Here is a 56,129-nt window from a genome sequence, read left to right on the forward strand (position 1 = left end):
GACCTTCTGCCCGTTGACGACGTAGCGGTCGTTGCCCTTCTTGACCGCCGTCGTCTTGATCTTCGTCGTGTCGGTGCCGGTCGTCGGCTCGGTCACGCCCATCGATTGGAGGCGGAGTTCGCCGGTCGCGATCTTGGGCAGGTAGCGCCGCTTCTGCTCTTCCGAGCCGTGCCGGATGAGCGTGCCCATATTGTACATCTGGCCGTGGCAGGCTCCGGAATTGCCGCCCGAGCGGTTGATCTCCTCCATGATCACGGAGGCTTCCGTGAGGCCGAGGCCCGATCCGCCATATTCCTCGGGGATGAGGGCGGCCATCCAGCCGGCCTTCGTCAGCGCCTCGACGAACTCTTCAGGGTAGCCGCGGGCCTCGTCGATCTTGCGATGGTACTCGGCCGGGAACTCGGCGCAGAGCGCGCGGATCGCATCCCGGATCTCGTCGAAGCCCTGGCCTGCCGTGGTCTGCATGGATGTGCCCTCGGTCCCTTTTTCGATTTGTCCGACCTTATCGCGGCAAGGCGGCGCCGCATCCCTACAGGCTTTGGGCTCGGCCAGCCAAGGGGGAGAGGCGAAACAATCGAATCCCGGCGCCACCGGGTGCCGCCCGCAGGTGGCGCCCGATGGCGGTGGAGCGCATCCGGCGCGCTCAGGCCAGGAGGGGAAGGCGGACCGGCGCGACGACGCGATCCGGCCGCGAGGGCGCTTCTATTGGCCCATCGTCACGCCGGCCTTCTTGATCACCGGCGTCCAGCGATCGATCTCGGCCTTGACGAAACCCTGGAGCCCGGCAGGCGTCGAGAGGCTTTTTTCGGGCACGTCCGCTCCGAGTTCGGCAAAGCGCGTCTTGGTGTTCGGGTGGTTGAGGGCATCCACGAGGGCGGCGTTGAGCTTGTCGACGATCGGCTGCGGCGTGTTCTTCGGCAGGAACATCGCGTTCCAGACCTGCACCTGATACTCCGGCAGCCCGGCTTCCGCGGTGGTCGGCGTATCCGGAAGCGAGGGCGCCCGCTCCTTCTGCGCCACGGCGTAGGCCTTGATCGTGCCGGCCTGAGCCTGCGGTGCGACGCCGACGATCTGGTCGCAGAGGTAATCGACCTGGCCGCCCATGATGTCGTTCATGGCCGGCCCCGTGCCGCGATAGGGCACTTCGGTCGGCTTCACCCCGATGATCGAATTGAAGAGCAGGCAGGTCGTGTGAGAGACCGAGCCGATCCCCGCATGGGCGTTCGTCACCTTGCTGCCCTGCTCCTTCAGATAGGCGACCAAGCTCTTGAGGTCGGTCGACGGCAGGTCCTTCCTGGAGACGACGAGGATCGGGTTCGTGTTGACGAGGCCGACCGGCGTGAAATCCTGGAGCGGATCGTAGCGGAGCTTCGGGTTCAGGGCGACGGCGGCCGCGTGGGTGCCGGTATGGCCGATGAGGAAGGAATAGCCGTCGGGATCGGCCCTCGAGACGCGCAGGCTCGCCGTCTGGCCGCTCGCCCCGACGACGTTCTCGACCACGACCGTCTGGCCGAGCGAGCGCGACATCTGGTCGGCGATGATGCGCCCGACGACGTCGGTCGGCCCGCCGGCCGCGAAGGGAATGACCATCGTCACGGGGCGGGTCGGATAGGTCTGGGCCTGCGCCGCGCCGATGGAGAGGCCGAACGCGGCCGCCAGAATGGCAGCTCTTCGCGTGAACATGCTCGGGTTCCTTCCCTGGATGGACCGGCCCTTCCGGCGGGCCGTGTCGCCATCACCCTGGCGCAAGGAGGAGAGCGCGATCAAGTCGACCTTCGACGCGTGCGCAAGGCCGCGCCCCACCGGACGATCGGAGCCGCGCCCGGTCGGCGCCCGACCTATTCCGCCGCTTCGGGAGCCTTCAGCACGCCGCGGCGGATCTGATCCTCCTCGATCGACTCGAAGAGCGCCTTGAAATTGCCCTCGCCGAAGCCGTCGTCGCCCTTCCGCTGGATGAACTCGAAGAAGATCGGCCCGATCGCGTTGGACGAGAAGAGCTGGAGCAGGACCTTCGTGCTGCCGCCTTCGACCACGCCCTCGCCGTCGATCAGGATGCCGCACCGTTCCATCCGGTCGAGCGGCTCGCCATGGCCGGGCACGCGCCGTTCGACGCGCTTGTAGTAGACGGGCGGCGGCGGCGGCATGAAGGCGAGGCCCCTCGCGCGCAGGGCCTCGATCGTCGCGTAGATGTCGCGCGAGCCGCAGGCGATGTGCTGGATGCCCTCGCCGTTATAGGCGTGCAGGTATTCCTCGATCTGGCCGCTCTCGCCGGCATCCTCGTTGATGGGGATGCGGATCTTGCCGTCGGGGCTGGTCAGGGCCTTGGAATAGAGCCCCGTCATCTTCCCTTCGATGTCGAAGTAGCGGATCTGGCGGAAGTTGAAGATGCGCTCGTAGAAACCCGCCCAGACCCCCATCCGGCCCCGGCGGACATTGTGCGTGAGGTGGTCGAGATAAAAGAGGCCGAGCCCCTCCGGCTTCGGGTCGCGTTCGCCGAGCCAGTCGAACTCGGCCTCGTAGGGCGAGCCCTTCGCACCGTAGGTCTCGACGAAATAGAGCAGCGAGCCGCCGATGCCCTTCACCGCCGGCACGTCCAGAACGCCCGCGCCGTCCTTCGGATCGGCCGGCTCCGCGCCGAGCGAGAGGGCTCGTTCGTAGGCGAGCCGGGCATCGACGACGCGGAAGGCCATCGACGGCGCGCAGGGCCCGTGCTCCGCGACGAAGCGGTGGCCATGCGTACCGGGCTCCTCGTTCACAAGGTAGTTCACGTCACCTTGGCGATAGAGCGTCACCGCCTTCGTCCTGTGCCGTGCCACGGGGGCAAACCCCATCGTCGCGAAGAGGGCGTGCAACTCGGCGGGGTTCGGATGAGCGTATTCGACGAACTCGAAGCCGTCGGTTCCCATCGGATTGGCCGCGTCGATGGCCGGCGGCGGAGCGTCGTGCGGATAGGGACCCATGGCGTCCTCCATGACCTGGACCCGGCCAGGACAGCACGTCCGACGCGCGACGGGCGTGCAAAACGGCGCGTGCTCACGCTATCCTGTGCGCGGATCGTGCATGAAGGCCGCGCCGGATGAGCAATTCTGTCGAACTCGACGCGTTTGATCTCAAGATCCTCGCGGCGCTTCAGACGGACGGCCGTCTCGGCAACCAGGACCTTGCCGACCGCGTGCACCTCTCGGCGAGCCAATGCTCGCGCCGGCGGATCAGGCTCGAGGCGGAGGGGATCATCCGCCGCTACCGGGCCGATCTCGATCCGGCCGCGCTCGGCCTCGCGGTGACGGTCTTCACCCGCGTCACGCTCGCCGCGCATAGCCGCGACAATGCCCGGCGCTTCGTCGATCTGGTCCAGGGGCTCGATTGCGTGTTGGAGGCCTTCTCGATGACCGGAGACAGCGACTATCTGCTCAAGATCATCGTGCCGGACCTCAAGGCACTGTCGGAGGTGGTGAACGGCGCGCTCCTGCCGCACGAGAGCGTCGCGAGCGTGCGCTCGTCGGTGGTGCTCGACACGCTGAAGGATGCGGCTCCGCTGCCGCTGGGGGCGAGGGACGTCTGAATCCGGCCCGGCCCCGCGCGTCGCGGCGCCGGTTCAACTCCGCTCGGCGCGGGCGTCCCGCCGGATGCGGGCATCGGCGAGGAGGCACAGCATCTCCCACAGGAGGCTGGCCCCGGTGAGCGCCGTCAGGTCGGCGACGTCGAGCGGCGGCGACACCTCGACGAGGTCGGCAGCGACGAGGTCCAGCGGGCCGAGCCCCCGCACCAGACGCTGGGCCTCGTAGGAGGTCAGGCCGCCGATCTCGGGCGTTCCGGTGCCGGGCGCATAGGCGGGGTCGAGCGCGTCGATGTCGAAGGAGAGATAGGTCGGGCCTCCGCCGGCGATCCGGAGCGCCTCGGCGATCGCGCGATCGATGCCCCCCTCGCGCAATTCGTCCATCGTGACGATGCGGATGCCCTGGGCCAGCGCCCAGTCGTTGTCCTCGGCGGCATGCATCGAGCCCCGGATGCCGATCTGGATCGTCCGGTGCGGATCGAGCACACCCTCCTCGACGGCGCGCCGAAAGGGTGTGCTGTGGGTGTAGCGGCTGCCGAAGAAGCTGTCCCAGGTGTCGCTATGCGCGTCGACATGGACGAGGCCGACCGGGCGGTCCCGCCCGACCGCCCGCAGGATCGGCAGGGAAACGAGATGATCGCCGCCGACCGACAGGGGCACAGCTCCCGCCGCGAGGATCTCGGCGATCCGCTCCGTGATCGCCGCGAGCGTCGCGGCCACGTCCACCGGATTGACGGCGACGTCGCCGAGATCGCCGATGCGGCACAGGTCGAACGGGCTCCGCTTCGTCACCGGATGCAGGCGCCGCATCAGGGTGGACTGGTCGCGGACGGCGCGCGGACCGTGCCGGGCGCCGGGACGGTTGGTCGTGCCGCCGTCGAAGGGAATGCCGAGGATCGCGATGTCGGTCTCGCCGGGATCAGCGAGCACCGGGCTGCGCATGAAGCTCGCGACGCCCGCGAAGCGCGGAACGAGAAGGTTCGGACGTTCGGAGGTCATCCCGATGCTCCTGGGAAATCCGGCCGCCATCGCGGCCGGAACGGGCAGGCTCGCCCGCCGGTGTGTCAGGCGTTTGGCGGGGCGTTCAGCGCTTCCGCCCGGCCTGTCCCTTCACCGCGTTCTCGATCTTGTCGAGCTTGTCCTCCAGCTTGTCGAGCTTGTTCAGGATCTGGGTCAGGATGTCCGGCACGACGCGGTTGTAATCGACGTTCTCGCGCGAGGCCTTGGCCGTCTCCCGCATGGCCGCGAGGAGCTCGCGCACTTCTGCCGGGGACAGGGCGCCCTGGGCCTGCTTGTCGGACCGAGCCACGTCGGGGGCCGGGCTGTGTTGGACTTGACCCTTCGCGGGAGCCGCCGGGGCGGGCTGGGCTCGTGCCGAATCGTAGCCGGCCCCCATCAGGGCGAAAAACGCCGCCGCGCATGGTGCAAGTGCCAAAATCCGCATGTCAGCTCCCCGAATCGATCATGCGGACCGTTGCCGAGGCGGCGCTCCGGAGCAACACGAGATTGGTGCTGCGATCACGATCGGCCTGAACGGGCTTCCGCGTGGGCAGCGCTCCTCGGGAGACGACGTCTCAGAAAAGGACAGCCGTCGGCGGTTCGTCTATCTTTTACCCTTGATTCGGGCAGAGCTGCCGCGAGTCGCGCGAAGTGTCACGGTCACGCCAATCATGAATTCATCATCTGCGAAGCTGGAGTCAGTCAGACGATCCGGGAATGAGTGGAGCGATCTCATCAGGACGACCCCTCGGGAGATCCTTGATGCTGTGCAGACCGTTATCCTGAGCAATCGAGATCAGCTCGAGAGCCACTACAGGCATTACCTCGAAAGCGATCCGCAGATCGCCTCTGTGCTGTCGACGCCCGCAAGCCGTGAGGAACTCACCGGCGCCTTCATGGCCTGGCTGGGCGAGCTGATGAACTTCAATGCGATGTCCGCCGACGCGTTCTGCGACCGGCAGATGCGGATCGGCAGCATGATGGCGCGGGTCGGCTATCCGCCGCATGCCATCTCCCGAGGCCTGCACAAGCTGACCCTGTGGTTCATCGATCGGCTGGCCGCGACGCCGCTGCCGGCAGACCAGCTCGTCCCGTCGATGCGGTTCGTGGTCATGCTTGTCGGCACCTGCATGGAGATCCGGGAGGTCAGCTATCACAGCAACGTCGCCTCCCTCTCCCGTCTCGGCGAGGCCTATCGGCTTCATGCTCTCAGCCTCAATCTCGGCCTCGAGCGCGAAAGGCAGCGCGCGGCGCTCCTGGAATGGAGCCATCGGCTGCTGCTCTCCGTCCATCAGGACGCCTGGGCGGAAAGCTTGAACCGGATCGACCGATCCGAGTTCGGGCTGTGGCTCACGCACAAGGCGCCGCTTCTGTTCGACAGGGACACGGAACTGGAACGGATCGTCGCGTCGGCCCGGCGGATCGACGGCGAACTCCTGCCGGCGCTCTCGGCGGCGGCAGCCTCTGGCCGGCCCGCGACGCTGGAGGGGATCCAGCGCATCGAGGCGGAACTCGCGACGATCCGGTTCGCCTTGAACAATCTGTTCGACACCCATCTCGAGCTGGAGAAGGGGCGCGATCAACTGACCCATCTCCTCAATCGCCGGTTCCTGCCGCCGGTGCTCATGCGCGAGATCGCTCTGCAGCGGTCCGGAGTCGGCAAGGGCCTCTGCGCGCTTCTGCTGGACATCGACCATTTCAAGGTCGTCAACGACACGCATGGGCATGATGGCGGCGACATCGCTCTCCAGCACGCGGCGTCGATCGTCGTGAGTGCCATCCGGCCGGCCGATTTCGCCTTCCGCTACGGCGGAGAGGAATTCGCGATCCTGCTGGTCGAGGCCGATCTCGAGTTGGGGCTCAAGATCGCGGAGCGGATCCGCAGCCGGATGGAGGCCTCGGCTGCCGCCCTTCCGAATGGGCGGAGCGCTCGGCTGACCGTGTCGGTCGGGCTCGCCGGCTTTGCCGGGGAACTCGATTTCGAGGCGTTCCTGAAGCGCGCCGACATGGCGCTCTACGAAGCGAAGCAGGCGGGGCGGAACCGCGTCGTCGTCGCTCCCGCCGGGGGCGCCGGGCGCGGGCAGTAGGTCCCGGCGGAGCCTGCCGCTCCAGCGCGCTCTATGCGGCGCGGCGGTTCACCCGGGCCAGCCGCTCGAGCGCGGCGTCCAGTGTCTCGTCACGCTTGGCGAAGCAGAAGCGCACGACGCTGCGCACGCTCCCCTCGGCATAGAAGGCGCTGACCGGGATCGCCGCGACGCCGTGGTCCATGACGAGGCGGCGGCAGAAGGCGACGTCGTCGGTCTCTCCGCTCGCGCCGATGTCGATATTCACGAAATAGGTGCCGCGGGAGGGGATGACGCGGAAGCCGAGCCCTTCGAGCCCGGCCGTGAAACGGTCCCGCGCCCGCGCGAAATCCCGCCGCATGTCCTCGAAATGGGAATCCTCCTTTCCGAGGCCGTAGGCCACGGCGGCCTGGAGGTTCGGCGGCGTCGTGAAGGTCAGGAACTGGTGCGCCTTGCCCAGCACCTTCACGATCTCGGGCGCCGCCATCACGAACCCGACCTTCCAGCCGGTCAGGTTGAAGATCTTGCCTGCCGAGCCGATCTTGATCGTCCGCTCGCGCATGCCCGGGAACGCGATGAGCGGCCGGTGGCGATGGCCGTCGAAGACGACGTGCTCCCAGACCTCGTCGCAGATCGCGACCGCGTCGTGCCTCACGCAGAACCGCGCCAGAAGCTCGAGGTCCTCGTCGGGGAAGATGGTCGCGGTCGGGTTGAGCGGATTGTTGAAGAGGACCGCCCGCGTCCTGTCGGTGAAGGCGGCAGCGAGCGCTTCCTCCGTCAGCCGGAAATGCGGCGGCTGGAGCGTGACGAAGCGCGGCACCGCGCCGGCCCGCCGGACGAGGGGCAGATAGGCGTCGTACATCGGCTCGAACAGCACGACCTCGTCGCCCGGCCGGACGGTGGCGAGGAGGGCTCCGGCGAGCGCCTCGGTCGCGCCCGACGTCACCATCACCTCGCTCGCCGGATCGAGATCGAGCCCCTGCCAGTGCCGGTAATGGGCGGCGATGGCGCCGCGCAGTTCGGGAAGCCCCATCATGGGCGGATATTGGTTCCAGCCTTCGATCACGGCCTCGGCGGCCTTGCGGCGCACGTCGAGCGGACCGGGATCATCCGGGAAGCCCTGACCGAGATTGACCGCGCCCGTCTCGCGGGCCAGCGCCGACATCGTCTCGAACACGGTGGTCGGCAGATCGGCGTAGATAGGATTCATGGGCGGCGTCCCGTCGTCGAGCTGGCTCGTCTAGCACGGTTGTTCGTTAAACAGAACGGGGCGTAATGAAACGACGGAGGAGAAGGGCCGTCAGGCCGAGGCCGATGCCGAGGGCCGGCCAGGAGGTCGCCGGCCAGAGCATGGTCGCGGCGGCGAGGCCAGCGAGGACGAGGTTCAGGACGACGATATGCGCGTCGATCTCGATCACCCGGAAGCCGGCATCGGTGGCGCGCTGGTAGAAGTGGCTCCGATGCGCCTCCCAGACGCGCTCGCGGCGAAGCGCACGGCGCAGCAGCGTCAGGGTCGCGTCCATCACGTGGTAGAGCGGCAGGAGGAGAGCCGCCGCGAGATGGCCGGAGCCGGCGAGCGAGAGCAGCAGCCAGCCCGTCAGGAGCCCGATCGGGAGGGAGCCGACATCCCCCAGGAAGAGCCGGGCCACGGGGCGGTTAGCCGGCGCGAAGCCGAGCAGCGCTCCGCAGAGGGCCGCGGCCATCGCACCCACTGCGACCGGGACGAGCCCCGCGAGGGCTGCGATCGCGATGGCCCCGCAGAGCGGGACGAATTCGGCGACGGTGATCCAGTCGATCCCGTCCATGAAGTTGACGAGATTGACCCACCAGGTCCCGGCGAGGACGAGGAGCGCCCGCTCGACCGGAAGCGGGACCGCCTCCGGCAGGATCCGGGCGGGATCGGCGAGCCAGACGATCGCGGCGACGGCCGCCATCTGCACGAGGAGGCGAGGCAGGGCGGGCAGGGGACGGATGTCGTCGGCGGCACCGAGTGCGGCGAGAATGATCGCCGCCGCGGCGAGCCCCACCAGCGCGGGGAGCGCCGCCGCCCCGGCGAGGGCCGCCGCACAGCCGAGGCCGAGCGCGAGGGCCGCCGCGACCACGGCGATCCCTCCGCCTTGCGGCGTCGGCACGCGATGGCTCGAGCGCGCATTCGGGCGGGCGAGCGCGTAGCGCACCAGGAGAGGATGGAGCAGGCGGATCAGGCCGGCCGAGAGCAAGGCCGCCCCGACGAGGGCGGCGGCATAAGCCGATGCGGGCTGCACTTCAGCGCGCCGGATAGGTCAGGACGAGCCCCTCGCGGGCGAGAAAGGCGCCGGGCATCTCGGCTTTGATCTCGCGCTCGACCTCTTCGAGATAGCGGTCGTCGTGCATCGGATGCAGGTGGAAGACGGCGAGGTTCTCGACCTCCGCGGCCTTGGCGAGATCGACGCCCTTCTGCCAGGTCGAATGTCCCCAGCCCTGGCAACGGATGTACTCGGTCTCCGAGAACATGCCGTCGTAGATGATGAGATCGGACCCGCGCACGAAATCGGTCAGGTCGCGCGGCGGCCACGGATCGCTGTGCTCGATGTCGCTGATGTAGCAGATCCCCCGGCCGCCGAAATCGAAGCGGTAGCCGGTCGCGCCACCGGGATGGTTGAGCGGAATGGTGCGGGCGACGAAACCGTCGCCGAAGTCGAGGTCGTCGCCGGCCTTGAAGCCATGATGGACGAACTTCCCCGGCAACTGCCCCAGCGAGATCGGGAAGAGCGGAGGCGAGAACAGCCGGTCGCAGGCCTCCTCCGCGCTTTCACCGCGCAGGTTGCCGCAATGGAGCCTGATCCGGTTCTCGGGATGAAGCGCCGGCTTGAAGAAGGGGAGCCCGCTGACGTGATCGAGGTGGAGATGGCTGAGGCAGACGTCGATCTCCTGGGGGCAGGAGCGCTTCAGAAGCTCGAGCCCGAGCGGCGTGATTCCGGAGCCCGCATCGATCACGAACAGGCGTGTGCCGCAGCGCACCTCGACGCACGGCGTATTGCCTCCGAATTCCTCGAAAGCTCCGCCCGGAGCCGGGATCGAACCCCGGACGCCCCAGAATTTTACGGTGAGCGCCCCTGCGCTTGGCGTCGCATCACTCATCACGCAACTCGCTAGAGGGGTTCCGCGCGTGACGGAAGCCCCGAAACGTCGATGGCGGGCCCCTGCGCCGCCTTTGGCTGGCCTACGATGCGCCCACCTTCGAAGCGGAGGACGGCGTCGTAGAGGTCGGTCGTGGCGGCGGCGACGGGATCACTCAGCGCGATCACGAGACCGCGGCCCGCCATGGTCTCGGCGAGGCGCCGCACGGTCGCGACGGCCTCTGCATGAGGAAGATGGTCCAAGGCGTGCTCGACCACAAGATTGTCCGGCATCCTGACGATGCACCGCACGAGCTCCACGGCCGAGAGTTCGGCCATCGACATGGCCGGATCGATGGGATCGAGACGGGCCGCGAGGCCGATCCGGATGACCTCCGGCTCGAGATCGAACCGGTCGAGGATGCGGCGGACATGGGTCATCACGGTCCGTTCGGCCGCCGCGCGATCGTCGGCGATGCGACCGAACAGGAGATTGTCGCGAAGGCTGGCCGCCGCGCAGATCCGGTCTGGATCGAAGATCTCGACCGCGGGCTCGAGGCTTTTCGGAAGCTTCGCGGCGAAGGCCGTCCGCACGCGCACGAGAGGAGCTTCGAGCTCCTGCGTCAGCAGACCCAGGCGATGCCGCCTTTCGCTGTAGCGTAGCGCGATGCCGATGAGCCGTTCGGTATCCCGTCCGGACGCCGCCCCCCGCTGCCCCGCCTCGCGCCGGTCGAGAATCCGTTCGACCTCGTCCCGGTCGGTGAACGAGACGAGCGAGAAATTGGCGACGATCGAGGGCCCTTCCGGGATGTCGGAAAACATCTCGAGCGTCGTGCGGGCGATCGCTTCGCCCATGTCGGCGAGCGGCCGCGTGAGGCCCTCCGCATCCAGGAGGCTGCGCATGAAGGGATGCGAGGGGAGGCGGTCCTCGCGGAAGGTGTCGCCGATCGCGGCGCCGAACAGGATGTTCTCGCCGATCGTGGCGTGCGGATTGTAGCGCGCGGGATCGAACGGCTCGACGAGGGCGGATTGGCCCGCTTCGTCCAGCGAGGCGCGCAGCGCCCGCCTCGCCTCGACCAGCCGTTCCGCGAGACGCGGCTCGCGCCTGGGGTCGAGCTTGGCCCCGAGCCCGCGCCGCTCAACCATGCTGTCGAGGCCCGCCACGCGCAATGCATCGGGCAGGCGCGCCTCGGCCTCGACGTCGCCGCTCGAGCCGTAGAGCAGGTTCGACAGGAGAGAGCCGGCGAAGAGATAGGTCTCGCCCCCCGCAAAGGCGAGGTGGCGTGCGTGCCAGGCGCCGTCGGCATCGCGCAGATCGCGGCCGGCGAGGGTCAGGCGGCCGCGCGTGGGCGCGACCTGGCCGCCGAGCACAGCCGCGAAGCTGCGCGCGCCGCCGTCGCGCGGACCTTCGAGGGCGATGTGCGCGGGCAGGAAAAAGCCGCCGCTCGTCCCGGCCAAACGCCCGTCCGGTGACGGCGGAGTGGCGAGATCGGCGATTTCGACCGGCCCCAACGCCGGTAGAGGCGTTTCATCCCGGCTGCGGCGACGCGACTGGAAGCCCCCGAGGAGGCGTGCGAGTTCGGCGAAGACGGGACGCAGTTCGTCGAGCTGCCGCCGACCCGTGCGGTGGATCACGAGGGCGCCGACCGCCATGGCCGCCGCGACCGTCGCCGAGGCCGATCCGCCCGCGGACAGGCCATGCGCCCGCGCGGCCCACAGCGTCGCGGCGAGGACGGCGGCGGGGCCTGCGAGCATCAGCACGATGGTTCCGGCCGCCAGCGCCGCATGCCGCCGTTCGAGGCGGTCGGTCAGGCGGGCGGATGGGCGGAGGTCCTCCGCGATCCGGTCCTTCTCGGAGGATTGGGTGCCGTGGCGGCTGACGGCGGACAGGTTGCGGGCGAGATCGATCAGATCCTGCTGCAGCGTTGTCGCGACGCTTCGGCCCGAGAGTGTGACCTGCCGGCGCAGCGCGTCGAGCCGGTTCGCTGCGAAGGCCGAGGCGCACAGGCTCACGAGCAGCAGGGCCGTGCTTTCGAGGTCCCGCAGGATGATCCAGGCGAGCGCGGCGACCACGACGGCGCCAGCGAAGACCGGAACGGCCGGCAGAGCGCCGAGAAGCCGCCGATCGCCGCCGATCGCGGCACCCGCGAGAAGGGCGGCGTGGCGCGCGTCCTCGCTGGCCGCGACCGGAGCCGAGGCGATGCCGTCGCTGATCCGTTCGACCAGAAGGTCGTGCGTGAGTCGCCCGATCCGCCCCGCCATGGCCGCCGCGACCCACCAGAGCACGGCCGCGACCAGGACGGCGAGGGCGAGGCCTCCACCCAAGGCAAGCGGCAGATCGCGTCGCGCCACCGGGATGCCGGGCAGAATGACCACCGGCTCCTGGCTGATCCGGTCGGGCAGCTTCACCGTCCAGCGCAGCACGCTCACCGTATCGCGGCCGGATTGCGCGGCGGCGCTCGCATCCATCGCGACGCTCACGAGATCGAGCACCGCCAGGACGAGCGGCAGGCCCGCCAGCAGAGCGAGGACGACAAGAAGGGAGGTCAGGCCTGGCGCGGCGCGCCAGACCAGCCTGAGAGGATCGCGCTCCATAAGGATCTCGGCTGGGCGGGAGCGGCGACGTTACCCGCCCTTGCGTCTCTTGCGCAACGCGGCGCCCGGGGGCTCGGCGCATTCGCGCCTCGGCAGAAGCGGCTTTCCGTCCGGGCATCGGTCGGCATTTCCTCGGGGACCCGGCTTCCCCGTCCCCGAAAATGATCTAAGGCCTGACGGAACGATCGGAAGGAGCGCGTCATGGAGGATTTCGGGACCTACGACTACGTCATCGTGGGGGCGGGCTCGGCCGGTTGCGTGCTCGCGAACCGCCTCTCCGCCGATCCCAAGACGAAGGTCCTGATCCTCGAGGCGGGCGGGCGCGACAACTGGATCTGGTTCCACATCCCCGTCGGCTACCTCTTCGCCATCGGCAATCCACGCGCCGACTGGATGTACACGACGACGAAGATCCCCGGCCTCGGCGACCGCGCCATCCCCTATCCGCGCGGCAAGGTGATCGGCGGCTGCTCCTCGATCAACGCCATGGTCTACATGCGCGGGCAGGCGGCCGATTACGACGGCTGGCGCCAGCTCGGGCTGAACGGCTGGGGCTGGGACGACGTCCTGCCCTTCTTCAAGCGGCACGAGGACCATATCGCGCCGCCGAACGGGTTCCACGCCTCGGGCGGCGAGTGGCGGGTCGAGCATCCGCGCGTCCGCTGGGCGCTGCTCGACGCGATCCGCGACGCGGCCGAGGCAGCCGGCATCCCGAAGATCCCCGACTTCAACACGGGCGACAACGAGGGCTCGTCCTACTTCCAGGTGAACCAGCGCCGCGGCCGTCGCGTGAGCGCGGCGGGCGCCTTCCTGAAACCTGCCTTGAAGCGCCCGAACCTGCGGCTCGAGACCGGGATCATGGTCGACAGGGTCGAGATCGTCGACGGGCGCGCGGTCGCGGTCGAGTTCGTCCAGGGTGGCCGGCGCTGCCGCGCCGCGGCGTCGGGGGAGATCGTCATCTCGGCCGGCGCGGTGAGCTCGCCCGTGATCCTCGAACGCTCGGGGATCGGCGATGCGGAGCGGCTCGCGCAGCACGGGGTCGCGAGCGTCCATCACTTGCCGGGCGTCGGCGAGAACCTCCAGGACCACCTGCAGATCCGGCCCGTCTTCAAGGTGAGCGGCGTGCGCTCCCTCAACACCGACTACTACAACCTCATGCGCCGGGCCTGGATGGGGATCGAGTACGGCCTCTTCCGCAAGGGCGCCCTGACCATGGCGCCGAGCCAGGTCGGCGCCTTCACGCGCTCGTCGCCCGACTACGCGACCGCGAACATCCAGTACCATTTCCAGCCGCTGTCGCTCGACAAGTGGGGCGACGGGCTGCACCGTTTCGGCGCCTTCACCGCGAGCGTCGCGAATCTGCGCCCGTCGAGCCGCGGCGGCGTCCATCTCGCCTCCGCCGATCCGGCCGTGCAGCCGGACATCAACCCGAACTATCTCGACACCGACGAGGACAAGCGCGTCGCGATCGACTCGCTCAACATCACGCGCCGGATCGTCGCCCAGAAGCCGCTCGCACCCTACCGGCCGGAGGAGTACCTGCCCGGACCCGCCATCGCGACCGACGAGGACATGCTGCGCATGGCGGGGCAGATCTCGAGCCCGATCTTCCATCCCGTCGGCACGGCCGCGATGGGCCGGACGAGCGATCCGCGCGCGGTGCTCGACGAGCGGCTGCGCGTCCACGGCATCCGGGGCCTTCGGGTCATCGACGCCTCCGCCATGCCGCGCATCATCTCCGGCAACACCAATTCCCCGACGATCATGATCGCCGAGAAGGGGGCCGCGATGATCCTGGAGGATGCGCGGGGCTGAGCGGCAGGCGAGGCCGCCTCAGCCCGCGACTTCCCGCCGGTGCGTCTCGGCCATCTCGGCCATGCTGGTGAAGCGGAAATCGGTGCGCGGCAGATCGCCGGGGTTCATCGTCGCGCCGAACCCCTCGTCGGCATGGCGGCGCCAGATCCAGCATGAGGTGAGGCCCACCGCATTGGCCGGCTTGTGGTCGTGGAACAGGCTCTCGGCCGTGTGCAGGATGTCCGTCTTCGCGACGGGCGTGCCGCCCAGGCCGTGGGCGAGCCTCCCGAGCATGGCCTCGAAATTCCTGAGGCTCGGCTTGTAGGCGCCCACATCCTCGGCCGTCACGATCGCATCGAAATCGACCCCGAGGCGCCTGTTGCTGAGAGAAAAGCTCTCGTTGTCGACGTTGGACAGGATGACGAGCTTGTAGTGCTGCTTGAGATAGCGGAGCGCCTCGACGCTGTCCGGAAAGGCCGGCCAGTCGCCGACCGAGCGTCCATAGGCGACGCATTCCTCGTGGGTGACGGGGACGCCCCATTGCTCGGCGAGGCGCTTGAAGACGATGGCGAGGAGGTCGCGATAGGGCCGCGCCGGCGTCTGGAGCTGTTGGTCGCTCTCGTGGAAGGCATGGGCTTCGAGGATCTGGTTGCGCGTCAGCGCCGGCTCGACCCGATCCGTCAGCGGCCTCAGCGCCGCCACCATGCCGCTCTCCCAATCGATGAGCGTGCCGTAGCAGTCGAAGGTGAGGACCTTGAAATCGCTGATGCGCATGGTGTCGTCTCGCTATCCGGCCGGGCTTCCGCCCGCCAAGCCTCGCTTCAGGTGCCAGAGTTCCGCGACCGGGACCACCCGCCGCGAGGGCGATCCCTCTCGGCCTTCGCGGCTCCAGAGAAACGGGTAGAACGACAGCGCCTCGTCGAAACCGGGATAGGAGGCCGACGGCTCCGGCAACAGGCGATCGTCGTCGTAGATGTCGTCGAGGTCGCCGGCGAGGCACCATTGAACGAAGGCGGTATGGCCGAGCCCGAGCGTATCCCAGTCGAGTCCGTCGGGCGGCAGGTAGTGGACCTCGCCCAATCTCGCCGGGCCGAACGCTCCGCCGTTGACGGCGAAGAAGCCGCCGACGACATCGTCGGCGATCAGCAGGAAGCCACCGGAATCTCCGCTGCGGAATGCCCCGGCTTCCTCGTTCCAATCGACGAGCGAGCGGGCTTCGTCCGGACGTCCCGATCCAAGGAGGCGGAGCAGGCCGCCGCCGACCACAAGGCCGCCCGTCTCGTGGACGAGGCTTCCGAGCATCGACCGGGTGCTCACCTGGAGCCGGACGAGATGGGCGTCGCGGGCCGCGGGATCGGGCGGCAGGATAAGGTTCGCGTTGGCTCCCTCGGCGCGGCACCAGTCGAGCAGGAGCGGCAGCGCCGGATCCTCGCGATCGACGAGATCGTCGAGGGATCTCAACGGCTCGTCACGACCAGATGGTGCCGACGAGGTGCCGCAGCGGCCGCCGAGGCACCAAGGCCCCACCTCATGCGCGCGCCATCGTGACGTCGAGCTGGGGCTTGGTGTTGATCGTCTGGAAGACCACGCAGTAGCGCTCGGTCAGCTTCAGGAGTTGGTCGATCTGCTCCTGCGGCGCATCCGTCTCGACCTCGAAGGCGAGGCGGATCGTCCGGAAGCCGACCGGCGCGCCCTTGTCGACCCCGAGCGTGCCGCGGAAATCGAGATCGCCTTCCGCCTTGACGATGCCCTTGCGGAGCTCGATGCCGAGCGCCGTCGCAACCGCCTTGAGCGTGACGCCGGCGCAGGCGACGAGCGCTTCGAGCAGCATGTCGCCCGAGCAGAGTTCGGCGCCCGATCCGCCCGTCGCGGGATGGAGGCCCGCGATCGCGAGCGCCTTGCCGGTCTCGACCTTGCAGGCGATCGAGGCGTCGTCGATCTCGCCCGATGCCTTGAGGGTGATCACGGCCGCGTCCGGCTCCTGCCGGTAACGGTCCTTGATCGGTGCCTGCATGGCTCTCAGCGCCGCCGCGTCCATTCCGTCCTCCTCGATGCCGAGCGCTTATCGGGCGCTTGCGCCGGAAGGTCCAGACGCGACCGCAGACCTATTGCGACGGTGCCGCCATGGCGACCACGTCCTTCGCCTCGCGCAGCTTCGCGATCAGCCGGTCGCGCTCTTCGCCGGAGACCCGCTTGGCGGCGATGCGCACCCGGTAGAGACCGCCCGCGCGGGGGCCGTCCGCGATGCTGGCGCCCATCTCGCCGAGGACCGCCTGGATGCGGCTCATCGTGGCCTGCGGGGTGAAGGAGACGAGGGCGTAGGTGCCGTCTTCGATCCGCGCCTCGCTCGGACCCGAGGCCGTGCCGTACGTCCCGGGTCCCGACGTGATCATCGTACCGATGATGCCCGCCTGGAGCGCGATGACGAGCGCCGCGGCGGTGCCGGCGAGGGCGAGGGAGCGCGGCGTGAAGCCGCCGAGCAGACCTGCCAGCCGGTCGAGGAACCCGCTGTCGCGGACCCGGCCCGATACCGCGCGGCCGAGACCGGCGAGCCCGGGCGGGCGAGCCTCCTCCATCGCCGCGATGCGGTCGAAGACGCGGTCGCGGGCGCGCGGGCTCGGGGCGGGCATCGCGTCGGCGAAGGCGACCGCCTCGCCCATCTCCTCGCGCGTCAGGGCGAGCTTCTCGGCGAGAGCCGGATCGCGCGACAGGGCCGCCTCGACGCGCGCGGCTTCGTCCGGCGTCGCCGTGCCGGCGGCGTACCAGGGCAGCAGAAGCTCGATGTCGTCGCCCGCAGGCGTCTCGGTGGTCATGTCGGTTCCCGTCTCGGAGGGGCTACCGGTCTGTCGTTCGGCGGTGCGCTTCGGTTCATGCCGTTTCGGTTCATGGCCAGCCCCGATCGAGGCCGGCCGCCTTCAGCAATTCGGAGAGGCGCTTGCGAGCATAGAACATCCGCGTCTTCACGGTCGCTTCGGGGATGCCGAGCACGGCCGCAGCCTCCTCGACGCTCTGCTCGTGATAATAGACGAGCTGGATCACTTCGGCATGGTCGCGCGAGAGCTTCGCGATGCAGCGCTGCATCGCGTCGGCCTTCGAGGATTTCTGGGCCGTCACCTCTGGGGTGTCGGCATCGTCCTCGATCCCGGCCGCCTTGTCGTCGTCGAGCGCGTCCTCGCGTCGGCGCCGGAGCGCGGACAGCGCCTTGAACCGCGCGATGGAGAGCAGCCAGGTCGTGACGGCGGCGCGCTCCTCGAAGCGGGAGGCCTGCTGCCACACGTCGACGAAGACGTCGCTCACGAGATCCTCGGCCGCCGCCTCGTTGCGCAGGATCCGCAGCAGGAAGCGATACACGCGGACGTGATGGCGACCGTACAGAACCTGCATCGCGGTCTGGTCCCGCGCCGCGATGCGCCGGATCAGCGCAGCATCGGAAGCTGGGTCCATCCCCGCCGGTCTCCACGCTCGAACGTCCCGAGGCATAGGCGGGAGCTTCGGCGAAAAGGCAAGCGCGGAGGGCTCGTCGCCGGCCTCCTCCGTGGGCGGCGCGGCGGGTGTCGGCCGGTCTCGGGACACGCCGAAAACGTGCCTGTCTTCAGGGACGGTTCAGCCGCCGCACGCCATGGAGGCCGGCATTCCTTGTTTGGGAGTTGGAGACCGATGCGGATCGCGCAGATTTCCCCGCTTGCAGAGGCTGTGCCGCCCAAGCTGTATGGCGGGACCGAGCGGGTCGTATCCTGGCTCACCGAGGAACTCGTCCGGCAGGGCCACGACGTCACCCTTTTCGCGAGCGGCGATTCCGAGACCGGGGCGACGCTGGTTCCCGGCTGCGAGAAGGGGCTGCGCCTTCTCGGCGTGCGCGACCATACCGCCCACAACCTCGTCATGCTCGACCGGGTGAGGAAGATCGCCGACCAGTTCGACATCATCCATTGCCACATCGACGTGCTGCAATATCCGATGTTCCAGGATCTGAGCCACAAGCTCGTGACCACGCTGCACGGTCGCCTCGACCTGCCGGACTATTATCCGGTCTTCGAGGAATACCCCCAGATGCCGCTGGTCTCGATCTCCGACAGCCAGCGCGAGCCGATGGTGCCGGGCGTGAATTGGGTGGATACCGTCTATCACGGCCTGCCGTCGGACGTGGCGCCCTACAATGCCAAGGGCGGCGACTATCTCGCCTTCCTCGGCCGCATCTCGCCCGAGAAGCGTCCCGACCGCGCGATCGAGATCGCGAAGCGCGCCGGCGTCCGGCTGAAGATCGCCGCCAAGGTCGATAAGGCGGACCAGGAATATTACGACGAGGTGATCGAGCCGCTGCTCGACCATCCGCTGATCGAGTTCATCGGCGAGATCGACGAGCGCCAGAAGGTCGGCTTCCTCGGCAACGCCATGGCTCTGCTGTTCCCCATCGATTGGCGCGAGCCCTTCGGCCTCGTCATGATCGAGGCGATGTCGGCTGGAACGCCCGTTGTCGCCTGGAAGAACGGCTCGGTGCCCGAGGTGATCGCCGACGGCGTCGGGGGCGTGATCGTCGAATCGATGGATGCGGCGGTCGCAGGCGTCGAGAGGGTGCGCGGCTTCGACCGGCGCAAGGTGCGGGACTATTTCGAATCGCGCTTCACGGCCGAGCGGATGGCCAGCAACTACCTCGCGGCTTATAAGAAGGTCATCGATTCGGGCGCGCGACCGCCTCAGCTCGTAGCTGCCGAGTAGCGTTGCGGCTCCGGGGCGCCGGCGGATCATCCGGCGCTGCCCGGCCCTCGCGGGCGGCATCTGGGACGGCGTTCGGCCGGGCAACCGGGGAGCCTGCGAACCGCCGATGAACGACAGCTCGATCCCGAAATCCGACCTCGATCAGGCGCCGGCAGCCGAGCTGCCGGAGCACTATATCGAAGCGCAGACCTCGCTCGTCGAGCGGGTGCTGCGCACCCTCAAACAGGGCGATACCTTCGCCGTCCTCGATACCTACGGGGATGTCGGCACCTTCGGCGAGACGCCCGAGGGGCTGTTCATGCGCGACACGCGCTATCTCTCGCTCTTCGAGATGAGGATCGAGGGGCGCAGGCCGCTCCTCCTCGGTTCCGTCATCCAGAACGACAACGCCGCGCTCACGGTCGATCTCGCCAATCCGGACGTCGTCGTCGGTGACACGACCGTCTTCCCGCGCGACATCATCTCGATCGACCGGACGAAGGTCCTGTGGGACGGCGTCTGCTACGAGCGGATCGGGCTGCGCAGCTTCGACGACCGGCCTCGCACTTTCCGGGTCTCGGTGCGGTTCGACGCTGATTTCCGCGATCTCTTCGAGGTGCGCGGCGCGCAGCGCGAGAAGCGCGGCACCCGCACGGCGAGCGTGCTCGACGATCAGACCACGGAATTCGTCTATACCGGCCTCGATTCCATCGTCCGGCGGACCCGCCTGCGCTTCGAGCCGGTGCCGAGCCGCCTCGAGACGAATCTCGGCGAGTTCACCATCCGGCTCGCGCCCGGGGAGCGCACCTCGCTCTTCGTCCGCGTGACCTGCGACGAAGGCGAGCGACGCGAGCGCCCGCCCTTCCTCGCCGCCTATCGCGGGGCCCGTCAGGCACTGCGTGCGACCCGACGCGGCGCGACCGCGATCGACAGCACGAACAGCCTCTTCGATGAGATGCTGTCGCGCTCGCTGTCCGACCTCTCGATGCTGGTCAGCCAGACGCCGGAGGGTCCCTATCCCTATGCCGGCGTGCCCTGGTTCAGCACGGTCTTCGGCCGCGACGGCATCATCACCGCGATGCTGATGCTCTGGCTCGACCCCTCCATCGCGAAGGGCGTCCTGCGCTACCTCGCCGCCAACCAGGCGACCAGCGTCGATCCGGACGCGGATGCCCAGCCCGGCAAGATCCTGCACGAGCGCCGCTGCGGGGAGATGGCCGTCCTCGGCGAGGTCCCGTTCCGGCGCTATTACGGCACCGTCGACGCGACGCCGCTCTTCGTCATGCTGGCGGGGATGTATGTCGACCGCACCGGCGACCGCGAGACCATCGAGGCGATCTGGCCGAATATCGAGGCCGCGCTGACCTGGTGCGACACCTACGGCGACCGGGACGGCGACGGCTTCGTCGAGTATTTCCGCGAGACGCCGAGCGGTCTCGCGAACCAGGGCTGGAAGGACAGCCAGGATTCCATCTTCCACGCCGACGGGCGCCTCGCCGAGGGGCCGATCGCGCTCTGCGAGGTGCAGGGCTACGTCTATGCCGCCAAGCACGCCGCCGCCCGCATGGCCTCGATGCTCGGCCATTCCGCGAAGGGAGAGCAACTCGAAGCCCAGGCGGAGGCGCTGAAGGCGCGGTTCGACGAGGCCTTCTGGTGCGAGGAGATCGGTACCTACGCGCTGGCGCTGGACGGTGCGAAACGGCCCTGCCGCGTCCGCTCCTCCAATGCCGGCCACGCCCTCTTCACCGGGATCGCCGACCCCGCCCGCGCCGCGAGCGTCGCGGGTGCGCTGATGAGCCCCGAGGGGTTCAGCGGCTGGGGCATCCGGACGATCGCCCAGGGCGAGCCCCGCTACAACCCGATGTCCTACCACAACGGCTCGGTCTGGCCGCACGACAACGCCCTGATCGGGCTCGGCTTCGCCCGCTACGGGCTGAAGCGCGAGGCGGCGCGGGTGCTCGACGCCCTGTTCGAAGCGGCGACCTACCAGGATCTGCGGCGCCTGCCCGAACTCTATTGCGGCTTCATCCGCCGCCCGCACCGGGGGCCGACGGCCTATCCGGTCGCCTGCTCGCCTCAGGCCTGGGCCGCCGCCGCCCCCTACGGCCTCATCGAGGCCTGCCTCGGGCTTGGCCTGCGCCATGCGGAGAACGAGATCCGCTTCTCGACGCCCTATCTGCCCGCCTCCCTCGACGGCATGGTCCTGCGCGGCCTCCGGCTCGGGGACGCCGAGACCGACCTGGCCTTTCGCCGGGGGGAGGGCGAGGACGTGACGCTCAGCATCCTGTCGCGCCAGGGCGAGGTCGGGATCGTGCAGGAGCGGTAGCGCGGCGTCCCACGTCGCGGCGAGCCTCGGACGAAGGGATGACGCTTCGCCGAGGCCGAAAGAGCTTTCTTTTTGTTTGCTCTTGTTCCAAACTTCTCTCCGGAAACGCTGAAATGCGCCCGGAGAGGCGGATAGATGGTAGTTCGAGAGAGCGGCGTCCCGGGTCTCGACCGGGCGGCCGTAAAGCAGGTCGTCGCCGGCATGCCGGCCACCGATACGCGCAACCCTGACTACTTCCACAAGGTCGTCGATTGCCAATGGGCCTGCCCGGCCCATACGCCCGTGCCGGAATATATCCGGCTGATCGCGGCGGGCCGCTATACCGAGGCCTATCTCGTCAACTGGACCTCGAACGTCTTTCCGGGGATCCTCGGCCGCACCTGCGACCGACCCTGCGAGCCGGCCTGCCGACGCGGGCGCGTCGAGGACGAGCCGGTCGCGATCTGCCGCCTGAAACGGGTGGCCGCCGACAACAAGGCCGACATCTCGGGAGACCTGCCGAAGGCGCCGGAGGCGCGCAACGGCAAGCGCGTCGCGCTGGTGGGGGCAGGGCCCGCCTCCCTGACGGTGGCGCGGGACCTCGCGCCCCTCGGCTACGACATCACGATCTTCGACGGCGAGGCGCGCGGCGGCGGCATGATCCGCAGCCAGATCCCGCGCTTCCGCCTGCCTGCGAGCGTGATCGACGAGGAGGTCGGCTACATCGTCGGGATGGGCGGGATCGAGACGCGCTACGGCCAGCGGATCGACAGCCTGACCTCGCTCCTTTCGGACGGCTACGACGCGATCTTCGTCGGCACGGGCGCGCCGCGCGGGCGCGACCTCGACCTGCCCGGCCGCAAGGAGGCGGCGGCGAACATCCATATCGGCATCCAGTGGCTGGCCAACGTCTCCTTCGAGCATGTCGAGACGATCGGCCGCCGCGTGATCGTCCTCGGCGGCGGCAACACGGCGATGGATTGCTGCCGGACCGCGCGGCGCCTCGGCGGCGATGAGGTGACGGTCGTCGTCCGCTCCGGCTTCGACGAGATGAAGGCCTCGCCCTGGGAGAAGGAGGATGCGATGCACGAGGGCATCCCGATCCTCGACTACCGGGTGCCGAAGGCCTTCCTGCACGAGCACGGCCGCCTGACCGGGATGGTGTTCGAGAAGGTCCGCGCCGAGCGCGACGCCGACGGGCGCCGCCGGCTCGTGCCCACCGGCGAGCCGGACGAGACCATCGCCTGCGACGACGTCCTCGTCGCGGTCGGCCAGGAGAACGCCTTCCCCTGGATCGAGCGCGATCTCGGCCTCGACTTCGACCGCTGGGGCATGCCCGTGGTCGACAAGTCGACGTTCCAGTCGAGCCTGCCGAACGTCTTCTTCGGCGGCGATTCCGCCTTCGGTCCGAAGAACATCATCTGGGCCGTGGCGCATGGCCACGAGGCGGCGATCTCGATCGACCTTTTCTGCCAGGGGGCGAGCCTCGCCGAGCGGCCGCCGCCGCAGGTCAACCTCGCCAGCCAGAAGATGGGCATCCACGAGTGGAGCTACGACAACGACATCTCGCTCGCGAGCCGTCGCGTCGTGCCGCTGGAGGAGGCCTCCATCGCCCTCCGGGACGTGAAGATCGAGGTCGAGCTCGGCTTCGACCAGAAGCTCGCCTATGCCGAGACGCAGCGCTGCCTGAATTGCGACGTGCAGACCGTCTTCACGACCAGCCTGTGCATCGAATGCGATGCCTGCACCGATATCTGCCCGACCGACTGCATCACCTTCACGACGAACGGGACGGAGGAGGACCTCCGCTCCCGCCTCAACGCTCCGTCTCAGAACCGCGACCAGGCGCTCTACGTCTCGAGCCCCCTCAAGACGACACGGGTGATGGTGAAGGACGAGGACGTCTGCCTCCATTGCGGGCTCTGTGCCGAGCGCTGCCCGACGGGAGCCTGGGACATGCAGAAATTCCTGCTCGAGATGTCGCATGCGGCGGGGAGGGTCGGATGCGCGAGGGCCTGAGCGAGCCGGCGGATTCCCCGCGTCCGAATTCCCGTCCGCCCGTGCCCGCATCCACGGATCCGAGGCGCCTCTCCGCCACGAACGACTTCGTGGTTCAGTTCGCAAACGTGAACGGCTCGGGCTCGGCCAGCGCCAATCGCCTCTTCGCCCGCTCGATCCTGCGCATGGGCGTGCCGATCGCCTCGCGGAACATCTTCCCCTCGAACATCCAGGGCCTGCCGACCTGGTACGAGGTCCGCGTCTCAGGCCACGGCCATCTCGGGCGGCGCGGCGGCGTCGACTTCATGGTTGCGATGAACCCGCAGACCTGGGACCGGGACGTCGCCTCGATAGAGCCCGGTGGCTACCTCTTCTACGACTCGACGCGGCCGATGCCGGCCTCGAAGTTCCGCCCGGACATCAACGTCGTCGGCATGCCGCTGACGGAGCTCACCAACAGCGCCTACAAGGATCCGCGCCAGCGCCAGCTCTTCAAGAACATCATCTATGTCGGGGCGCTCGGGCGATTGCTCGGCATCGAGACCGAGGTGCTCCAGCAACTGATCGCCGAGCAGTTCCGCGGCAAGGACAAGCTGATCCCGCCGAATTACGAGGCGCTGGAGATGGGCCGGGCCTATGCCGAGGCGCATCTGCCGGAGATCGGCCTCAAGGTCGAGCGCTCCGACATGGTCGGCGACCGCATCTTCATCGAGGGGAACGATGCGGCCGGGCTCGGCTGCGTCTATGGCGGGGCGACGGTCGCGGCCTGGTATCCGATCACGCCCTCGACCTCGCTGGCCGAGGCCTTCACCAAGCATTGCCACCGCTTCCGCGTCGACAAGGAGACGGGGGAGCACCGCTTCGCCATCGTCCAGGCCGAGGACGAGCTCGCCTCGATCGGCATGGTGATCGGCGCGGCCTGGAACGGCGCGCGCGCCTTCACCGCGACCTCGGGGCCCGGCATCTCGCTGATGCAGGAATTCATCGGCCTCGCCTATTTCGCGGAGGTGCCGGCGGTCCTGTTCGACGTCCAGCGCGGCGGCCCCTCGACGGGCATGCCGACCCGCACCCAGCAATCGGACATCCTCGTCTGCGCCTATGCCTCGCACGGCGACACGAAGCACATCCTCCTCTTCCCCGAGGATCCGCGTGAATGCTTCACCATGGCGGCGGACGCGCTCGACCTCGCCGACCGGCTGCAGACGCCCGTCTTCGTGCTGCTCGATCTCGATATCGGCATGAACGAATGGCTCTGCGAGCCGCTGGAATGGGATGATGCCCGCCGCATGGACCGGGGCAAGGTCCTGACCACGGCCGAACTCGAGAGCGGCCGCGATTTCGGGCGCTATCTCGATGTCGACCATGACGGCATCGCCTACCGGACCTATCCCGGCACGCACCCGACCCGCGGCTCCTTCTTCACCCGCGGCACCTCGCGCGACCGCTACGCCCGCTACACCGAGGAGGGCGGGGCCTATGTCGACAACATGCAGCGGCTGCTGCGGAAGTTCGAGACGGCGAAGGGAATCGTGCCGGCTCCGCTGCGCCTCGACGCACCGAGCCCGACGCGGATCGGCGCGATCTATTTCGGCTCGACATCGGCCGCCATGCGCGAGGCGCTCGGCGTGCTCGACGAGCGCGGCATCGATCTCGACACGCTGCGTATCCGGGCATTCCCGTTCAGCGACGCGGTGATCGACTTCATCCTTGCCCACGACCAGGTCTTCGTGATCGAGCAGAACCGCGACGCGCAACTGCGCACGCTCATCGTCAACGAATGCGTGATCGACCCGGCCCGGCTGATCCCGATCCTGCATTACGACGGCACGCCCATCACCGCCCGCTTCATCGTGGATGCCATCGCCCGGCATGTCGATGCGGTCGGAGGCGCGGCGCGGGAGGCGGCGGAGTGAACGCCTCAGAACGCTTTCGGCAGGCCGGCCTGGCGAAGGATGGCGTTCGCCGTGTGCCGACTCGGGATTCCGACTGGGACGGCAAAGCTCTGGCGCGTCAGCGGGCTGTGCCGGATTTCGTGGCTGCCCTTGCCCTGGCGAACGAGCGAACAGCCGGCCGCGCGCAGATGGTCACGGAGGGCGCGGTCGAATTGCGGCGCCATCTAAGCCGCGACGGGTTCGGCTTCCCGCAAAGCCGTGATCTGGACGTAGACCGAGGCCGGATCGACGCCGGGATGGTTGTCGGGCAGGAGGTCGAGGGCCATCGCCGAGATCGCGTCCCACAGCCCATCGAGGGACGGCGCCGAAGCGGCGGCCGGGATGTCGTCGCAATGACCCGCCCAGACCTTCGCCTCAGGGTCCCAGGCTGCCGTCACCGTGAAGATGAGTGGTTTGGTCATGCGGCGCTCGTCGTGTCGAAGCCTTCGATCAGGCCCGGCCGGTCGACCATAGCACATCCGCGCCACACGGGATGACAGGTGACGCATGACCTACATCGCCAAGCCCAGGCTGCACCATCCGCAACTGCCGAAGAACGAGCTCGGCCTCACCCATCGCGATTACGAAGGGGCGGTCTCGACGCTGTGCGCCGGATGCGGGCACGATTCGATCTCCAGCGCCATCATCCAGGCCTGTTTTGAGCTCTCGCTGCCGCCCCACCGGGTGGCGAAGCTGTCGGGGATCGGCTGCTCGTCGAAGACGCCGACCTATTTCCTCGGGGCCAGCCACGGGTTCAACAGCGTCCATGGCCGCATGCCCTCGGTCCTGACCGGGGCGAGCCTCGCCAATCGCGACCTCGTCTATCTCGGCGTCTCGGGCGACGGGGATACGGCGTCGATCGGCTTCGGCCAGTTCGCGCATTCGATCCGGCGTGGCGTGAACATGACCTACATCGTCGAGAATAACGGCGTGTACGGACTGACCAAGGGCCAGTTCTCGGCAACCGCCGACAAGGGTTCGCCTTCGAAAAAGGGCGTGAAGAACCAGGATTCCGCGATCGACCTCGCCGGCATGGCCATCATGCTCGGCGCGACCTTCGTCGGTCGTTCCTTCTCCGGCGACAAGACGCAACTCGTGCCGCTCATCAAGGCTGCGATCGAGCACAAGGGCGCCGCCTTCATCGACGTGATCAGCCCCTGCGTGACCTTCAACAACCACGCCGCCTCGACCAAGAGCTTCGACTATGTGCGCGAGCACAACGAGGCGGTGAACTACCTCGACGTGATCATCGGGAGGGCGCCGATCATGCTCGACCAGGCGGCGGGTTCGGTCGAACTCGTCGAGCAGCATGACGGCTCGATCCTGAAGCTGCGCAAGCTCGCCGCGGATTACGACCCGACCGACAAGCTTGCCGCGCAGACCTATCTCCAGGAGCGGCAGGCGGCCGGCGAGATCGTGACCGGCCTCCTCTACGTCCAGCCCGAGGCCGAGGACCTCCATCAGCGCCTGGACATGGCGGCGACACCGCTCAATGCGATGGGCGACGCCGAACTCTGTCCCGGCAGCGCGGCTCTCGAGAGGGTGAACGCGGCGCTTCGCTGACGAGCTATGCGGCCCGCGCGGGGAGCGATGCAGCCCGCGCTCTCGATCGGGAACGCAATGCCAAGGTTTTGGCGCTATGGGGCAGACCTCGTTCGTTATAATGCGGTGCGGTGATCCGCGGCCTAGGCGATTGCGTTTTGGCGGCTGCGGATCGAGGATGGTGTCATGGTCTTCCGGCTTTCGCTGATCCCTCCCGCGTGTCTCGGCCTCTCCCTGCTGTCGACGGCCGTGGCCGCCCAGGCTCCGGCGGCGCCCGCGCCGGTGGCGCCGCCGGCCCAGGAGCAGACTGCGCCCGCCGCCCCGGCTCAGCCGCAACCGACCGCCACGCCCGCGCCGTCGGCTCCGGCGCCGACGCAATCCGCCAACCAGCCGCCGTCACCGGCCGCGCCCCCGGCACCGCCGCCCCAGCAGCAGCCCCAGCCCCAGCCGCCGCCGGCCGAGCAGGGCACGCCGGCCATCGTCATCAGCCCGGAGGAATCCGAAGGCATCATCGGGAAGACCGTCAAGAGCACCACCGGCGAGGAGTTGGGCCGCATCGTCGACATCATCGTCAACGCCCGGAGCAAGCCGCGCGCCGCGATCATCGATTTTGGCGGGTTCCTCGGGGTCGGCAGCCGCAAGATCGCGGTGGACTGGCGTCTCCTGCAATATTCCCGGCAGGGCCGCACCTGGAGCGTGACATTGGGGCTGAACCGCGCCCAGGTCAGGATGTCGCCCGAATACAAGCCCGGCGAGCCCGTCGTCGTGCTCGGGCCGCAGATCGGGCAGACGCCGGCTCCGGTTGCAGCCTCGCCGACGCCGCCTGCCGCCACGCCTCCTGCCGGAACCCCGCCCGCCGCACCCGCAGCCCCGTCCGCACCCGCTTCGGCGCCGGGAGACGGCACGGCCCCGGCGCAGCCCGCGACACCGGCTGCACCCGCTCCGGAAGCCGCCCCGCCGAGCCCCGCGGCACCGCCGGCCGCCTCCGCGCCGGCTTCGGCGCCGGCCCCCCAGCCGCAGGCTTCGCCGGCATCGCCCGACCAGGCGGCGCCGAAACCCGGGCAGTAGCGTCTCCCGTCCCGGACGCCCCCGAGACCCTGTGATCGAATTCGAGACCGGAGCGGCGAGGCCGACCGCATCCCGCCGAAGCCAGCGCAGCCTCGACTGGTTCGCCTTCTTCGTGGCGAACCTGCAGGCGGGGTTCGGCCCGTTCGTCGCCGTCTATCTGACGTCCGAAAGCTGGACCCAGACCGATATCGGCCTGCTTCTGACGATCGGCGGCGTCGCCTCTCTGGTGCTGCAATTGCCCGGCGGCGCGATGGTCGATGCGACCACGGCCAAGAAGGCGATCGCGGCCTGGTCGGTCGCATTGGTGGGGCTCAGCGCCCTGATGCTCGTGATGAGCACCACCTTCCTCGTCATCCTGCTGGGCTGGGTGCTTCATGCGGCCGCGAGCGCCACCCTGACCCCGGCCCTGGCGGCGACGAGCCTCGGCCTCGTCGGCCATGACGGCGTCGCGCGGCGCTTCGGCCGCAATGCGAGCTTCGCCTCCGCCGGCAACGCGATCGCGGCGGCGGTCATGGGGGGGATCGGCTACTGGGTCTCGAACCAGGCCGTCTTCGTCGTGACGGCTGCTCTCGCCGTCCCCGCCCTGTTCGCCCTGCGCGGGATCGCCAGCCACGAGATCGACCCCCATGTGAGCCGGGGCGAAGACAGCGAAGCGTCTGGATGGGAGGCCCTGTGGCCGCTCGTCACCAGCAAGCCGCTCTACACCCTGTTCATCTGCATGACGCTGTACTTCGTCGGCAACGCGGCCCTTCTGCCCCTGATCGGCAGCGCCCTGACGCTCCGCTCGGAGGACTCGCCGACCCTCTTCATCGCGGCCTGCATCATCGCTCCCCAGGTCCTGGTCACGGTGCTGTCGCCCGTCGTCGGCGCGAAGGCGCAGAGCTGGGGCCGGAAGCCGCTCCTTCTTCTCGCGTTCTCGGTGCTGCCGATCCGGGCCTTCGGCTTCGCCTTCATCCACGACGAGTATTGGCTCGTTCTGATCCAGACTCTCGACGGCGTCTCGGCGGCCATCATCGGCGTTCTCGTCTCCGTGATCGTCGCCGATGCGACGCGGAAGACGGGCCATTTCGCGCTCGGCCAGAGCATCGTCGGCATCGGGATGGGGCTCGGCTCTGCCATCAGCACCCTGCTCGGCGGCTTCCTGGCCGACCGTCTCGGCAGCGCCAACGCGTTCATCGGCCTCGGTTCGGTGGCGATCCTCGCCTTCCTCGTCGTGCTCGTCGCGATGCCGGAAACGCGGCCGCGCCTCGAACGCCGAAAGGCTGGGCAATAACGGTCATTCAGGTCGAGTTCAGCGGCAGACCGGTTGCATAGAACCGGTATGGACAATATCCAATCCCTGCGCGCGATCGCGCACCGCAACAAAGACCGTGGGTCTGGGTTGACTCCCGCGATCGACAGCCACGCTTCGGATGAGCCTATGGCGCTGCCGCCTTCGCACCCCTCGACCGAGGCGACCGGTCACGAGGACATGTGCTGGTATGCCAACCGGCCCTGGTCGTTCCTCTTCCGCTACATCAAGCGCCGGCCGGTCGGGCACGGGGTCATCCTCGGGCTCATCGTCCTCGCGGTCGTGTTCTCGGTCTCGACGCAATACGGCGTGAAGTCGCTCGTCGACGCGCTGACGCAGGGGCCGGGCAAGGGCGATGTCTGGTTCGCGCTGACGCTGCTCTGCGGCCTGATCGCGGCCGACAACCTCACCTGGCGGGCGGCGGGCTTCCTGGCCAGCATCACCTTCGTCGCCGTCACCGGCGACCTGCGCAAGGATCTGTTCCGGCATCTGACGGGCCACGCGCCGGCCTATTTCGCCGATCGTCCCCCGGGCACGATCGCGAGCCGCGTGACGGCCACCTCGAACGCCTTCTTCACGATCGAGACCATGTTCATCTGGAACGTGCTGCCGCCTTGCGTCGCCGCGTTCGCCTCGATCCTGCTGATCGGGACGGTCAGCATGACGATGTCCGCGGTGCTGATCGCCGTCTTCGCGGTCGTGATCGTGGCGATGTTCAAGATCGCGGCCGCCGGCCGGCCGCTCCATCACGATTATGCCGACAAGGCCGCGTCCGTGGACGGCGAGATCGTCGACGTCGTCGGCAACATGTCGCTCGTGAAGTCCTTCGGCGGCATCACGCGGGAGCGGGCGCGCTTCGACGACACCCTCGGCCGCGAGATGACGGCGCGGCGCCGCTCGCTCTTCTATCTCGAGCGCCTGCGCCTGATCCACGCCGTGGTCACGATCGGCGCGACGATCGCGCTCCTGATCTGGGCGGTGAAGCTGTGGCAGGCCGGGCAGGCGACGGCCGGCGAGGTGGTGCTCGTCTGCACGCTCGGCCTCTCGATCCTCAGCGCCACGCGCGACCTCGCCGTCGCCCTGGTGGACGTCACGCAGCATACGGCGCGCTTCTCGGAGGCGCTGCAGACGCTGCTGGTGCCGCATCGCCTCAGCAACCATCCGGCCGCGAGCGAACTCGCCCCTCACGGCGCCAGCATCAAGTTCGAGGACGTGTCCTTCGCCTATGCGGGCGTGAAGGGCATGTTCAAGGACTTCAACCTCGAAATCGGCGAGGGTCAGTGGGTCGGCATCATCGGGCCTTCGGGCGCCGGCAAGTCGACCATGTTCTCGCTGCTGCAGCGCTTCTACGACATCGATAGCGGGCGCATCCTCATCGACGGTCAGGACATCCGGAAGGTCACGCAGGAAAGCCTGCGCCGCGCCATCACCGTCGTGCCGCAGGACATCTCGCTGTTCCACCGCACGCTCAAGGAGAACATCCGCTACGGCCGGCCCGATGCGACCGACGAGGAGGTTCGCGAGGCGATGGAGGCGGCCCAGTGCACGGACTTCATCGCCGAGATGCCCGAGGGCATGGAGACGATCGTCGGCGACCGGGGCGTCAAGCTCTCCGGCGGCCAGCGGCAGCGCATCGCGATCGCCCGGGCGCTCCTGAAGAACGCGCCGATCCTGCTCCTCGACGAGGCCACCTCTGCCCTTGATACCCACTCGGAGGCCGAGGTGCGCGCGGCGCTGGCGAACCTGATGCGTGGCCGCACCGTGCTCGCCATCGCCCACCGTCTGCCGACGCTCGCCAACTTCGATCGCATCATCACGATCAATGGCGGCAAGGTGGTCAGCGATACCCTGGCCGAGGGCGGTCACGAGCGCGTGGCCCGGATGACGGGCTCGCCCCACACGGCGCTGCACCCGGTCGCCGCGGAATAGCGCGGCCGGCGGCGCGCCTGTCCGCCGAAAGCCCGGACCTGAGCCTCAGCGGCCGGGCGGCCCGAGATGGGGGCGGATCATCGTCAGCATCCGCTCGGCGGGCGTGTTGGGCGGAAAGAAGCCCAGATACGCCCCGTCCCGCCCCATGAGATAGACATAGGCGCTGTGGTCGACGGTGTAGCCGTCCGGCGTGTCCGCCTTCTGGAACGACGCCTTGTAGAGCCGTGCGACCCGTCTGATCTCGTCGAGGCTCCCCGTGAGTCCGAGGAGCCGGGGGTGGAACAGCGAGACGTAGGTCTTCAGGTGTTCCGCCGTATCGCGCTCGGGATCGACCGTGATGAAGAGCGGCTGGATATCGCCCCCGGCCGGACCCAGCAACTCGATCGCCCTGCTCATCTCCTGCAGGTCGGTCGGGCAGATGTCGGGGCAATACGAGAAGCCGAAATAGACCAGCATCAGCTTGCCGCGGAACTCCTCCGGGGCGTGCCGGCGGCCGTCGTGACCCAGGAGCGAGAACGGTCCCCCGACCGGCTCGCGGTTCCACATCAGGACGTCCATGAGCTCGGCGGCCGAGCGCTCGGGCCCGTCGGCCTCGGCCGGACGAACGGCCGCGTTCAGGGCACAGAGGACAGCCAGCGCGATGCGGGCGGCCTTCGTCATGCGCCGAAGACGAGCCGGCTGCCGGTCGTGGTGATCAGAACGTTGTCGGGCATCTGCGCCTTGGCCTCGAGCGCGAAGTTCAGGCCGCTGCAATGCATCGGAATGACGACGTCCGGTTCGAGCTTCTTCACCTCCGCGACGATCTCCTTGAGATAATCGGGGGATGCGGGGCCGAGGTGGAAGCCGCCGACGATGGCGTGGACCTTCTTGACCCCCGAGACCGCCTGGGCCTGCAGGACGGAATTGACGATCCCGACATGGCCGCAGGACGAGATGACGACGAGGCCGCGATCCTTGACGTTGAAGCAGGTCGCATGTTCGTGGACGTGGTCGTCCGGCACGCGCTTCCCCAGCAGCTCGGCGGGCGTGTAGTGGTCCGCGTTGCAGCCGGTCGTCTCGAGCGTGCCGCGATCGACAAAGGTGTTGGGTAGGATGCGCTCGACGGAGCTCCGCTTGATCTGGCCGGTCGTGAAGGCGTGACCGGCGATCACGGTCGGAGTCTCGCAGAGCACCGTCGTGACCTTCTGGGCGGCGAGATCGCGGCGGTCAAGCTGGCCGAAATCCGTGAACTGGCCCTGGCCGGCCGGCGATACGCGATGGCAGAAATTGTCCTCTCCGCCGGCGAACAGCTTGATGTCCTGCGGCAGGGACGAGCGGTACTTGTCGAGGAAGCCGTTCAGCCCGCCGTAATGGTCGTGATGGCCGTGGCTGACGATCAGCGCGTCCGCCTTGGTCGGGTCGACCTTGAGGATGCCGATATTGTTGAGCAGGGCATCGGGGCTGTAGCCGAAATCGAGCATGATGGTGCGTGCCTCGTCGGCCCTCTGGCTTTCGAGGAAGAGCGACAGGCCCCACTGATTGTGAAGCACCTGCCTGTAATCGGCGCCGCGGCCCGATCCGGGCGGGATGTGCCGCACGCCCTGCACGGTCACGGGCTTGAGGAACTGGTCATGCGCGGAATCGATGAGCACGCGCATCGCGAGCCGGTCGACCGTCGGGACCTCGATCGTCGCCGCATTGGCCACCTCGATACACGAGAAGCCGGCCGCCGAACTCATGAGTGCCGCTGCGCCCTTGATGAAACTGCGCCGGTCGGTCGTATAACCCATGGATCGATGCCCCGTTGAACCATCGATGATTCTAGTACAGGTAGGGGCGAAAGTTGTTCTCTATTTCGGATCTGTCAAAGAAGATGGCGCTCGTCGGTACCAGGTTATGGGGATCAAGTGATGCGAGGCGCCGCCGCCCACGAGCCGGGACTTGATCTGCTCGTATCCCCTGTGAGATGCGGCAGCATCGCGTCAGTGGTTTTTCTGCGGCCGGTTTCAACCCGGCAAGGATTTCGGTCTAAGCACGCACGATGACTTCCTTCTCCCAAACCAGTGATGGCGCTGCTTCGGCAGTCTCGGCCTCGTTCCTTGATCCCAGGGCGGCGAACCACGTCGCCCTCACCCCCCTCGATTTCCTCCGCCGCTCCGCCGAGGTCTATCCGGACAAGATCGCGGTCGTCCTCGGCGACCGGCGCCTGACCTATCGCGACTTCCACCGGCGTGCCGCTTCCCTCGCGGGAGCTCTGCGGAGCCTCGGAGTCGTGCCTGGCGAGACGGTCGCCGTGCTCGCCCCCAATGTCCCGGTGATGCTCGAGGCGCATTTCGGCGTCCCCGCCGCCGGTGCCGTCCTCAACGCGCTCAACACGCGGCTCGACGCGCCGTCCATGGCCTTCATGCTCGATCATGGCGAGGCGCGGGTCCTGATCGTGCATCACAGCCTGCTGCCGGTCGCCCTGGACGCCCTCGCGGCGACGCGCAGGCCGCCGATCCTGGTCGTCGAGGGGGCGGATGAGGCTCCGCCCGCCGGCGCGCTCGCCTACGAGGATCTGCTGCGATCGAGCCCGGGACCCGTCTGGTCGCCGCCGCCCGAGGAATGGACCAGCATCGCGCTGAACTACACCTCCGGCACCACCGGCGATCCGAAGGGCGTCCTCTACCACCACCGGGGCGCCTATCTGAACGCGCTCGGCAACGTGATCACGTTCAACCTGCAGCCGGATTCGGTCTATCTGTGGACCCTGCCGATGTTCCACTGCAACGGCTGGACCTATCCCTGGGCCGTGACGTCGGTCGGGGCGCGTCACATCTGCCTGCCGGCGATCGATCCGGCCGAGATCTTCCGGCTGATCGACGAGGAGAAGGTGACGCATCTCTGTGCGGCGCCGGTCGTCCTGACGATGCTGATCCACGCGCCGCGCGAGGTGCAGCGCCGCTTCACCCACGGCCGCGTCCGTGTCGCGACGGGGGGCGCCGCGCCGCCTTCGGCCGTGATCGCCGGCATGGAGGAACTCGGCTTCGACCTCGTCCATCTCTACGGCATGACGGAATGCTACGGCCCCTCGACGGCCTGCGCGCCGCAGGAAGGCTGGAGCGACCTGCCGCTCGACGAGCGCTCCGTCCTCACCGCGCGCCAGGGCGTCCGCAACCTCACGGTCAGCGACCAGTCGGTGATCGATCCGGACACGGACCGGGAGGTGCCGGCCGACGGGGCGACGCTCGGCGAACTCGTGCTGCGCGGCAACACGGTGATGAAGGGCTACCTCAAGAACGAGGCCGCCACCGAGGCCACCCTGCGCGGCGGCTGGCTGCGGACGGGCGACCTCGCCGTCCTCCACCCGGATCGCTACGTCGAGATCAAGGACCGCTCGAAGGACATCATCATCTCGGGCGGGGAGAACATCTCCTCGCTCGAGGTGGAGGAGGTCCTGTTCCGCCACCCCGCCGTCATGGAGGCGGCGGTCGTCGCGCGGCCCGACGAGAAATGGGGCGAGACGCCCTGCGCCTTCGTCACGCTGAAGCCGGGGGTCGAGCCGCCCTCGGGCGAGGAGATCATCGCCTTCTGCCGCGCCGGCCTCGCCCATTTCAAGGCGCCGAAGACGGTCATCTTCGGCGCCTTGCCGAAGACCTCGACGGGCAAGATCATGAAGACCGAGCTGCGCGCCCGCGCGGCGGAACTCGCCTCGTAGGAGCGGAGCACGGGGATCGCCGCGGGCTCAGGCCTGCGGCGCGGCGGGCTCGGGGAAGAAGCGATTGGCCGGGCGCTTCAGGCCGAGGCTGTCGCGCAGCGTCGTGCCCTCGTATTCGCGCCGGAACAGGCCCCGCCGCTGCAATTCCGGCACGACCTTGTCGACGAAATCGTCGAGGCCGCCGGGCAGGTAGGGGAACATGACGTTGAAGCCGTCGGAGCCCTCCGTCTCGAGCCATTCCTCCATCTCGTCGGCGATGGTCGCGGGCGTCCCGACGAAGGCGAGCCCGGCATAGCCGCCGAGCCTTTGCGCGAGCTGGCGCACGGTGAGGTTCTCCCGGCGCGCGAGCGCGATCGCCCGCTCGCGCCCGCTCTTGCTCGCATTCGTCTCCGGGATGTCGGGCAGAGGCCCATCCGGGTCGAAGCCCGATGCGTCGTGCCCGAGCGCGATCGACAGGGACGCGATCGCGCTCTCCTCATGAACGAGGCTGTCGAGATGGGCGCGCTTGGCCCTGGCCTCTTCGACGGTCTCGCCCACGACGACGAAGGCGCCGGGCAGGATCTTGAGATCGTCCCGGGACCTGCCGAGCGCATCCATCCGGCCCTTGACGTCGGCGTAAAAGGCCCGCCCGCCCTCGAGATGGCCGTGCGCGGCGAAAACGACTTCCGCGGTCTCGGCGGCGAGCTGCCGGCCCGCCTCCGAGGCGCCGGCCTGCACGATCACCGGCCAGCCTTGGACCGGCCGGGCGATGTGAAGCGGGCCCCGCACCGACAGATGCGCGCCCTTGTGGCCGAGGACATGAAGGCGGGCGGGGTCGAAATAGAGGCCGCTGTCCTGGTCCCGGACGAAGGCGTCGTCTGCCCAGCTGTCCCAGAGCCCGGTCACGACGTCGTAGAACTCGCGGGCACGCGCATAGCGCTCGCCGTGGTCCATGTGGTCGTCGAGGCCGAAATTGAGCGCCGCGTCGGGATTGGACGTCGTGACGATATTCCAGCCGGCCCGTCCCCCCGAGATGTGGTCCAGCGAGGCGAAGCGGCGCGCGATGTGGAAGGGCGCATCGAAGGTCGTCGAGGCCGTCGCGACGAGGCCGATGCGATCGGTGACGGCCGCCAGCGCCGACAGCAGCGTGAACGGCTCGAACGAGGTCGCCGTGTGGCTGCGCTTCAGCGCCTCGACCGGCATGTTCAGGAGCGCCAGATGGTCGGCCATGAAGAAGGCGTCGAACTTCGCGGCTTCGAGGCGCTGCGCGAAGCGCTTCAGATGCCCGAAGTTGAAATTCGCATCCGGATAGGCGCCCGGATAGCGCCATGCGCCCGTATGGATGCTCGCCGGCCGCATGAAAGCGCCGAGTTTCAACTGCTTTCGCCCGCTCATCACGTCCACGCGCTCTGAAGAACCTGCTTCTGCCTCTCAGATGACGTAGGAGGACGCAACGTGAACCGCGTCGGCGATCCGCCGCTCGGCGGCGTCGCGCGAACCCCGCGACGGCAGCGTGCCGGATCCGCCGGCCTCGGTCTGGCCGTGGCAGATCGGGGCGCGGATCGTCTGGACGAGATCGAGCGCGGCGAGGGAGCGGCGGCGCCAGCCGTCCCTCGTCCCGCCCCGGCACATCCCGGCCGCATCGTGGCTCACACCGAACATCCGGCCTCCGGTCGAGGCGATCCGGCCCTCGGATCGATCCCATCGACGGACCGAGATTAGGCGCGAAGCTCCGGGATAAAATCGCTTATTTCAGCCGCGATCGGGAAGGTGGTTTCCTTCGCGGCGAGCAAGAGAGACGACCGTGCTCCGCGCCCCGGTCGACGGTCGCCGGTCGCGGCCTGGCCTATCCGGGCATGGTGAGGATCAGCGGGCCGTTGCGCGTCGCGACGACGGTGTGCTCGTACTGCACCGTGAGGGCGCGTGGCTCGCTGTAGAGGGTCCAGGGATCGTCACCGTCCTCGGCGAATTCCGCTCCGAGGGAGAGAAACGGCTCGACGGTGAAGACGAGCCCGTCTTCCATGATCCGGCGCTCGGAGGCGTCGGGCCAGGTGGCGATCTCGGTCGGGTCCTCGTGCAGCGACCGGCCGACGCCGTGGCTGGCGAGGTTGCGGACCAGCGTGTACCCGTTCTTCCGCGCGAAGGCGCCGACGGCCCGGCCGATCCCGGCGATCGGCTTGCCGGCCCCGACCTCGCGCAAGCCCGCCCACATCGCCCGGCGCCCGTCGCGGCACAGCCGCTCGACCTTGCGCGTCACGGGCGGCACGGCGAAGGAGGCGCCGGTGTCGCCGAAAAAGCCGTCCTTCTCGGCGGAGACGTCGATGTTGACGAGATCGCCGGCCCCGATCCGGCGGTCCCCCGGAATGCCGTGCGCGATTTCCTCGTTCACGCTGATGCAGGTCGCTCCGGGAAAGGAATAGATCATTTCCGGGGCCGAGCGGGCTCCGGCCGCGTCCATCACCTTGCGTCCGATCTCATCGAGTTCGCGCGTCGTCATGCCCGGCTCGATCGCCTTGCCCATCGCCTCGAGCGCATTGGCGACGATGCGCCCGATCTCCTTCAGGGCCGCAAGTTCTTCGTCGCTCGACACCGTCATGCCGTCTTCCTTGATCGAGGCTGCCGCAGGCCTGCTTACACGAGCCTGAGCGGCCGATCGAACCCGAGCCGAACTGTCGGAGCTGCGTGACCGGGGCGCGCGGCGCGCCTCAGCAGACGGTCGCGAGGGGCGAGCCGTCCGATCGGGGCGGCTCGGCGCCCAGAGCCATGATCTTCCGCCGCCGCTCGTCGATCGCCGATCGCGCCCCGTCCAAGGCGAGGACGATGGCGCTCGTCGTGCGGTTGTCCGCCTGACCGTCGCGCGCGTGTTCGACAGCCGTGCGGAAGAGGTCATCGACCTCGTTGGTCAGGAGGTCCAGCGTCTCCGTCGTCTCGGCCTTGCGCGCATCGGCAAGGATGTCGAGCAGCCGGTCCAGCACGTCGTCGATGACCTCGCGCCGACGGCGGCGGAAGCGCTGCACCGACCAGGCGAGCGCCGAGATCGCGCCCGAGCCGAAGAAGGCGCCGAGATAGATCCAGTCGCCGTAGCGATCCATCACGCTCTGGGTCTCGCGCTGGAAGTAATCCACGGCGCCGGGATGGTTCGGCAGCATGGCGCTCGTCGCGGAGCTCGCCGTGTCCATTTCGGGGGGCCGCATGAAGTTCGCGAGACGCGTCTTGACGGCGAGACGCGAGCGCATCTGGAACAGCGCCTCGACGAGGGTCGAGACCAGCGAGCGGTCGGTGTCCGAATGCGCCATCAGCCGATAGGCGACGCCGATCGTCTTGATCTCGTCCGCAGGCTGTTTCGGGCGACCGCCCCAGATCCCCTCCGGGATGGTCGTTGCCGACAGGAAGGGCGAACGCTGGGTGATCCCATCCGGGTTCTCGACCGGGAGGATCGCGATCTCTCCGCCGAAGGCGTGTGCGACCTCCCGCACGAGGCCCGAGGCGGCCGCTCCGGTGGGCGCGGCGATCAGGGCGATGGCATCGACCCTGTGCTCCTTCAGCGCCTGGGCGGCGTCCTGGCGCGGCAATTCGACGAAGCTCACCGCGGGGGGCTCAAGGTCGAAATGGCGCAGCAGGGTCGCGACGAGAGCCGGATCGGCCTCGTGGCCCGTGACGATGCCGAGCCTCTTGCCGACGAGGCCGGTGACGTCCTCGATCTTGGCCTCCTTCGGCGCGATCAGGATCGTCGCCGCGTCGCGCAGGATCGCGAGGGTGAGGCCGTTCTCCGGCACCCTGACGTCCGGCCGGACCACGGCGAGATCGGCCTTCCCGGCATCGAGACGTTCGGCCGCTTCCTTCACCCCCGCGACCGGCTCGAGCCTGAGGCGGATCGGGATCTTCTGCGCCTTCAGCTGCTGGCCGAAGGCGAGGATCAGGCGCTCCTCCGCCGATCCAGCCGGTCCGACGGCCACCGTCAGTTCGGTCGGCGACGTGAAATAGACGTAGCCGAGCCCCATCGCCCCCAGGACGAGCGCCGCGACAAGGAGGAGACCGTCGCTTCTGAACCCGGCTTCGCGCAACGATGGAATCCTCGACGCTCGCTCTCAACGGAGCGGAGGCCGATTTGTGCCCGTGCTCTCGACGGCGGCGGACACATCTGGCTTCCTCTGCGTTGTTGCAGCGCAATTGCGGCGCAACCACGGACGGGAGGTCCACGATGGCGGTCAAGAAGGCAAAGGCAATCTGGAAGGGGACGGGCAAGGACGGCGATGGCCGTCTCACGAGCGAATCGGGGGTGCTCGACAACACCGCCTACTCGTTCAAGACCCGCTTCGAGAACGAGAAGGGCACAAATCCCGAGGAACTCGTCGCGGCCGCCCATGCGGGTTGTTTCGCGATGGCGCTCGCCTTCGCGCTGCAGAAGGCCGGGCTGACGCCGAATTCGCTCGAGGTCGATGCGGCCGTATCGCTCGATCCCGACGGCGGCGGCTTCAAGGTTTCGAAATCGGCCCTCACGCTGGTCGCCGACGTGCCGGGGGTCGACCAGGCGGCGTTCGACGAGATCGCCAAGGGCGCCAAGGAAGGCTGCCCGATCTCGAAGCTGCTCAATGCCGAGATCACGCTCGATGCGACGCTGAAGGGCTGATCGCGGTCGCGGTGCCATCCGGCACACACTCGCCGGAGCGGCCTCGCCCCTCCGGCGGTCCCCTCCGTCAGACGGCAAGCTGTTCCGGGCGACGAGATCGAGCATGGCGAGAACGCTTCCGGGGACTGCCCTGGCCATGGTTCTGGCCATGGCCCTGACCATGGCCCTGACAGTGTCGTCGGCATGCGCCGCAGCCTGGACCGAACGGGGCGTGGCATCGGGCGGCCTTCACGGCGTGCTCACCCTGCCGGACGTCGAGGCGCGCGGGTCGGGCGTCCTGATCCTCGCCGGGTCCGGACCGGTCGATCGCGACGGCAACCTCCCGGGGCTCATGAACAACAGCCTCAAGTTCCTCGCCCACGCCTTGGCCGAGCGGGGGATCGTCTCCCTCCGGGTCGACAAACGGGGCGTCGGGTCGAGCGCGGCGGCGGGCGGCCGAGAGGAGGATCTGAGGTTCGGCACGTTCGTCGACGATGCCGCCGCCTGGTCGGCCGTCCTCAAGCGCGAGGGCCGGGTGGAGCGGCTCGTGCTGCTCGGTCACAGCGAGGGGGCGCTCGTCGCAACGCTCGTGGCGCAGAGGATCAGGCCGGCCGGCCTCGTGCTGCTCGCCGGAGCGGGAGAGCCCGCTTCCGCGGTGATCGAACGTCAGCTCAAGGCCGCGGGGGCGCCCGAGCGGCTCCAGGAGCGGTCGCGCGAGATCGTCCGATCCCTCATGCGCGGGGAGGCGGTCACGGATGTTCCGGCCGAACTCGCTCCGCTCTATCGCTCAAGCGTGCAGAATTATCTGATGTCCTGGCTGCCCCTCGATCCGGCACGCGAACTCGCCAGGACGGATTGTCCCATCCTGATCGTCCAGGGGACGAGCGACCTTCAGGTCAGCGTGGAGGATGCGCGGCGTCTCCACGCGGCGCGTCCGTCGTCCCGCCTCGAGATCGTCGAGACCATGAACCACGTCCTGAAGGACGCGCCCTCCGAGCGGGCAACCAATCTCGCGACCTACCGCGATCCCGACCGGCCGCTCTCGTCGCCGCTCGTCCCCGCGATCGAGCGCTTCGTCCGATGACAGGGACGCCGAGAGCGATGGGCAGCCTCACGACGGGGACGATTGACCCGATCCCGGCGGGATGGCACCGAGCCGTTCCGCCGTCCTCTCCGGCGCTGCATGGCTGATACTGTCCGATGATCCGCTCCCCCCTCATCAGCGTCATGACCGAGGCGGTCACGAAGGCCGCCCGCTCGCTCCGGCGCGATTTCGGGGAGGTCGAGAACCTCCAGGTCTCCCGCAAGGGACCGGCGAACTTCGTCTCCGCGGCCGACCACCGCGCCGAGGAGATCCTGCGCGGGGCGCTGGAGAAGGCCCGGCCGGGCTACGGCCTCGTGATGGAGGAGGGCGGGATCGTCGAGGGGACCGACAAGTCCCATCGCTGGCATATCGATCCGCTCGACGGTACGACGAACTTCCTCCACGGCATCCCGCATTTCTGCATCTCGGTCGGGCTCGAGCGCGAGGGCGTCCCGGTCGCCGGCGTCATCTTCGATCCGATCAAGGACGAGATGTTCATCGCCGAGCGCGGCAAGGGCGCCTTCCTCAACAACCGCCGCATCCGCGTCGCCGCGCGGAACGAGATGGCCGAGGCCGTGATCTATTGCGGCCTGCCGCATCTCGGCCGGCCGGCGCACCGGACCTTCCTCTCCGAACTGACGTCGGTCATGTCGGTCTCGGCGGGTCTGCGCCGGATGGGCTCCGCAGCCCTCGACATGGCCTATGTCGCGGCCGGGCGCGCCGACGGGTACTGGGAGCGCAACCTCAACAGCTGGGACATCGCCGCAGGCCTTGCCATCGTGCGCGAGGCCGGGGGCTATGTCAGCGATTGCGACGGCGGATCGGACCCGCTCGGGACCGGCTCGGTCTGCGTCGGCAACGAGGCGATCCACGGCTCCCTCATCGGCCTTCTGAAGAAGGCCGCGCGGCCCGCGACCCCGGCCGCCTGACGATGACGCGCATCACGGCGCCAGACCGCCCTTGAACCTGCACGGAGGCCCGGCCAGAGTGACGACCGAGATGCGCACCGCCCCGCCTCCTCCGATCGTGCGGCCCCTGTCGTCGCCGCGCATCCACCTGATCCGCATGGCCGTCTTCCTGGTCCTGTGCGGGTTCCTCGCGCTGATCCTGCACCGCCCGCTCCTGACCGCCTTCTGGGGCAATCCGGGGCTGAACGCCGTGATCCTCGGCGTCCTCGGGATCGGCATCGTCCTCGCGATCCGGCAGGTGGTCCGGCTTTTCCGCGAGATCCGCTGGGTCAACTATGTCAGCGGCGCCCATCCGAACCGGCTCGCCCGTCCCCCCGTCCTCCTGGCTCCGGCCGCCGCGCTGATCGGCGAGGCCGATAGCCGGGCGACGCTGTCGGTCGGCACGACGCGCTCGCTGCTGGATTCCATCTCCGCCCGGCTCGACGAGAACCGCGAACTCGTCCGCTATCTCGCGGGTCTGCTCGTCTTCCTCGGCCTGCTCGGCACCTTCTGGGGCCTGATCGAGACGGTGAACTCGGTCGGGCGCATCATCGCGTCGCTGCGGACGGGCGGCGAGGCCTCGCAGCTGTTCGACGAGTTGAAGACGGCCCTGTCGGCTCCTCTCGCGGGCATGGGCATCTCCTTCTCCGCCTCGCTGTTCGGCCTCGCCGGCTCGCTCGTCCTCGGCTTTCTCGACCTCCAGGCGGGCCAGGCCCAGAACCGCTTCTACACCGAGCTCGAGGATTGGCTCGCCGTCTCCGCGACGCCCGATGCACCGGCGGCCGGCTCCGGCGATATCGCCGCGGCCCTCGACCGGCTCGGGGAGGCGATCGGGCGGATCGAGGCCCAGCCGCAGGCCGCGGCGGGGCAGGCGACGTCCATGCTCGGACGCGATCCGAACCTCGCCATCGCCAATCTCGCCGACGGCATCCAGGCGCTCGTCCAGCAATTGCGCAGCGAGCAGCAGACGGTGCGCACCATGCTCGAGGCCCAGGCGACGCGGGACAGGGAATTGCGCGCGCTCCTCGCCCGACTCGATCGGGAGGAGGCCGAGTAATGGCCGGGCTGCGGGCCGCGCGCCGCACGCCGCTCAATTACTGGCCGGGCTTCGTCGACGCCCTCTCGACGCTCGTCCTCTCCATCATCTTCCTCCTGTCGATCTTCATGCTCGGCCAGTTCTTCCTGGCGCGGGAGATCACCGGCCGCGACAGCGTTCTCGAGAGGCTGAACCGCCAGCTCGCCGAGCTCACCGATCTCCTCGCGCTCGAACGCTCGAAATCGCGCGACCTCACCGAGAACGTGGAGAGCCTCCGCACCACGATCCGCGCCGATGCGGCGGAGCGAGGTCGCCTCCAGGCGGAGATCGACCGGAAGGCCGCTTCGGAGGGCCGCGCCGGCGCCGCCGATGCGGAACTCGCCAAGGAGCGCGCCGTCACCGCCCGCGCCCAGAGCACGATCGATCTCCTCAACCAGCAGATCGCGGCCATGCGGCGGCAGCTGGCCGCCCTCGAGGATGCGCTCGCAGCCTCCGAATCCCGCGATCGCGAATCCCAGGCCCGGATCGCCGATCTCGGCTCGCGCCTCAACGTCGCGCTGGCGCAGCGGGTGCAGGAACTCGCGCGCTACCGGTCCGACTTCTTCGGCCGGCTGCGCCAGATCCTCGGCAACCGGAACGACATCCGCATCGTCGGCGATCGTTTCGTGCTGCAATCGGAGGTTCTGTTCGCGGCAGGCAGGGCGGAACTGAAGCCCGAGGCCTCGGGCGAACTCGACCGCATCGCGGCCGTCATCCTGGCGGTGGCCAGAGACATCCCGCCGGACATCCCCTGGATCCTGCGCGTCGACGGCCATACCGACATCCGGCCGGTCTCGGGCGCAGGCGCCTTCCCGTCGAACTGGGCGCTCTCGGCGGCTCGCGCCATCGCGGTTGTGCAGTATCTGATGGAGAAGGGCATCCCGGCCCAGCGCCTCGCCGCGGCCGGCTTCGGCGAGTTCCAGCCGATCGACCTCGCCACGACCGACGAGGCCTATGCCCGCAACCGCCGCATCGAGCTGAAGCTGACCGAACGCTGACCATGGACGCCGCCCAACGCGTCGCCGACGCGCCGCCGACCAATCTCGTCGACCGTTTCGCGCCGGCATCCTGGAAGCCGTGGCTTCGGCTCGCCCGCTACGATCGGCCCATCGGCTCCTGGCTGCTGATGTGGCCATGCCAATGGTCGGCCGCGCTCGCAGCGACCATGGCCGGCTCGACGGCGGCTCTGCCCTGGCATGTCGCCCTGTTCTTCGTCGGCTCCTTCGTGATGCGCGGAGCGGGCTCGACCTGGAACGACTTCTTGGACCGGGACATCGACGGCCGCGTCGAGCGGACCCGCAACAGGCCGATCCCGGCGGGGCTTGTTACGGCGAAGCAGGCCTTCGCCTTTGCCGTCGCGCAGTCGCTGATCGGCCTCGTGGTGCTGCTGCAGTTCAACCGCTTCGCGATCCTGCTCGGCATCCTGTCGCTCGCCCCCGTCGCGGTCTACCCGCTGATGAAGCGTGTGATGGGGTACCCGCAGGCCGTGCTGGGGCTCTGCTTCGCCTGGGGCGCCCTGATGGGCTTCGCCGCGCAGTTCGGCGCGCTGCCCTGGCCCGCGCTCGTGCTGTATCTCGGCACGATCGCCTGGGTGATCGGCTACGACACCATCTACGGCCACCAGGATCAGCGCGACGATGCCGTGATCGGGATCAAATCGACCTCGCGCACCTTCGGCCGCCATTCGCGCGCGATCATCGCGGGCCTGTACATCCTCACGGTCCTCCTGATCGGCCTCGCCATCTGGGGGGCGGGCGGCTCCTGGCCGAGCTTCGCGGGCCTTGCCGCCTTCACCGCCCATCTCGCCTGGCAGGTCCGCCGTCTCGAGCCCGAGCAGCCGGCGGTTTGCCTGAGGCTCTTCCGCTCGAACCGCGACGCGGGGGCTCTGCTCTTCGCGGGCCTGCTCCTCGACGCCGTGATGCGCTGAGGGGAGGGCTTCGCGGCTCTCGGCGGACGCCTTGCTGGCCGCAGCGTCGACCTCCATCTGTCCTCCTTCACATGAGGAGGATGGCATGAGCTGGAACCCGGCCCTTCAGCCCGGCTGCCCCGACGAGGTCGGGATCGATTCGATCGAGACGCTGATCATTCCGCGCTCCCGCGATCTCGGCGGGTTCGAGGTCCGACGGGCCTTGCCGGCGCCGAAGCGGCAGATGGTCGGGCCTTTCATCTTCTTCGACCAGGCCGGCCCGGCCGAGTTCCTCACGGGGCAGGGGATCGACGTGCGTCCCCACCCGCATATCGGGCTCGCCACCGTCACCTATCTCTACCGCGGCGATTTCCATCATCGCGACAGCCTCGGCACCGATCAGGTGATCCTGCCCGGCGCCGTGAACTGGATGGTCGCCGGGAAAGGCGTCACCCATTCCGAGCGCACGAGCGAGGAGGCGCGGCGGGGCCCGAACAGCCTCTTCGGCATCCAGACCTGGGTCGCGCTGCCCGAGGATCGCGAGGACAGCGCGCCGAGCTTCGAGCATCATGGCAAGGACACGCTGCCGCAGATCGAGGCGGAGGGCGTGAGGCTGCGCCTGATCCTCGGCACCGCCTATGGCGAGCGGGCGCCCGCCAGCATCTTTTCCGAGACCTTCTATGCCGATGTCGCCATGGCGCCCGGCTCGCGCCTGCCGCTTCCGGACGACCACGAGGATCGCGGCCTCTACATCGTGGAGGGGGAGGTCACGGTGTCCGGCCAGGCCTTCGAGGCGGGACGCATGATGGTGTTCCGGCCCGGCGACCGGATCACGATCGGCGCGGGGCCCCAGGGCGCTCGGCTGATGATGCTCGGAGGGGCGACGCTGAACGGCCCGCGCCACGTCTGGTGGAATTTCGTCTCGTCCTCCCGCGAGAAGATCGAGGCGGCCAAGGAGGAGTGGCGCGCGGCGCGCTGGGGACGCGGCCAGTTCGATCTGCCGCCCGACGACCGGGCCGAGTTCATCCCGCTGCCCTGAGGCGCCGTCCCGGTCCCGTGACGCCGCGTTCGCGCAGGACCGGCCTTCGCCAGGACCGGCGTTTGCGCAGGACCGGCGTTTGCGCAGGACCGGCGTTTGCGCAGGACCGGCGTTGGTGGCAGTCCGTCGGCGGCATGGTTGCGGGATACAGAGGGAGTGGCATGGGCGAGCGAGGTCTGCCGGTCGAGGTGAAGCTTCTCGACCCCCGCCTGCCGGGCTGGGGCTTTCCGCGTCGGGGCTCCGCCCTCGCGGCCGGTCTCGATCTCCATGCCTGTCTCGACGAGGCCGTCGCTCTCGCACCCGGCGCCCCGCCCGTCCTGATCTCCTCCGGCCTCGCCATGCGGATCGGCCAGCCGGGCTGGTGCGCGCTCGTCGTCCCCCGGTCCGGACTCGGCCATCGCGGCCTCGTTCTCGGCAACACGATCGGCGTGATCGACGCGGATTACGAAGGGCCGGTCACGCTGTCGTGCTGGAACCGCAATGCGGGGCCGGATGCCGAGGCGATCCGGATCGAGCCCGGCGACCGGATCGCCCAACTCCTCCTCGTTCCGGTGGCGTGCCCGGATATCCGGGTCGTCGACACGTTCGAGGGGGCATCGGCCCGCGGCGCGGGCGGCTTCGGCTCGACCGGGATCGGACACGCGGCCGGCCGCCCGCCCCTGGACGGCCGGTGATGAACCTGCTGCCTCGCCGCTCTCTCCTGGCCATTGCCGCCGTCATCGACATCGCGCTTCACGCGCGGCCGAGGCCGGTCTCGGCGAAAGCTTTGGCGGCCCGCCATCAGCTCGGGCCGCGCCATCTGGAGGGCGTGCTCCATGCGCTCGTCCAGGCCGGCATCCTCAAGGGGCTGCGCGGTCCCCGCGGCGGCTACGAACTGGCGCGGGAGCGCCGGCGCATCACGGTCGGCGAGATCGTGCGTGCCACCGAACGGCAGCCGCCCGAGGGCGAGCAGCATTCGGACCTGATCGAGGAGGTCGTAGCGCCCGCGTTGAACGATGCGGCGGAGGCCTATCTCGTCGCTCTCGACGCGATCACCGTCGCTCAGCTCTGCTCCAAGGCGGCCGAGGCGGGTCTCGACGGCCAACAGGTCGCGGCGACGGATTTTACGATTTAAGATCGTGAATAGATCAAAATATCGACAGTGATCGGGGTTTATACTACGGATCGGCGACAGCGAGGATATCACATGGCTCAGAGCGCACCCCGCAAGCCCGGCCGCGGCCGGATCTTCGGTTCGATCACCGACACGATCGGCGACACGCCCATCGTCAAGCTCGACAGGCTGGCCCGAGAGAAGGGTGTCGGCGCCGAGCTGCTGCTCAAGCTCGAATTCTTCAACCCGATCTCGAGCGTGAAGGACCGGATCGGCGTCAGCATGATCGACGCGCTCGAAGCCTCGGGCCAGCTCAAGCCCGGCGGCACGCTCGTCGAGCCGACTTCCGGCAATACCGGCATCGCGCTCGCCTTCGTCGCGGCCGCGCGGGGCTATCGGCTGATCCTCGTCATGCCCGAGACGATGTCGCTCGAGCGGCGCAAGATGCTGGCCTTCCTCGGCGCCGAGCTCGAACTGACGCCCGGCCCTCAGGGCATGAAGGGCGCCGTCGCCAAGGCGACCGAACTCGCGAGCACGATCCCGGGTGCGATCATGCCGCAGCAATTCGAGAACCCGGCCAACCCCGCGATCCACCGCGCCACGACCGCGGAGGAGATCTGGAACGACACCGAGGGGCGCCTCGACGCCTTCGTCGCGGCGATCGGGACCGGCGGCACCATCACCGGCGTCGGCGAGGTGCTGAAGTCGCGCCTGCCCAGCCTGAAGGTCGTGGCGGTGGAGCCGGAGGATTCCCCGGTCCTGTCCGGCGGCCAGCCCGGGCCGCACAAGATCCAGGGGATTGGTGCCGGCTTCGTGCCCGGCGTGCTCGACACCAAGGTCTATGACGAGGTGATCACGGTCGGGAACCAGACGGCTTTCGAGACCTCGCGGCTCCTCGCGAAGCTCGAAGGCATCCCCGGCGGCATCTCGACGGGCGCGAACGTCGCCGCGGCGCTCGAGATCGCGGCCCGGCCGGAATTCGCCGGCAAGCGCATCCTCACGGTCGCCCCCTCCTTCGCCGAGCGCTACATCTCGAGCGCGCTCTTCGAAGGGATCGGCTGATCGGGCGGCGGGTTCGGCGCAACCGAATCCGCTTCCGGGTGTTTCTCCCGACATTTGTTTCGGGAGACACCCAGCATGGCCGGAGCCAGATCGAATTCCCCCGCTGTGGAGCGGGACAGCCTCGCCGACGAGCTTCAACATGCCGTCGGCGGCGAGGCCGATGCGGCGCGGCTCGCGGCCGGCCAGCCGATCGAGGACGGGACGGAGGCCGTGGAGGCCGAGGTGCCGGCCGACAACATCGCCCATATCAGCGATGCGAGCCTCCCCTCGCGCGAGGAACTCGCCGCTGCCTTCGAGCGCAAGGCCAAGGCGGCCGGGGGCAAGCGGGGATAGATGCGGCACCGCGCGCCGCCCTGCTTGCCAGGGTGGCGCGAGACGTGCTCGTCTGAGGCCGACATCCTCGGATGGGGTCTTCGTCCATGACGCGCTCGTCCCTTTTCCCTGCCATCGCCGTGCTCGCGCTGGCGGGCGCAGCCTGTCCTGCCGCCGCGCAGGAGCTGAAGATCGGGCTCGCCTCGGAGCCGACCTCGATCGACCCGCATTTCCATAATCTCGGCCCGAATAACGGCATCCGCCGGCACATCTTCGAGGGGCTCGTCTCCACCGACGACCGCCAGACGCTCGTGCCGGGCCTCGCTGCCTCATGGCGGTCGATCGACGAGAAGACCTGGGAGTTCAAGCTCCGGCCGGGCGTCACCTTCTCCGACGGCCGGCCGTTCACGGCGAAGGATGTCGTCTACACGCTGTGCCGCGTGCCGACGGTCGAGAACTCCCCGTCGAGCTTCACCTTCGCGGTGCGGGGGATCGAGGCCATCGAGACGCCCGATCCCCTGACGCTGATCTTCAGGACGGCGACGCCCGTCCCCCTTCTGCCGAACAACTTCTCGACCCTCGGCATCCTGTCGGCCGCCGCCTATGGCGGCGAGGACGTCGTCTACGGGGCGAAAGGCTGCGAGAAGCTCGGCACGCCGCCGAAATCGGTCGAGTTCAACGAGCCGGCCAAGGCGATCGGGACCGGCCCCTACAAGCTCGCCAGCTATACGCGTGGCACATCGATCGTGCTTGAGCGCAACGAGGGCTATTGGGGAGCGAAGCCGCACTGGAAGACCGTCACGTGGCGGCCGATGGCGAGCCAGGGCCCGCGCGTCGCCTCGCTGCTGGCGGGGGATGTGGACCTCGTCGAGAACCCGCCGATCCAGGATTTCGCGCGCATCAAGGGCGCGGGCTTCACCATCGTCCAGGGCATCTCGAACCGCGTCATCTACCTCGCCATGGACCAGTTCAGGGGCGACCCGAACTGGAAGACGCCGGGCGTGCGCGGGACGGACAAGAACCCCTTCCTCGACCACAAGGTCCGTGAGGCGGTCTCGACGGCGATCAACCGCCAGGCGATCGTCGAGCGCATCATGGGCGGGGTCGCGCAGGCGGCGGGCGAACTCCTGCCCGTGCCGCTCTTCGGCACCTCGCCCGAGATGAAGCCGGACCGCTTCGACGCGGACGGCGCGCGGAAGCTGCTGGCTGCCGCCGGCTATCCGAACGGGTTCGAGGTCACGCTCGGCACGCCGAACGACCGCTACATCAACGACGAGAAGGTCGCCCAGGCGGTGGCGCAGATGCTGGGACGGATCGGCATCAAGACGTCGGTCGATTCCATGACGGCCTCGACCTTCTTCACCCGGCGCAACAAGGGCGATTTCTCCCTCTACCTCGCCGGTTGGGGCGCGGATTCGGGCGAGATGTCGAACTCGCTGGTCTCGCTCGTCGCGACGCCCAATCCGGCGACGGGCATGGGGCCGACCAATCGCGGCCGCTACTCCAATCCCGAGGTCGATGCGCTGATCGTCAAGGCGCGGGGCACGGTGGACGACAAGGCCCGCGAAGACCTGCTGCGTCAGGCGTCCAGGCTCGCGATGCGCGACTACGCCGTCATCCCGCTCCATTTCGAGGTGACGCCCTGGGCCTTCAAGAAGGGCCTCGCCTATAAGCCGCGCATCGACCAATACACGCTCGCAATGGAGGTGACGCCGGCGCAGTGAGCGAGGCGCTCCGGCTATTCGGCGGCCGTCACGTCATGGCCGGGCGAAGCCGGCGGGGTGGGGTGAACCCACCTTTCCCCACTTCAGCCGCTTTGAGGCGGAGACCGCGCATCACCCCACCCCGGACCTTCGGTCCGACCCTCCCCCTCCAGGGGAGGGTGAAACTCGTCTCAGGCCCTGCCGGCCGCGAGGATGGCCTGGGCCGCCTTGAGGATCGGCGGGTCGACCATGCGGCCCTCGAAATCGATCGTGCCCTTGCCTTCGGCGGTCGCCTTCTCGTAGGCGGCGATCAGCCGTGCGGCGCGGTCGATCTCGGTGGCGGAGGGGGCGAAGGCCTCGTGCGCGAGCCCCACCTGGCGCGGCAGGAGGCACATCTTGCCGTCATAGCCGAGATTGCGGGCCATCTCCGCGTCGCGCCGGAAGCCGTCGTCGTCGCGGATGTCGATGACGACCTGGTCGAGCGCCTTCACGCCCGCAGCCTTCGCCGCGATCACCACCTGCGAGCGGGCATAGAGGACTTCGAGCCCCTCCTTCGTGCGCCGCCCGCCGATATCGGCCGCGAAATCCTCGGCGCCGAAATAGACCGCGAGCACGCCCGCAGCCTTCGCGATGGCATTCGCCTCGACCACGCCGCGCACGGATTCGATGCCGGCGATGATCGGCAGGCGGGTGCCGAGGGCTGCGATGTCGCCCGCGCTCTCGGCCTTCGGCAGGACGAGACCGTCGGCGCCGGCGGCCTCGGCGGCGGCGACGTCCTTCGGGCTGTCCTCGCTGCCGATCGCATTCACGCGGACGAAAAGCTTGATATCGGACCGGCCGCCGCGTGCGCCCTTCAGCGCCTCGGCCAGCCCGGCCCGCGCCGCCTCCCGCGCCGCGGGCGGCGTTCCGTCCTCGAGGTCGGGGGCGTAGGCATCGGCGCCGACGCCCGGGAACTTCGCCAGAAGTTCGGGCCGGTTCGCGGGTGCGAAGAGCAGCGAGCGCAGCAGCATCGGACATGACCTCCCTGTTCGGCCGCTGTTAGGCGGTCGCGGCGAGGTGGACAAGCGCGGGCAACATTGCTCTGGCCCCGTGGGGCCGGTTAAGGGCGAGTGCGGGCGCGAGACCCGCCTGGGAGCGAAGCGTGGCGCATCGAAGCGAAGCCGGAGGGGCCGAGGACGAGGCCGATTACGTCGTGGTCGGGGCGGGCTCGGCGGGTTGCGTGCTGGCCGCGCGGCTCTCGGAATCGGGGCGGCACAAGGTCGTCCTGCTCGAGGCGGGCTCGAAGGACAGCTCTCCCTGGATCCATATCCCGCTCGGCTACGGCAAGCTCTTCAACGACCCGAAGGTCAATTGGCTCTATGCGACCGAGCCGCAGCCGGAGCTCGAAGGGCGCGTCGTCAAGCAGCCGCGCGGCAAGGTGCTCGGCGGTTCCTCCTCCATCAACGGGCTCGTCTATATCCGCGGCCAGCACGAGGATTTCGACCTCTGGCGGCAGCAGGGCTGCACCGGCTGGAGCTTCGCGGACGTCCTTCCCTATTTCCGCCGCGCCGAGGACCAGATGCGCGGCGCGGACGACTTCCACGGCTCCGGCGGCCCGCTCGCCGTCTCGGACAGGACGGAGCCGCATCCTCTCTGCGACGCCTTCATCGAGGCCTGCGCGGAGGGAGAACTGCCCCGCAACGAGGATTTCAACGGCGCCCGCCAGGAGGGCGCCGGCTATTACCAGATGACGGCCCGGCGCGGCCGGCGCTGCAGCACGGCTGTCGGCTACCTGAAGCCGGCCCGATCGCGCGCCAATCTGCGCGTGATCACCGAGGCTCATGCGACGAAGGTTCTGTTCGAGGGCCGGCGAGCGGTCGGGGTGGAGTATCGGCGCGGCGGCGAGACGCGGCGCGTGACGGCGCGGCGCGAGGTGATCCTCTCGGGAGGCGCGATCAACTCGCCCCAGCTTCTCCAGCTCTCCGGAATCGGTTCGGCGGATCTCCTCGGCCGTCACGGCATCCCGGTCGTCGCCGAAAGGCGCGACGTCGGCGAGGCGTTCCAGGATCATCTCCAGGTGCGGGTCGTCCTCCGCTGCACGCAGCCGATCACGTTGAACGACGACATGGCCTCGCTCCTGGGCCAGGCCCGGATCGGTCTGCGCTATCTCCTTCAGCGCAAGGGGCCGCTGACCGTCTGTGCGGGCTATGCCGGCGCCTTCTTCCGGACCGACGAGCGTCTCGCGACGCCGGACGTGCAGGTCCATTTCCTGACCTTCTCGACGGACCGGATGGGCGACAGCCTCCACGCCTTCCCAGGCTTCACCGCCTCGACCTGCCAGCTTCGCCCGGAGAGCCGGGGCTCGGTGCGGATCACGAGCGCGGACCCGCTGGCGGCGCCCGCCATCGACCCGAACTACCTCGGAACGGAGCTCGACCGCCGGACCAATGTCGAGGGCATCAAGCGCCTTCGGCACTACCTCTCGATGCCGGCCATGCAGCCCTTCATCGTCAAGGAGGAGATCCCCGGTGCGGAGACGCGGACGGATGACGAGATCCTCGCCTATGTGAGGCAGGCCGGAACCACGATCTATCACCCGAGCTGCTCCTGCCGGATGGGTGGGGATCCCGAATCGGTCGTCGACGAGCGGCTGCGGGTCCGCGGCGTCGAGGGGCTGCGCGTCGCGGATGGCTCGATCATGCCGAGCGTCGTCTCCGGCAACACCAACGCGGCCATCATCATGATCGGCGAGAAGGCCGCCGACATGATCCTCGCCGAGGCGCGCTGACGACTGCCCTGCCTTCTCGCCAGGTGCGACGACCGTGGGGAATAGTCGGCGCTGTCCAAACGTGTAGGCTTCGGGGCCGCCCGTCTCGGCATCCGCGACGGCGGATCCCTGGGAGCGGCCGGAGGCCATCGCCATGCTGATCAGGTCCAAGCCGCGCTGGGCGCTGCCGGAAAGTGCCGCGACGCCCGAATCGGCCTTCTTCGACCGGCGTCGCATCCTGCAGGCGCTCGGGCTCGGTGCCGGCCTCATCGGCGGGGGGATGGTGGCCGGCGAGGCTGCGGCGGAGGGCTCGGCGAAGCGCAACGAGGCCTACACGCTCGGCGACCGCTGGTTGACGCCGGAGCGCTTCGCGATGAGCTACAACAACTTCTACGAGTTCTCGCAATCGAAGACCGTGACCCCGATGTCGGACGCGCTGAAGGCGCGTCCCTGGACGATCAAGATCGACGGCCTCGTCGAGAAGCCGATCGAGATCGACGCGTCGGACCTCGTCGCGAAGATGGCGGTCGAGGAGCGCCTCTATCGCTTCCGCTGCGTCGAGGCCTGGGCGATGGCCGTGCCTTGGACGGGTTTCCCGCTGCGGCAGCTCGTCGACTTCGCGAAGCCGGTCTCGGGCGCGAAATACGTCGTGATGAAGACCTTCCTCGACAAGGCGGTCGCGCCGGGTCAGCGGCAGTTCTGGTACCCCTGGCCCTATACCGAGGGGCTGACGATGGAGGAGGCCCGCAACGACCTCGCCTTCATGGTCACGGGCATCTACGGCAAGCCGCTGCCGAACCAGAACGGCGCCCCGCTACGCCTCGCGGTGCCATGGAAATACGGCTTCAAGTCCGTCAAATCGATCAACCAGATCACCTTTTCGGCGACGCGGCCGAAGACCTTCTGGGAGGGGCTTCAGGCGTCCGAATACGGCTTCTGGGCGAATGTGAACCCCGCGGTGGCGCATCCGCGCTGGAGCCAGGCCGAGGAGCGCGTCCTCGGCACCAACGACCGCGTCCCGACGCTTCTCTTCAACGGCTACGAACCGGAGGTCGCGGGGCTGTACAAGGATTTGCAGAAGGAAAGACTGTACGCCTGAAGACAGACAACTTCTCGAGGCCAGACAAGAAAACGGCCGAGCCTCGTTAAGGCCCGGCCAAGGTAAAGGCCCGTCAAATCGAGCCTTCCAGAGGGGAACAGCTGCACGGCCGGAAGACCGTCCGTGTTGGTCAGCCGATGGGATTCTTGCCCCGTACTGCCTCTGTGGCAATCATTTCGAACACCGGTGGGGCATGCATTGCATGCATGTCGACCCAAAATGACGCAGTCGGCTCAATAGACCCAGCGCTGGGCCTTGCCGACCAGGAAATCCCGGAAGGCCTGGACGCGAGCGACGTTCCTCATCTCCTCGGCATAGACGAGGTAGCTTTCGAGGGCCGGCAACTCCACGTCGCGCAGGACCTGGACGAGATCGGTCGTCCCGTCGACGGCGTAATCGGGAAGGACGGCGATGCCGGCTCCCGTCTGGACCGCCGCACGGAGTGCCGGGATGTTGTTGACGACGAGGTGGTAGGGCCGCGGCTGCCCTCCCTCTCGCCCGACCTTCGCGAGCCAGTGCACGGATAGCAGGTAGGAGGGCTGATCCCCCCCGAAGGACAGCAGGCGATGATGGTCGAGATCCTCGACCGTCTTCGGCTCGCCGTAGCGCTTGACGTAGTCGGTCGAGGCATAGACGTGGAAATGGACCGCGAAGAGCCGGCGCTGGATCAGATCCGGCTGGGCGGGACGGCGCAGGCGCAGCGCGACATCCGCTTCGCGCATCGACAGGTCGAGTTCCTCGTTGGTGAGGATCACTTCGACCTTCACGTCCGGGTAGGTATCCAGGAACTCGGCGATGCGCTGGGTGAGCCAGAGCGAGCCGAGGCCGACGGTCGTCGTGATCTTGAGCGTGCCGGTCGGCCGTTCGCTGTTCTCCTCCAGCCGCGCCCGCGTGTTCTCGAGGCGCTGGCGCATGTCCCGCGCGGCGCGATGGAGCAGGTCGCCCTGCTCGGTCAGGATCAGGCCGCGCGCATGCCGGTGGAAGAGGGGAGCCTTCAGCTCCCGCTCCAGGGCCGAGACCTGCCGGCTCACGGCCGACTGGCTGAGGCCGAGGTCGTCGCCAGCCTTCGTGAAGCTGCCCGCCTCCGCGACGGTGTAGAAGATCCGGATCTTGTCCCAGTCCAAGTCCGAGTTCGACTGGCCGAAGCCGGCGCCGTTATTCTGCGGCATCGCGCATCTGCTCCGAGGCTTCCAGCCAGCGTTCCGCCTCGAGAGCGGCCATGCAGCCCATGCCGGCGGCCGTCACGGCCTGCCGGTAGATATCGTCGGTCACGTCGCCCGCCGCGAAGACGCCGGGGATGTTGGTGGCGGTCGAATCGGGCGCCGTCCGAAGGTAGCCGCCCGGCTTCTCGTCGAGCTGGCCGGCGAAGATCGCGGTCGCGGGCTTGTGGCCGATGGCGACGAACACGCCGTCCGCCGCGATCTCCTGGATCTTGCCGGTCTTGACGTTCTTCAGGCGCACATGCGTCACGGAGAGGTGCGGCTCCTCGACGCCGACGATCTCGTCCAGCGCCGAATCCCAGACGACACGGATCTTCGGGTTGCGGAACAGGCGCTCCTGCAGGATGCGCTCGGCCCGGAAACCGTCGCGCCGATGCACGACCGTCACCTTGGCGGCGAGGTTGGCGAGATAGAGCGCCTCCTCCACGGCGGTGTTGCCGCCGCCGACCACGACGACCTCCTTGTTCCGGAAGAAGAAGCCGTCGCAGGTGGCGCAGGCGGAGACGCCGAAGCCCTGGAACTTCGCCTCCGAGGGCAGGCCGAGCCATTTCGCCTGGGCGCCGGTGGCGATGACGAGCGCGTCGCAGGTGTAGACGTCGCCGCTGTCGCCCGTCAGCCGGAAGGGGCGCGCACCGAGCTCCGCCTTCACGATCGTATCCGAGATCATGCGGGTGCCGACATGCTCGGCCTGAGCCCGCATCTGCTCCATCAGCCAGGGACCCTGGATGGCGTCCTTGAAGCCGGGATAGTTCTCGACATCGGTGGTGATGGTGAGCTGCCCGCCCGGTTGCAGGCCCGACACGAGCACCGGTTCCAGCATTGCGCGAGCGGCATAGATGGCGGCCGTGTATCCGGCCGGACCAGACCCGACGATAAGCACTTTCGCGTGAAGGTGAGCCATTGGAACTCCGCCCGTTCCCCTCAAGCTGCGGCCCGATGGCGATCGAGCGCAGCCTGGATCGCGCGCGCGATCTCGGGCGTGCTATCTAATGGCTGGTATGCGTGGGCTTCAAGCCGTCCAGAAAAAGGACGCACAGCTCCGTGTGCCGCGAGAGCGTCGAGATACGATCGAATCTTGGGATGCCCGCCCGACGGCTCGAACACCATGACCGGTGCGCCGGTGGCCGCGGCCTCCCCGATCATGTTCGCCGAATCGGCCGTCACGAGAATCGCATCGGCCCCTGCGAGGAGGGCGAGATACGGATTGTCGCCGCGCCCGTCCCACAGGAAGCGGTCGGGGCCGTCGGCGAGGCCGCGGAGCACCTCGAGGAGGCTGGCGGGCGTTCGCCGCGAGGCGGTGATCGCAAGTGCGTTTCCGCACGCGGCAAGGTCGTGCAGCCCGTCGAGGAGGCGCGCCTGGTCCGCCGCCGAGAACCGATGGTGCCGGCTGTCGCCGCCGACGAGAACGGCGACGCGGGGGCGGGGGAGGGCGGCGATCCGGGGATCGAGAGCAGTCCTGGCCTCAGCGAGCCGCCGTGCGGAGATGCGATGGGGGGCGGTCAGCGTCGCCACGACGTTCGGACCGCGCAAACGATCATGGTCGGGAACCCAGATCAGGTCGGCAGCCGTGGGGCCGGTCCGCGGATCCTTCAGGATCACCGTGAACGTGCGCCCCGCCGAAGCGCGTTTCACCGCCCGGACATAGGGGATCGCGCGGCGGCCGGACGCGATCAGAAGATCGGGGAACGGAGGAGCGATGGGGCTCCCCGGCCGGT

52 protein-coding genes (2 of these 52 cut by a window edge) are annotated in these 56,129 nt (G+C 68.7%); 26 read left to right on the plus strand and 26 right to left on the minus strand.

Annotation, left to right across the window (positions count from 1 at the left end; translation table 11 throughout):
- The 3 genes from EV668_RS16270 to hppD all read right to left on the minus strand — a co-directional run.
- Positions 1 to 465: the beginning of an acyl-CoA dehydrogenase family protein gene (locus EV668_RS16270; protein ID WP_133771826.1), read on the minus strand. 702 nt of this gene lie to the left of the window's left edge; 465 of the gene's 1,167 nt are visible here — the first part of the coding sequence; it begins with the start codon at positions 463 to 465; the stop codon falls past the left edge of the window.
- A 237-nt stretch (positions 466 to 702) separates the two neighbouring features.
- Positions 703 to 1,683, minus strand: coding sequence for a tripartite tricarboxylate transporter substrate-binding protein (locus EV668_RS16275; protein ID WP_133771828.1), 981 nt, complete (start codon positions 1,681 to 1,683; stop codon positions 703 to 705).
- Between the two features lie 155 nt (positions 1,684 to 1,838).
- Positions 1,839 to 2,960: a 4-hydroxyphenylpyruvate dioxygenase gene (gene hppD / locus EV668_RS16280; RefSeq protein WP_133771830.1), complete on the minus strand. Its 1,122-nt coding sequence runs from the start codon at positions 2,958 to 2,960 to the stop codon at positions 1,839 to 1,841.
- 116 nt (positions 2,961 to 3,076) lie between these two features.
- Here hppD and EV668_RS16285 point away from each other — a divergent pair, with 116 nt between their 5' ends.
- The gene (locus tag EV668_RS16285) at positions 3,077 to 3,562 is read left to right on the plus strand and encodes an Lrp/AsnC family transcriptional regulator (RefSeq protein ID WP_133771832.1); all 486 of its coding nucleotides are present in this window, start codon (positions 3,077 to 3,079) and stop codon (positions 3,560 to 3,562) included.
- A 33-nt stretch (positions 3,563 to 3,595) separates the two neighbouring features.
- Here EV668_RS16285 and speB read toward each other — a convergent pair whose 3' ends face one another.
- Both speB and EV668_RS24870 read right to left on the minus strand, forming a co-directional pair.
- Entirely contained in the window at positions 3,596 to 4,555 is a 960-nt protein-coding gene (gene speB, locus EV668_RS16290) for an agmatinase (RefSeq protein ID WP_133771834.1), read from the minus strand.
- A gap of 85 nt (positions 4,556 to 4,640) precedes the next feature.
- Positions 4,641 to 4,865: a hypothetical protein gene (locus EV668_RS24870; RefSeq protein WP_166652506.1), complete on the minus strand. Its 225-nt coding sequence runs from the start codon at positions 4,863 to 4,865 to the stop codon at positions 4,641 to 4,643.
- Between the two features lie 361 nt (positions 4,866 to 5,226).
- Between EV668_RS24870 and EV668_RS16300 the strand changes: the two genes are divergently transcribed.
- Positions 5,227 to 6,642, plus strand: coding sequence for a GGDEF domain-containing protein (locus EV668_RS16300; RefSeq protein ID WP_280960114.1), 1,416 nt, complete (start codon positions 5,227 to 5,229; stop codon positions 6,640 to 6,642).
- 31 nt (positions 6,643 to 6,673) lie between these two features.
- Here the strand turns inward: EV668_RS16300 and EV668_RS16305 are convergent, their stop codons facing one another.
- The 4 genes from EV668_RS16305 to EV668_RS16320 are packed head-to-tail and all read right to left on the minus strand — an operon-like array spanning position 6,674 to position 12,311.
- Positions 6,674 to 7,828, minus strand: coding sequence for an aminotransferase (locus EV668_RS16305; RefSeq protein WP_133771840.1), 1,155 nt, complete (start codon positions 7,826 to 7,828; stop codon positions 6,674 to 6,676).
- A 46-nt stretch (positions 7,829 to 7,874) separates the two neighbouring features.
- Positions 7,875 to 8,882, minus strand: coding sequence for an MraY family glycosyltransferase (locus EV668_RS16310; RefSeq protein WP_133771842.1), 1,008 nt, complete (start codon positions 8,880 to 8,882; stop codon positions 7,875 to 7,877).
- A 1-nt stretch (position 8,883) separates the two neighbouring features.
- Positions 8,884 to 9,738 carry an MBL fold metallo-hydrolase gene (locus tag EV668_RS16315; RefSeq protein WP_133771845.1) on the minus strand — a complete coding sequence of 285 codons (855 nt, stop codon included), beginning with the start codon at positions 9,736 to 9,738 and terminating at the stop codon, positions 8,884 to 8,886.
- A gap of 11 nt (positions 9,739 to 9,749) precedes the next feature.
- The gene (locus tag EV668_RS16320; protein ID WP_133771847.1) at positions 9,750 to 12,311 is read right to left on the minus strand and encodes an ABC transporter ATP-binding protein; all 2,562 of its coding nucleotides are present in this window, start codon (positions 12,309 to 12,311) and stop codon (positions 9,750 to 9,752) included.
- Positions 12,312 to 12,512: 201 nt separating this feature from the next.
- On the opposite strand from EV668_RS16320, the gene EV668_RS16325 reads away from it, so the two are divergent.
- Positions 12,513 to 14,126: a GMC family oxidoreductase gene (locus EV668_RS16325; protein ID WP_133771848.1), complete on the plus strand. Its 1,614-nt coding sequence runs from the start codon at positions 12,513 to 12,515 to the stop codon at positions 14,124 to 14,126.
- Positions 14,127 to 14,144: 18 nt separating this feature from the next.
- Here EV668_RS16325 and EV668_RS16330 read toward each other — a convergent pair whose 3' ends face one another.
- From EV668_RS16330 to EV668_RS16350, 5 genes are all read right to left on the minus strand, one after another.
- Positions 14,145 to 14,879, minus strand: a complete 735-nt coding sequence (locus tag EV668_RS16330; RefSeq protein WP_133771849.1) for a haloacid dehalogenase type II — start codon at positions 14,877 to 14,879, stop codon at positions 14,145 to 14,147.
- A 12-nt stretch (positions 14,880 to 14,891) separates the two neighbouring features.
- Positions 14,892 to 15,566 carry a DUF2625 family protein gene (locus EV668_RS16335; RefSeq protein ID WP_133771850.1) on the minus strand — a complete coding sequence of 225 codons (675 nt, stop codon included), beginning with the start codon at positions 15,564 to 15,566 and terminating at the stop codon, positions 14,892 to 14,894.
- Between the two features lie 67 nt (positions 15,567 to 15,633).
- Positions 15,634 to 16,143 (minus strand): OsmC family protein, encoded by a 510-nt coding sequence (locus EV668_RS16340; protein WP_133771851.1) that lies wholly within the window; start codon positions 16,141 to 16,143, stop codon positions 15,634 to 15,636.
- A gap of 67 nt (positions 16,144 to 16,210) precedes the next feature.
- Positions 16,211 to 16,918, minus strand: a complete 708-nt coding sequence (locus tag EV668_RS16345; protein WP_133771852.1) for a hypothetical protein — start codon at positions 16,916 to 16,918, stop codon at positions 16,211 to 16,213.
- A 70-nt stretch (positions 16,919 to 16,988) separates the two neighbouring features.
- Positions 16,989 to 17,549: a sigma-70 family RNA polymerase sigma factor gene (locus EV668_RS16350; RefSeq protein ID WP_133771853.1), complete on the minus strand. Its 561-nt coding sequence runs from the start codon at positions 17,547 to 17,549 to the stop codon at positions 16,989 to 16,991.
- 213 nt (positions 17,550 to 17,762) lie between these two features.
- On the opposite strand from EV668_RS16350, the gene EV668_RS16355 reads away from it, so the two are divergent.
- From EV668_RS16355 to EV668_RS16370, 4 genes are all read left to right on the plus strand, one after another.
- The gene (locus EV668_RS16355) at positions 17,763 to 18,821 is read left to right on the plus strand and encodes a glycosyltransferase family 4 protein (protein WP_133771855.1); all 1,059 of its coding nucleotides are present in this window, start codon (positions 17,763 to 17,765) and stop codon (positions 18,819 to 18,821) included.
- 106 nt (positions 18,822 to 18,927) lie between these two features.
- On the plus strand, positions 18,928 to 21,126 hold the full coding sequence (locus EV668_RS16360) for an amylo-alpha-1,6-glucosidase (protein ID WP_133771857.1): 2,199 nt from the start codon (positions 18,928 to 18,930) through the stop codon (positions 21,124 to 21,126).
- Positions 21,127 to 21,327: 201 nt separating this feature from the next.
- On the plus strand, positions 21,328 to 23,124 hold the full coding sequence (locus EV668_RS16365; RefSeq protein WP_133772108.1) for an FAD-dependent oxidoreductase: 1,797 nt from the start codon (positions 21,328 to 21,330) through the stop codon (positions 23,122 to 23,124).
- An 89-nt stretch (positions 23,125 to 23,213) separates the two neighbouring features.
- The gene (locus tag EV668_RS16370; RefSeq protein WP_245513231.1) at positions 23,214 to 25,016 is read left to right on the plus strand and encodes a 2-oxoacid:acceptor oxidoreductase subunit alpha; all 1,803 of its coding nucleotides are present in this window, start codon (positions 23,214 to 23,216) and stop codon (positions 25,014 to 25,016) included.
- A gap of 5 nt (positions 25,017 to 25,021) precedes the next feature.
- On the opposite strand, the gene EV668_RS16375 is transcribed toward EV668_RS16370, so the two are convergent.
- Both EV668_RS16375 and EV668_RS16380 read right to left on the minus strand, forming a co-directional pair.
- Entirely contained in the window at positions 25,022 to 25,219 is a 198-nt protein-coding gene (locus EV668_RS16375; protein WP_133771861.1) for a type II toxin-antitoxin system HicA family toxin, read from the minus strand.
- Positions 25,220 to 25,456 (minus strand): DUF1902 domain-containing protein, encoded by a 237-nt coding sequence (locus EV668_RS16380; protein ID WP_133771863.1) that lies wholly within the window; start codon positions 25,454 to 25,456, stop codon positions 25,220 to 25,222.
- An 85-nt stretch (positions 25,457 to 25,541) separates the two neighbouring features.
- Between EV668_RS16380 and EV668_RS16385 the strand changes: the two genes are divergently transcribed.
- From EV668_RS16385 to EV668_RS16400, 4 genes are all read left to right on the plus strand, one after another.
- Entirely contained in the window at positions 25,542 to 26,597 is a 1,056-nt protein-coding gene (locus tag EV668_RS16385; protein WP_133771865.1) for a 2-oxoacid:ferredoxin oxidoreductase subunit beta, read from the plus strand.
- 165 nt (positions 26,598 to 26,762) lie between these two features.
- Complete coding sequence (locus EV668_RS16390) at positions 26,763 to 27,644, plus strand: PRC-barrel domain-containing protein (protein WP_133771867.1); 882 nt, start codon at positions 26,763 to 26,765, stop codon at positions 27,642 to 27,644.
- A gap of 31 nt (positions 27,645 to 27,675) precedes the next feature.
- Positions 27,676 to 28,917, plus strand: coding sequence for an MFS transporter (locus EV668_RS16395; RefSeq protein WP_245513232.1), 1,242 nt, complete (start codon positions 27,676 to 27,678; stop codon positions 28,915 to 28,917).
- A gap of 147 nt (positions 28,918 to 29,064) precedes the next feature.
- Complete coding sequence (locus tag EV668_RS16400) at positions 29,065 to 30,864, plus strand: ABC transporter ATP-binding protein (protein ID WP_133771869.1); 1,800 nt, start codon at positions 29,065 to 29,067, stop codon at positions 30,862 to 30,864.
- A 45-nt stretch (positions 30,865 to 30,909) separates the two neighbouring features.
- On the opposite strand, the gene EV668_RS16405 is transcribed toward EV668_RS16400, so the two are convergent.
- Positions 30,910 to 31,524 (minus strand): SCO family protein, encoded by a 615-nt coding sequence (locus EV668_RS16405; protein WP_133771871.1) that lies wholly within the window; start codon positions 31,522 to 31,524, stop codon positions 30,910 to 30,912.
- Complete coding sequence (locus EV668_RS16410; RefSeq protein WP_133771873.1) at positions 31,521 to 32,633, minus strand: MBL fold metallo-hydrolase; 1,113 nt, start codon at positions 32,631 to 32,633, stop codon at positions 31,521 to 31,523. Before EV668_RS16410 ends, EV668_RS16405 begins: the two co-directional genes overlap by 4 nt.
- 251 nt (positions 32,634 to 32,884) lie before the next feature.
- Here EV668_RS16410 and EV668_RS16415 point away from each other — a divergent pair, with 251 nt between their 5' ends.
- Positions 32,885 to 34,540, plus strand: a complete 1,656-nt coding sequence (locus tag EV668_RS16415; protein WP_133771875.1) for an AMP-binding protein — start codon at positions 32,885 to 32,887, stop codon at positions 34,538 to 34,540.
- A gap of 27 nt (positions 34,541 to 34,567) precedes the next feature.
- Here EV668_RS16415 and EV668_RS16420 read toward each other — a convergent pair whose 3' ends face one another.
- The 4 genes from EV668_RS16420 to EV668_RS16435 all read right to left on the minus strand — a co-directional run bounded on the left by EV668_RS16420 (position 34,568) and on the right by EV668_RS16435 (position 38,583).
- Entirely contained in the window at positions 34,568 to 35,914 is a 1,347-nt protein-coding gene (locus EV668_RS16420; protein WP_133771877.1) for an LLM class flavin-dependent oxidoreductase, read from the minus strand.
- 36 nt (positions 35,915 to 35,950) lie between these two features.
- Positions 35,951 to 36,181, minus strand: coding sequence for a hypothetical protein (locus EV668_RS16425; protein ID WP_133771879.1), 231 nt, complete (start codon positions 36,179 to 36,181; stop codon positions 35,951 to 35,953).
- A 184-nt stretch (positions 36,182 to 36,365) separates the two neighbouring features.
- Positions 36,366 to 37,115 carry a type I methionyl aminopeptidase gene (gene map / locus EV668_RS16430; protein WP_133771881.1) on the minus strand — a complete coding sequence of 250 codons (750 nt, stop codon included), beginning with the start codon at positions 37,113 to 37,115 and terminating at the stop codon, positions 36,366 to 36,368.
- Between the two features lie 109 nt (positions 37,116 to 37,224).
- Positions 37,225 to 38,583: a TAXI family TRAP transporter solute-binding subunit gene (locus EV668_RS16435; RefSeq protein ID WP_133771883.1), complete on the minus strand. Its 1,359-nt coding sequence runs from the start codon at positions 38,581 to 38,583 to the stop codon at positions 37,225 to 37,227.
- Positions 38,584 to 38,720: 137 nt separating this feature from the next.
- Here EV668_RS16435 and EV668_RS16440 point away from each other — a divergent pair, with 137 nt between their 5' ends.
- The 12 genes from EV668_RS16440 (at position 38,721) to EV668_RS16495 (ending at position 49,370) form a co-directional block, all read left to right on the plus strand.
- A complete protein-coding gene (locus EV668_RS16440; protein WP_133771885.1) occupies positions 38,721 to 39,149 on the plus strand; it encodes an OsmC family protein in 429 nt (142 codons plus the stop codon).
- 103 nt (positions 39,150 to 39,252) lie between these two features.
- Positions 39,253 to 40,212 (plus strand): alpha/beta hydrolase, encoded by a 960-nt coding sequence (locus EV668_RS16445; RefSeq protein WP_245513234.1) that lies wholly within the window; start codon positions 39,253 to 39,255, stop codon positions 40,210 to 40,212.
- A gap of 116 nt (positions 40,213 to 40,328) precedes the next feature.
- Positions 40,329 to 41,141: an inositol monophosphatase family protein gene (locus EV668_RS16450; protein ID WP_133771887.1), complete on the plus strand. Its 813-nt coding sequence runs from the start codon at positions 40,329 to 40,331 to the stop codon at positions 41,139 to 41,141.
- 70 nt (positions 41,142 to 41,211) lie between these two features.
- On the plus strand, positions 41,212 to 42,216 hold the full coding sequence (locus EV668_RS16455) for a MotA/TolQ/ExbB proton channel family protein (protein ID WP_133772115.1): 1,005 nt from the start codon (positions 41,212 to 41,214) through the stop codon (positions 42,214 to 42,216).
- On the plus strand, positions 42,216 to 43,232 hold the full coding sequence (locus tag EV668_RS16460) for a peptidoglycan -binding protein (protein WP_133771889.1): 1,017 nt from the start codon (positions 42,216 to 42,218) through the stop codon (positions 43,230 to 43,232). Before EV668_RS16455 ends, EV668_RS16460 begins: the two co-directional genes overlap by 1 nt.
- 2 nt (positions 43,233 to 43,234) lie before the next feature.
- Positions 43,235 to 44,161 carry a 4-hydroxybenzoate octaprenyltransferase gene (gene ubiA, locus EV668_RS16465; protein ID WP_133771891.1) on the plus strand — a complete coding sequence of 309 codons (927 nt, stop codon included), beginning with the start codon at positions 43,235 to 43,237 and terminating at the stop codon, positions 44,159 to 44,161.
- A gap of 85 nt (positions 44,162 to 44,246) precedes the next feature.
- Positions 44,247 to 45,179, plus strand: coding sequence for a pirin family protein (locus EV668_RS16470; RefSeq protein ID WP_133771893.1), 933 nt, complete (start codon positions 44,247 to 44,249; stop codon positions 45,177 to 45,179).
- A 161-nt stretch (positions 45,180 to 45,340) separates the two neighbouring features.
- A complete protein-coding gene (gene dut / locus EV668_RS16475; RefSeq protein WP_133771895.1) occupies positions 45,341 to 45,853 on the plus strand; it encodes a dUTP diphosphatase in 513 nt (170 codons plus the stop codon).
- Positions 45,853 to 46,293, plus strand: coding sequence for an RrF2 family transcriptional regulator (locus EV668_RS16480; protein ID WP_133771897.1), 441 nt, complete (start codon positions 45,853 to 45,855; stop codon positions 46,291 to 46,293). Before dut ends, EV668_RS16480 begins: the two co-directional genes overlap by 1 nt.
- A 72-nt stretch (positions 46,294 to 46,365) precedes the next feature.
- Complete coding sequence (gene cysK, locus EV668_RS16485) at positions 46,366 to 47,334, plus strand: cysteine synthase A (protein WP_133771899.1); 969 nt, start codon at positions 46,366 to 46,368, stop codon at positions 47,332 to 47,334.
- Between the two features lie 75 nt (positions 47,335 to 47,409).
- The gene (locus EV668_RS16490) at positions 47,410 to 47,667 is read left to right on the plus strand and encodes a hypothetical protein (RefSeq protein WP_133771901.1); all 258 of its coding nucleotides are present in this window, start codon (positions 47,410 to 47,412) and stop codon (positions 47,665 to 47,667) included.
- 86 nt (positions 47,668 to 47,753) lie between these two features.
- A complete protein-coding gene (locus EV668_RS16495) occupies positions 47,754 to 49,370 on the plus strand; it encodes an ABC transporter substrate-binding protein (protein WP_133771903.1) in 1,617 nt (538 codons plus the stop codon).
- Between the two features lie 170 nt (positions 49,371 to 49,540).
- On the opposite strand, the gene EV668_RS16500 is transcribed toward EV668_RS16495, so the two are convergent.
- Positions 49,541 to 50,359, minus strand: a complete 819-nt coding sequence (locus EV668_RS16500; protein ID WP_133771906.1) for an HpcH/HpaI aldolase/citrate lyase family protein — start codon at positions 50,357 to 50,359, stop codon at positions 49,541 to 49,543.
- 131 nt (positions 50,360 to 50,490) lie between these two features.
- Between EV668_RS16500 and EV668_RS16505 the strand changes: the two genes are divergently transcribed.
- Both EV668_RS16505 and msrP read left to right on the plus strand, forming a co-directional pair.
- Positions 50,491 to 52,116: a GMC family oxidoreductase gene (locus EV668_RS16505; protein WP_133771908.1), complete on the plus strand. Its 1,626-nt coding sequence runs from the start codon at positions 50,491 to 50,493 to the stop codon at positions 52,114 to 52,116.
- Positions 52,117 to 52,249: 133 nt separating this feature from the next.
- Entirely contained in the window at positions 52,250 to 53,194 is a 945-nt protein-coding gene (gene msrP, locus EV668_RS16510; RefSeq protein ID WP_133771910.1) for a protein-methionine-sulfoxide reductase catalytic subunit MsrP, read from the plus strand.
- Positions 53,195 to 53,427: 233 nt separating this feature from the next.
- On the opposite strand, the gene EV668_RS16515 is transcribed toward msrP, so the two are convergent.
- The 3 genes in view from EV668_RS16515 to EV668_RS16525 are tightly spaced (at most 31 nt apart) and all read right to left on the minus strand, a layout consistent with a single transcriptional unit that may run on beyond the window.
- The gene (locus EV668_RS16515) at positions 53,428 to 54,318 is read right to left on the minus strand and encodes a LysR family transcriptional regulator (RefSeq protein ID WP_133772117.1); all 891 of its coding nucleotides are present in this window, start codon (positions 54,316 to 54,318) and stop codon (positions 53,428 to 53,430) included.
- A gap of 31 nt (positions 54,319 to 54,349) precedes the next feature.
- Positions 54,350 to 55,315 (minus strand): thioredoxin-disulfide reductase, encoded by a 966-nt coding sequence (trxB, locus tag EV668_RS16520; RefSeq protein WP_133771912.1) that lies wholly within the window; start codon positions 55,313 to 55,315, stop codon positions 54,350 to 54,352.
- A gap of 20 nt (positions 55,316 to 55,335) precedes the next feature.
- Positions 55,336 to 56,129, minus strand: partial view of a mitochondrial fission ELM1 family protein gene (locus EV668_RS16525; protein WP_245513237.1) — the 3' portion only. Its footprint extends 193 nt past the window's final position; the window shows 794 of its 987 coding nt (coding positions 194–987); its start codon lies off the right edge, out of view — the gene reads right to left on this strand; the stop codon is at positions 55,336 to 55,338.

It is taken from the genome of Enterovirga rhinocerotis (assembly GCF_004363955.1).
In the GTDB taxonomy this organism is placed as follows: domain Bacteria; phylum Pseudomonadota; class Alphaproteobacteria; order Rhizobiales; family Beijerinckiaceae; genus Enterovirga; species Enterovirga rhinocerotis.

What these genes read in the sequence shown, in the direction of transcription:
- EV668_RS16455 (WP_133772115.1), top strand. Translation starts at nt 41,212, where the DNA reads ATGCGCACCGCCCCGCCTCCTCCGATCGTGCGGCCCCTGTCGTCGCCG.
- EV668_RS16440 (WP_133771885.1), top strand. Translation starts at nt 38,721, where the DNA reads ATGGCGGTCAAGAAGGCAAAGGCAATCTGGAAGGGGACGGGCAAGGAC.
- dut (WP_133771895.1), top strand. Translation starts at nt 45,341, where the DNA reads ATGGGCGAGCGAGGTCTGCCGGTCGAGGTGAAGCTTCTCGACCCCCGC.
- EV668_RS16495 (WP_133771903.1), top strand. Translation starts at nt 47,754, where the DNA reads ATGACGCGCTCGTCCCTTTTCCCTGCCATCGCCGTGCTCGCGCTGGCG.
- EV668_RS16500 (WP_133771906.1), bottom strand. Translation starts at nt 50,359, where the DNA reads ATGCTGCTGCGCTCGCTGCTCTTCGCACCCGCGAACCGGCCCGAACTT.
- speB (WP_133771834.1), bottom strand. Translation starts at nt 4,555, where the DNA reads ATGACCTCCGAACGTCCGAACCTTCTCGTTCCGCGCTTCGCGGGCGTC.
- msrP (WP_133771910.1), top strand. Translation starts at nt 52,250, where the DNA reads ATGCTGATCAGGTCCAAGCCGCGCTGGGCGCTGCCGGAAAGTGCCGCG.
- EV668_RS16470 (WP_133771893.1), top strand. Translation starts at nt 44,247, where the DNA reads ATGAGCTGGAACCCGGCCCTTCAGCCCGGCTGCCCCGACGAGGTCGGG.
- EV668_RS16380 (WP_133771863.1), bottom strand. Translation starts at nt 25,456, where the DNA reads ATGACCAAACCACTCATCTTCACGGTGACGGCAGCCTGGGACCCTGAG.
- EV668_RS16410 (WP_133771873.1), bottom strand. Translation starts at nt 32,633, where the DNA reads ATGGGTTATACGACCGACCGGCGCAGTTTCATCAAGGGCGCAGCGGCA.
- EV668_RS16305 (WP_133771840.1), bottom strand. Translation starts at nt 7,828, where the DNA reads ATGAATCCTATCTACGCCGATCTGCCGACCACCGTGTTCGAGACGATG.
- EV668_RS16385 (WP_133771865.1), top strand. Translation starts at nt 25,542, where the DNA reads ATGACCTACATCGCCAAGCCCAGGCTGCACCATCCGCAACTGCCGAAG.
- EV668_RS16460 (WP_133771889.1), top strand. Translation starts at nt 42,216, where the DNA reads ATGGCCGGGCTGCGGGCCGCGCGCCGCACGCCGCTCAATTACTGGCCG.
- map (WP_133771881.1), bottom strand. Translation starts at nt 37,115, where the DNA reads ATGACGGTGTCGAGCGACGAAGAACTTGCGGCCCTGAAGGAGATCGGG.
- EV668_RS16355 (WP_133771855.1), top strand. Translation starts at nt 17,763, where the DNA reads ATGCGGATCGCGCAGATTTCCCCGCTTGCAGAGGCTGTGCCGCCCAAG.
- EV668_RS16425 (WP_133771879.1), bottom strand. Translation starts at nt 36,181, where the DNA reads ATGTTCGGTGTGAGCCACGATGCGGCCGGGATGTGCCGGGGCGGGACG.
- EV668_RS16390 (WP_133771867.1), top strand. Translation starts at nt 26,763, where the DNA reads ATGGTCTTCCGGCTTTCGCTGATCCCTCCCGCGTGTCTCGGCCTCTCC.
- EV668_RS16400 (WP_133771869.1), top strand. Translation starts at nt 29,065, where the DNA reads ATGGCGCTGCCGCCTTCGCACCCCTCGACCGAGGCGACCGGTCACGAG.
- EV668_RS16415 (WP_133771875.1), top strand. Translation starts at nt 32,885, where the DNA reads ATGACTTCCTTCTCCCAAACCAGTGATGGCGCTGCTTCGGCAGTCTCG.
- EV668_RS16420 (WP_133771877.1), bottom strand. Translation starts at nt 35,914, where the DNA reads ATGAGCGGGCGAAAGCAGTTGAAACTCGGCGCTTTCATGCGGCCGGCG.
- cysK (WP_133771899.1), top strand. Translation starts at nt 46,366, where the DNA reads ATGGCTCAGAGCGCACCCCGCAAGCCCGGCCGCGGCCGGATCTTCGGT.
- EV668_RS16330 (WP_133771849.1), bottom strand. Translation starts at nt 14,879, where the DNA reads ATGCGCATCAGCGATTTCAAGGTCCTCACCTTCGACTGCTACGGCACG.
- EV668_RS16275 (WP_133771828.1), bottom strand. Translation starts at nt 1,683, where the DNA reads ATGTTCACGCGAAGAGCTGCCATTCTGGCGGCCGCGTTCGGCCTCTCC.
- EV668_RS16480 (WP_133771897.1), top strand. Translation starts at nt 45,853, where the DNA reads ATGAACCTGCTGCCTCGCCGCTCTCTCCTGGCCATTGCCGCCGTCATC.
- EV668_RS16350 (WP_133771853.1), bottom strand. Translation starts at nt 17,549, where the DNA reads ATGGACCCAGCTTCCGATGCTGCGCTGATCCGGCGCATCGCGGCGCGG.
- EV668_RS16450 (WP_133771887.1), top strand. Translation starts at nt 40,329, where the DNA reads ATGATCCGCTCCCCCCTCATCAGCGTCATGACCGAGGCGGTCACGAAG.
- EV668_RS16325 (WP_133771848.1), top strand. Translation starts at nt 12,513, where the DNA reads ATGGAGGATTTCGGGACCTACGACTACGTCATCGTGGGGGCGGGCTCG.
- EV668_RS16365 (WP_133772108.1), top strand. Translation starts at nt 21,328, where the DNA reads ATGCCGGCCACCGATACGCGCAACCCTGACTACTTCCACAAGGTCGTC.
- EV668_RS16490 (WP_133771901.1), top strand. Translation starts at nt 47,410, where the DNA reads ATGGCCGGAGCCAGATCGAATTCCCCCGCTGTGGAGCGGGACAGCCTC.
- EV668_RS16315 (WP_133771845.1), bottom strand. Translation starts at nt 9,738, where the DNA reads ATGAGTGATGCGACGCCAAGCGCAGGGGCGCTCACCGTAAAATTCTGG.
- EV668_RS16360 (WP_133771857.1), top strand. Translation starts at nt 18,928, where the DNA reads ATGAACGACAGCTCGATCCCGAAATCCGACCTCGATCAGGCGCCGGCA.
- EV668_RS16320 (WP_133771847.1), bottom strand. Translation starts at nt 12,311, where the DNA reads ATGGAGCGCGATCCTCTCAGGCTGGTCTGGCGCGCCGCGCCAGGCCTG.
- EV668_RS16285 (WP_133771832.1), top strand. Translation starts at nt 3,077, where the DNA reads ATGAGCAATTCTGTCGAACTCGACGCGTTTGATCTCAAGATCCTCGCG.
- EV668_RS16405 (WP_133771871.1), bottom strand. Translation starts at nt 31,524, where the DNA reads ATGACGAAGGCCGCCCGCATCGCGCTGGCTGTCCTCTGTGCCCTGAAC.
- ubiA (WP_133771891.1), top strand. Translation starts at nt 43,235, where the DNA reads ATGGACGCCGCCCAACGCGTCGCCGACGCGCCGCCGACCAATCTCGTC.
- EV668_RS16375 (WP_133771861.1), bottom strand. Translation starts at nt 25,219, where the DNA reads ATGGCGCCGCAATTCGACCGCGCCCTCCGTGACCATCTGCGCGCGGCC.
- trxB (WP_133771912.1), bottom strand. Translation starts at nt 55,315, where the DNA reads ATGGCTCACCTTCACGCGAAAGTGCTTATCGTCGGGTCTGGTCCGGCC.
- EV668_RS16300 (WP_280960114.1), top strand. Translation starts at nt 5,227, where the DNA reads ATGAATTCATCATCTGCGAAGCTGGAGTCAGTCAGACGATCCGGGAAT.
- EV668_RS16445 (WP_245513234.1), top strand. Translation starts at nt 39,253, where the DNA reads ATGGCGAGAACGCTTCCGGGGACTGCCCTGGCCATGGTTCTGGCCATG.
- hppD (WP_133771830.1), bottom strand. Translation starts at nt 2,960, where the DNA reads ATGGGTCCCTATCCGCACGACGCTCCGCCGCCGGCCATCGACGCGGCC.
- EV668_RS16345 (WP_133771852.1), bottom strand. Translation starts at nt 16,918, where the DNA reads ATGACCACCGAGACGCCTGCGGGCGACGACATCGAGCTTCTGCTGCCC.
- EV668_RS16340 (WP_133771851.1), bottom strand. Translation starts at nt 16,143, where the DNA reads ATGGACGCGGCGGCGCTGAGAGCCATGCAGGCACCGATCAAGGACCGT.